This is a genomic window from Mesorhizobium sp. M1342 (assembly GCF_040317955.1).
In the GTDB taxonomy this organism is placed as follows: domain Bacteria; phylum Pseudomonadota; class Alphaproteobacteria; order Rhizobiales; family Rhizobiaceae; genus Mesorhizobium.
The window spans coordinates 1-57,671 of sequence record NZ_JAMYLI010000038.1 but is presented as its reverse complement, the minus strand read 5'-3'; the positions used below and the strand labels follow the sequence as shown (position 1 = coordinate 57,671).

The window sequence follows — 57,671 nt, the reverse complement described above, 5'->3', positions numbered from 1 at the left end:
CCAGACGCTGTCGCTCCGGGAACGCCAGTTCGTTGATCGCGCTCGGGTCGCAGGCAGCAATGATCTCAGTATCATGGTTCGGCATATCCTGCCCAACCTTGTGCCGCAGGTCGCAGCTAATGGTGGCCTGGTTGTCGCCAACGCGATCTTTACTGAGACCGCGCTCTCTTTTCTTGGGCTTGGGGATCCGCTGCAGCCTTCATGGGGCACCGAGCTGTTCCTCGCGCAGCAGGCCGGCGCCGCAAGCGTGGGAGCTTGGTGGTACTTCGGCGCGCCAGGCCTGTGCGTGCTCATCGTTTCGCTTAGCTTCGTTTTGATTGGCAATGCCCTCGACGACACATTCAATCCACGGCGGAGGGTGATCCCATGACAAACTCCTCCCAAGACAAGGCACCACTTCTGGAAATCGACCGGCTCTCCGTCGAATATGGGCTCAAGGGCGCTTCATTGCGAGCAATCGACGGCGTAAGCTTCGCGCTTCATGCCGGAGAGGCCGTTGGCCTCGTCGGTGAATCGGGCAGTGGTAAGACCACGACTGCGATGGCGATCGCTGGTCTACTTTCGCCCAACGCGCGTGTCAGCGGCGGCCAAGTGCGCTATCGTGGTAACCGACTACCGATTGATGATGATGCCGCGATGCGGCCACATCGCTGGAGCGAAACATCTGTTGTCTTCCAGGGCGCGATGAATGCGCTCAATCCCGTTCACCGTATCATCAAGCAAATCGCTGAGCCTTGCATACTGAAACTCGGGATGCCAAAGGCTGACGCAATCGCCCGAGCAAAGGAGCTGCTCGAGCTCGTCGGCATTCCGGCCGATCGCGGTTCCGCCTATCCCCACGAGCTATCGGGCGGTATGCGCCAAAGGGTGATGATTGCCATGGCGCTCGCGTGTCGCCCCTCAATCATCATCGGCGACGAGCCGACCACGGCGCTCGACGTCATAACACAGGCTCAAATTCTTAAGCTGCTGGGTGAGTTGCGATCGCAGCTTAGCCTTGCCCTTATTTTAATTACTCACGACCTTTCTGTCGTGGCTGAGTGTTGCGATCGCGCGATGATCATGTACGCCGGCCGGATCGTCGAGGATGGAACTGTCGCTGAGATCTTCGCCCAGCCCAAACATCCCTACACCCGCCTGCTGATCGAATCGATCCCTAACCCAGCGAGCGGCAAACGGATCATTCGGCCCATCCCCGGTGATCCCCCCAACTTGATGAACCGGCCGTCAGGCTGCGCCTTCCATCCGCGTTGCCCGTCGGCCATGGAGATTTGCGCGACCGAGGTCCCCACCCTCGATAAGTTCGAGCGGGGACGCGTCGCCTGTCACCTTCACCGGTCCTCGCAAGAAGACAAGGTCGCAACTCATGCCTGACACCGCCGATATCCTGCGTCTTGAGGGCCTGCAGGTCCATTTCCCGATCCAGGGCGGGGTCTTGGACCATGTCCTCGGAAGACACCGCGGCGCCGTGCGGGCGGTAGACGGGATCGACCTCACTGTCGGGCGCGGGGAGATCGTAGCACTGGTTGGCGAATCGGGGAGTGGCAAGACGACGGTAGGCCGTGTCATTGCCAAGCTCGTCCAGCCGACTGGCGGCAAGTTGCTGTTCGAGGACCGCGACATGACGTCGGTGCGAGGCTTCTCGGCGTTGCGTCCTTACCGACGTCGCGTGCAGATGATCTTCCAAGATGCTTATCAGGCACTCAATCCCCGACAGAACGTATTCGATATCGTCGCAGAGCCGTTGCGGTCACTGCGGCTGGTCAAGGACGCCGGCGAACTCGCCAGCCGAGTCAGCGAAGCGCTTGCGGCCGCCGGGCTCAATCCTCCCGATGAGTTTTTCGCGAGGTTTCCACACGAGCTCTCTGGCGGACAGCGCCAGCGGGTCGTGGTAGCTGGTGCGCTCGTAGTGAACCCGGAACTAATCGTTGCCGACGAACCGGTTTCGATGCTCGATGTCTCAATCCGCGCACAGATTCTCCAGGTCCTTATCGGGCTGCGTGAGCGGCAAAATCTGACGCTGGTGTTTATCACTCATGATCTGCCACTTGCTTGGCTAATAGCCGATCGGATTGCGGTGATGTACCTTGGGCGGCTGATTGAGATCGGTACTGCCGACGACATCACGTTCCGCCCCCGCCATCCGTATACCGTCGCGCTTCGCAACGCCACGCCACAGGTCAGCCGAGACCCAGATCGCGGTGAACTGGCAGCCCTGCAGGGCGAGGTCCCAAGTGCTGCGCACGTGCCGAAGGGATGCCGTTTCCATCCGCGTTGTCCGCTAGCTTTCGATCGGTGCCGGCAAGAGGAGCCGTCCGCCATCGAAGTGGGATCGCAACACATGGCCGTCTGCTGGCTTGCGAGTGATCTGCCCGTCACCGGGGACCTAACCCCGCCGGAGAATCACCATCCGAGTAACTAGATGCAACGATGTTGCGCTCGCGCCACCAAGTGCGGCAATTCGCCACGGTTTCGACGAAGTTGCGACCGCACGGTACCGATACGATGGTTTCGCACGCGCGCGAACGGCGCGGGCTCTATAATGGCATGAGGTCAGACGGCCTGCCTGATCGGCGGGCTTGTCGGCTTCGCGCAGGCGCTTAACGGCGTGCGCGGATCTCATCATAGCCAGGCCAAAGACAAGTGCACGACGGGGCGCGTATGCTGCATGGTAGGACCCGCCGCTAAGCGGGAAGCCGTCGCGCGTCTGCAAGATGATCCCGCCCTTCGGGGAGGCAGCGCCGGCAGCAATACACTGTGCTTGGAGTGATCGGCGCCGGCGAGGATGCGCAGAAACGTTCTGGCTAGGTATGGCGGCATTCTGTAGAGCGACTGCTACAATGGCTTTCGAGCCGCTCATTGTTGCCGAAAAGAAGCGGTGCCGATCACTTTTGCCATACGCATCCGCGCCGCAAGTTCTTTGAACTGGCCGATCTCCAGAAAAAACGGAAAGGCAAGCAGATCTCCCCGATCGCCCTATAGGCTGTCAAACGCTTCGACGCGTGGTTCGACGTCGATGGCAGATCAACGGATTAAGCGCCGAAGAACGACTGGCTGCAAGGCAGGAAAAGAGTAAAGCCGCTGTTGGACGACGTGCAAAGAGGCTGAAACGGGAGCGTGCTATGCTCAGCAGATCCTCAGAGGTGATCGAGGCGATCGACTATATGCTGAATCGCCGGGATGGTTTTGCCCGGGTTCCTGGACGATGAGCGGATCTGTCTCACGAATAAGGCAGCAGAACGCGCGCTGAGAGGAATTGCTCTGGGAAGGCGCAACTGGACCTTCGCCGGTTCCCAGCGCGGCCCGACCGCGCCGCCGTCATGCTTACCCTCATCACCAGGCTCCCCTCAACGACGTAGACTCGAAAGCTTGGCTCGCCGCATTGCCGATCTTCCGATCTTCCCACCTCGTCTGCACGAACTACTGCCCTGGCAATAGGCCGTCATGGGCGTGTCGGAGCGTCGGGCCTGTTCCGTCGTCGGTGCCGATCGCAAGAGGTCCGCTACCGGTCCCGGCGTCCGCCGGAGACGGAGCTGCGCACAAGGTTCCGCGACCTTGCCAACGAGCGCCGCCGCTTCCGCTATCGATGCCTGTTCATTCTGCTCCAGCGAGAGGCGAGCCATCAGGGGTCAATCGCGTCTACCGACTCTACCGCGAGGACGGCCTGACGGTGCGCAAGCGCCGGGCGCGACGACGAGCCGTCGGCACGCGGGCGCCGATCCTAGTCGAGGCAAAGCCGAATGCGCGCTGGTCGCTGGATTTCGTGCATGACCAGTTCGCCTGCGGCCGGCGCTTCCGCGTGCTCAACATCGTCGACGACGTGACGCGCGAATGCCTTGCCGCGATCCCGACACCTCGATCTCCGGCTGTCGGGTTGCCCGTGAACTGACGGAACTGATCGCCCGCGCGGCAAGCCGGACATGATCGTTTCCGACCACGGCACAGAGTTCACCCGAACGCAATCCTCGCCTGTTCGAAGGATCACCGCGTCGAATGGCAGGCATCGTCTACAACCTTGCCTCGTCGATCTTGCCCGCCACTATGGTTTCCATCCCGAGGCGGCCGGTATCGCCTTCGCGGATCACAGCCGTCTTCATACGGTCGTAAAGCACTTCGCCAGGAGCGCCGCCCAGCGCCTCGAAAGCCCCAGCATGGCAGCGCAAGACAGTCGGCGGATCCTGCTGGACGACCAAGCGTGCCAGATAAGGCGAATGAAGCCAAGCACCATGGAGAATAGCCAGACGATTCTCGGCGTGGTCGGCTCATCGGCAAAGACGACATTGAACTGGGCGAACTCGACTTGCGCTTGCTCGCCGGGCGCGGTCTCGAAGCGAACCTCGTATCCACGCTCCGCCGCGGCAGGACGGACGTCGCGCAGGAAGTCGGTAAGGGCCGTGTAACCGCCGCCATAGCCGAGGTCCTTCAGTTCGCGGAAGAGCCGGCTGCCGGTGAGCCTGGGATATCGCGTGACCCGTTCGCAAAGATAGGCTGTGAAGGGATCGAGCACCGCCTGACGCGGCTTGCGCGGTCCGTAGGCCGGAGCCTGGAGCCCGCGGGCAATGTATTTTGCGCACCGTAGTGCGGTCGATCCCGCGCTCTCCCTGGCGATCGCCGACACTGACAGGCCCTGCCGAATGATGACCGAAATCCCTCTCCCGACCATCAGGAGAAGCATCAACGATCGCGCGCCGCCGGTCTCCCAGCGCGCTCCGGAAGACCGGCGCCTGCGCTAAGCTGGGGAAGATTCAAACGGCACTTCTGGGGAGTATTGAGCCGGCATCGACACAGCTCGCGCGACACCGCCTGCGGCAGAGCGGCCGAGATCGTCATCAACCGTGCCGATGCAAGACCAGCCGAGTGCCACTAGGCGACCGCGCATCGCATACTGCAGGCGGCTCTCAAGATTGTCCTGATGGGCCGAGGACTGCCGCAATTACAGGATCGCCTAGCGGTCCAGATGGTGGGGCCAGATCTTCTCATGCATCATGGCGCGCCTCCTCCCGTCGAACGGCGCGCTCGCCGTCCGCGTGCTCGAGGGTCAGGCGCACCATCAGCGTTGTCAGCGTCAGGCGTCTCTTCCGGCAGCGCCGCCATATGGCATCTGCGCGGTCGGCGCGAAGGCCGCCGGGGCTGGTGGCCGAGCGAGGAATGGGCCCCTGCGGTGTTGAACAACACGACGAGAGAACGCCCACGGACCGAGGAACCCGGGCTTCTTTATCCATGGCATCCCTGGGCCAGGCGTCCTGTTCATTCATGAGGTGATCGAGAAGGTTAACCGGTAGGTTTTCCGCTGCAGTCGCTCTGGCCACCCCTCCGATAGGTGGCTGGAGGTTCCGGCCTGGATGTTTGATCGCGCGGTCTGCACCGCGTGGCGCATTGCCGCTGCCCCACATGTCGATCCCAGAACGCTTGGCGTCTTGGTGACACTGCTGCAGGACGCGACGGCCAATTCCCACGCCCCATCGCAATGGAGGTTCGGGCGTAGCATCGGGTCCTCACGACGCGAATGGGGGGAGGTCCATGCCGCGCCAGCCCACGACATATCAGTTCGATCTGTTCTCGAACCCGCACGATGCGCCGGAACCCTCGCCCCAACCGGCTCCGACGCTGCGCTCGATGGAGGCTTCGCGTCTCCGCCGGTTGCTCCAACCGCGCCATACGGCGTAACGGAAACGGCCGAGGCTCTAATCGCCGATGGATGAAACTTCAGGTAGGCCACTTTTCCTGAGGTGCCGGCACGTGACCGCGCTCTGCAGCTGGGCTGGCCCCATTAACTCCTGTTGTCGATCTGGCCGGCCGACCGCGCCGACGTGACTTCGGATTGCCAATGAAGGCTGAGATGATCACGCCACTCATAAAGACGTTGGCGACCGATGCCAACCTCATCTGCCAACCTGCTGACGGTTTCGCCCGCCTCCATGCGTCGGAGTGGCTCCAGCTTATGGTCATCATGAATAACTCTTTGCCTTCCGTGCCCGCAGTTTCCTCTCTTGGCAGGGAAACTGTCCGCGATTTTTTGTGTCTCAGTCCAGAGGTGCACTCCTTTCGTGTCCGCGACTTTCCGAAACCAGCAGTACGATGTGGTCTACGGGATGCCGATTCCGAAGTACCGCGTGTGGGCGACACCAAGTATGCGATTGACCAAGCTCGAGAAGCTGTGTCCGGCAGTCATCGCGGCTCGGACATAAGAGGAGTCCATCGCGAGCCCCGGTGCGTTGATCTCCAGGACAAAGGGCTGGCCGGAGCGGTCGAGCCTAAGGTCGACGCGGGCATAGTCCCGACATTGGCAGGCACGGAAGGTCGTAACCGAAATATCCCGCAGCACCGCCGCAAGCCCGCCCTCGATTTGCGCCGGGCAAATCTTCGGCACCGCCGCGGCCGCCACAAATTTCGCCTCCCAAGTCATAAGACGCGTTTCGCGGTCGCCGAAGTCACACTCCACGGGAGGAAACACCTCCGGCTCTCCGTTTCCCAGCAACGCGAGGTTGATTTCCCGCCCATCGATGTATTCTTCCACGAGCGCGTCCTGCGCATACTGCGTGACGATCGCTTCCACGGCATGCCGTAACTGAGCGGGCTCATGAACGAGCTGCAATCCCAAGCTGCCACCTTCGTAACGCGGCTTCACTACCACTGGGAAGCGCAGGTCTCCGGCGCTCTCCGTGCCGCGACGCATCACACGAAAATTCGGCGTCGGCACCCCGCGCTCGCGGATGAGCATCTTGGTGACGACCTTGTCGGCGCCCAGCCCAAACCCGCGCGGGCCCGATCCGGTGTACGGAACGCCGGCCATCTCGAGCATGGCCGGAACGTGGGTATATCGGCTCTCCCCCTGAATTCCGCCCCATGCCCAGTTGAAGACGATTCCGGAGGGGCGGGCTTCCGGATCGGGGGGCATGAATTGCTCTAGCGTTCTGAGCAGTCCTTTATCGCCTTCGCACAGCAGCGTCTCATGGCCGCCCTCTTTTAATGCCGCCACCAGGCTCTCGACCATCTCGCGATCGTCGTACTCGGGACTAGGCTGACCGAACCGGTTAATCACGCCCGCATGATCATGGTTCCACACCACGGCTACCCGCATGAGCTTCTCCTTGGATGTCATGCCCGCTGTCACGTTCATTCGCTCGGATCAGGTTGCTTCGAGGGACAGTTCGTCTGGACCCGCCCCTTCACTGTTTCCCATGCAATCGGCATGCCACGGAAGGGTTGCGAATAAGAGGGGCAAACCATGTGTTTCGCACCGCGACTTCGGTCCCTTGCGCCTGAGGATGTCGGGTTCCGGACATAGATGTCTCAACCACATGGCTGAAGTTGCCGATCAATTGCAACAGTGGTTGTGCGCTAGCGACGCACGCATACGACGAAGGCCGGCTGATCCGAACGCGCGCGAGGTCGCGGCGGCTCTATGATGGCGTTGCGTGAAGGTCAGACGGCCTGCTGATCAGCTTCGCGCAGGCGCTTCCATTGCCCGCGCAGCAGTCGTGCAGACGCGAGGTGGGAAGATCGGCAATGCGGGCCAGGACGTCGGCGAGGCAAACTTTCGGGTCGACGTCGTCGAGGCGTACCGAGGTGATGAGGGTAAGCATGACGGCGGCGCGCCCGGCGCCGCGCTGGAACCGGCCAAGGTCCAGTTGCGCGCTTATGACGAAATCCTACTGGCCACCTTTACTTTATGGCCTTCCTTTCAAAGGGTCTCGAGTGCGAAGCTATACGTGCAATCAGTTCGATAACGGTCATTCCATGACTCTGAATGGCCATATCCAAAATACTACCCTTCGCCAACCCCGGAATATAATTGCATTCCAAAAAAAAGACATCGTCATTCGGCGCAACCACAAAGTCGAATCTGGAAATGTTACAAAGGTTCATAGAATTTGCGATTTGCCTAGTAATATTTTTAATCCGATTAGAAATCGTACCATTTCCGTCAATCAACCTTTTCACAGCGAGGTTTGCGTTGCTCTTCTCAGCTGGACCAAAAAAATGATTTTCAGTTTCAATCTTGACAACCGGCAGAGGTGTCACTTCGAATAATTCCATTATACAACCGCAAGAATATTCATCCCCGAAGATGAATTCTTGGAATAGCACTGCAGTGTCATACCTGAGCACGTTAAGAACAAGCTCTGTGATCTCCGCTTCGCGCGCTGCCGGATTCGGAAATAGCGCAGTAAACAGCGATAAGCCCAGCGAGTTGGGCTTTACTACAACCGGACCTCGAAACGACCGTGCGATTCGTATTGCATCGTCTAAATTCCTGGAGTTTATTAGCCTCGTCGCCGGCACTCTCACGATCCCAGCAGGCAACAGCGAGGAAACAAATGACGACATTGCATATTTATTCATCGTTAGCGATGCGACTTGCGGGTCACCGAACGTGCCTTTTAGGCCTGAAAGCGCTGCAATCGTCTGAGCTCCCCCGTCTTCGCCAAACTGCCCATGCAACAAATTGACAACATATTCCTTGCGCTTCTCAATATCTTCTATCGCGTTTATTAGCTTACTGCCAGGAAGATGATCGAGGTTAAGAATGCAGTCTTGCAGATCTGAAGATGTAAAACCGTCATGGAATTGAACTGTACGAACCAAGCCATCTTGCCTGCTTATGTGATACAAGTGTCTTATGCAGAATGGCCGATGGTTGAGCGGAATAGAAATAAATGAGGAAATACAGTTTTTTAGGGAGGATATTGACGAATCATACTCTGTAGAATATCCGCCGAACATGAAAGAAACATCAAGAGTCATTTGTCGCTTTTCCTTAACCGTTCGCGGACACTTAGACGGTAGCATTCGTAGGCTTTTATGATACCTCCCAACTCTGGTAGGTTCTAGGATTGAAACTGATTGGGAAGCAGGCTTCGATTGAGTGAGCACCTTGCGTACGAAAATGCCGTCATACGCGAGCGTTCGCTGCGAGCGTACCGGTGTATGACTGCGTAATCGAGTGCAGCGTATGCGGTGGTGCGGCGCGAATGCCGTCTTCTGCACAGGTTCGTCAGCCAATGACGACAACCGGCCTCACGCACAAGATTCCTGACAGTCCCTTGCGGTCATCTATTCCGTGTCCCGCGCTTGTCATCGGGCGCTAGAATCCCGGCTATCCCTTCAGGCCTCGTGGAAAGAGGGTGACGATCATCCTGTAGCTCGGTCCTTACGACCGACGGTTCGTCGATCCCACCCCTCTCGCGGCTGCGGGTGGTGAAGGCCCGCAGGCGGCAACCCACTTTGCCCTCGAACGACAGAAGGCTATCAGACAAGCAGATTTGACTACTCCGGCTGCTTCGACCAAGTGCCTACATTCCTCGGCTGTGAAGGCTGCAAGGCAATTGGCCGCGGCCGACCAGTGTTCGTCTATGGATTGGGCTGCAGCTCTTCTCAAAAGGCATGCGTCCTCGGTCGTTATAAAGTTGTGCAACTCTCAGAGAGATTCGCGAGAGCGACCGGTAGCAGAATTCCGCTCCGTCCAACGTTCATCACAGGATCGAAGCTTGCGCGCGACTGAAAGCCTGCCAGCTTCCCACCGAATACATAACAGTCAATTCCATACGCCATTTTCTTGATCAAGCGACTTGGCGGGTGAAGAGCCGTGATCTCCCCTGGCCTGACGTGTTCCTGAACGACGTACGGGTTGACAGCGGCGCGATCAATGTGTTCTTCCCACGCCTCTGAAGATGTGAGACACCCTACCAAGACATGCTCGCCACGCGTCGCGTTAGAGGGCTTGAGAACAAGATTGACCCTGTTCTTCCGGATGTAACTGATCAGATCGGTCTGACGCCGCTCGGGGTCAGTTGTTACTCCCGACCTGACAAGTCGGGTCCATGGAATGTGGCGCGCAATTAGCGCGATCTGCTCCGCGTTGAAGTGCGAACTGAATCGGTCATCGCTGAGCAGGGCAAGGATCGCCTTGTCGGACAATATCCACTGGGAAATCCACGGATTTATAGAAACGACCTCTTGCGCCGCGCAGGCATCTAAATAATCTTTAGGTTCCGTGGCTTCAATGAGGTCCCTTGGATCAAGCTTATTGTAAACAAGTTCGATCAGGTCGCCGTCCGGTCCAACTAGCCCACGAGGTGTTCGCTTCATCGCGCTGGCATCTAGCAACGCTGCTTTGACACCCGCGTCTCTCAGGCCATTCACAATCCAATCTACTTCGTTTGTATAACGGCCGCGAAAGTTCACTACGGCAGCAGTTCTAAGTTCGGCGCCAGTCGCAGAGCTATAGGCAGACACCAGCTCCCGGACAAAGCAGGTCGGATCTTTGGCGAAAGGCTGCCGCCCACTAGCGTCGAGTGACAGGCCATGTGTCAATGGGTTTGGTATACGGCTCCAGACCTGCGCGGCGAGGCCGTTCTGAATAACGCCCCCAGGCGATTCGGCGTTGGTTTCAATTATTTTATAATATCCATCGCTGCCGACAAGGCCATCCAATCTGCATATCGTTGCGATCGGGCGATGTTTCGGGAGATCAGTGATTAAATGCTGCACAGGTTTATGAGCGGGAAATAGGTCTTGTACTTCTTCATTGTGGCAATAAAGCTCAGCGGCGACGTCGAGGAGCTTAATCACGGCCTCACTGGTGGCGCTGAGGTGATTTGCCAGACCGCAATCCATCGCAAGCGGTCGAAGACATACAGGATACGTCCGCCCTTCAAAGTGCATGCCCGCCTGTGCTATTTCGCTGGATAGCTCGTCTTGAGCTTCCCAGATCGAGGCTAAATCGGAAGTTGCGATCTCGCAAAGTCGGCGCTCAATTTGTGTATCCGCCTCGCTGATTGCAGGCACCATCATAACTGTCATGGACACTTCCTGGATCGCGCGATCCGACAGATTGTTTGGGAGCGCACGGATTCTGCTCAATTGGCTCCGCCTCATTAGCAAGGTCGGAGTAACGTCGCGGACCATTTTGTGCTCGCTTGGTCGCTCGGGACTTGAAAGATAGAGTGTTGACCATTTTCAAGGAACTACCACATGTGGTGGCGCTGCGGCTTTGGCCGCTGTTCGGCGGTTCTCTGCGAGGACTGCGGCGGTAAGAGGCTGGTTTTAACCACTACTCCGCCTCACGCTCGACAGCCTCAGAGCTTTCTGGCCTTGGTTAGCAGGGCTGGCGTGTTGTGCCGGTCACGGTCGCTGCCGGACCTTATTACCGATCACGCCGTGCGGAGCTCATTCCTTAACCTCTGCGCCAATCTTCCAGCTGTTCGTCGTATCTGCAAAGTTCGAAAATCAGTGCGCGTCACGGCACTCCGGCCCGCAGCCGGACTGAAATTCCTGATGAATACATCGTCCTCCCGTTTGCTTAGCAGCGAAGGTTGAGTGACGTCGTTTTGGTGTGCCAAGTCGCTAGAGATGAACTCCGGTCCCGATCGGACGCGGACCGTGTTCGATGGCCAGTTCGTGGGAGTAGTAGCCCCAGCCAGTCCGATCTCGTCGAGGGGCGGGTGTGGGTGTTAAATGGGCACCGAAGTCTCCGCGTATTGGGCGGTCAATTTCCCTACCAGACAGGTGAAGGGGCCCGGTGAACAGCCAACCTCTTGATCGTCTGATTTCAATCCGGGCGGCTGCCGCGTTTTTTCGGCAGCGGAGGCGGGTTGATATGTGCCTTTGATCGAACGTGCTCGGGACGAGATCGGCTGCTGTCGAAGGCGGTAGCTTGATCCCGCGATGTGGATAACGACGGCGTGGTGAAGCAGGCAATGTGAAGCCGCAGCGGGCATCGAGGGCACTTTGTCAATCCGGCTGAGCCCCGCCACAGGCCCGATCGTGCCAGCTTTCAACTCAATTCGTTCCGCCATCTCCGTGTCGAAGTGAAAATCGGGCGCGGCCCAAAGCCTGAATATCCTGGCAAGCGTCAGAAATTTGCGAACTAGCTAGACTAGACTGACGAGGTCTGTCTCGGTTCTTTCCGGCCAGATCTGCCACTATTAACATCCCTGTAATACAGTTTCACAATACCTTTGCGCGCGGACCACGATAAATAGTTTACGGTTAGTGGTTCGCAGTTAGAAGCGTTCCGCGCTGTCTGCCTCCAGGAAGGCGAGTCTATGTGGAAGAGGAGGCTCTAGTGGGGAGTTCAGACCAATTATGAAGTGAAATTTTCGAAATATGCGGAGACCTCTGAAGGTGCCTCTGTGGTGATCCAGTCATTAGTATAGCGCACGAGACTAAGAAGGTGGTCGGCGACCTGTTAGACGAAGCTGGCGTGGTGGCAATCTCGGCTACGCAGAGCGGTATATTAGGCCTGGCTCTATGAACCGGCATGCTGCCATCCCGAAAATCGTCGATCCCTATGCGTGGCTCGGATGTCAGGTTATGGCTCCTGCGAAGTTTCCCACTCAGCGTTGAATCGGGCCGATTCGCCGGAATGCCCGCAGGCGGAGAGGCCAATTGGTCGCTCCCGGAGAGTCGGCTCCGCACGCAAGGCCAGGCGCAGCCCGCAGGGTTACGCTGGGGCGGCGCTGAGCTCCGTTATGAGCGCCCCCGGTGTGGATCACAAAACCAGGCCGAAGAAGTATCGCTACAGGCGCGGGCTGCCCCAACCTGTTGGGCGACACGGTAGGTTCTTAAATAACGAAAGGTGGAAAATGATAATAGATGAAGCCACGTTGAACGCCTTTAAATGCTATCGCGATATGCTGATCAGTCAGGGTGTGAGCCGAGAAGATGTTTCAGAAAACATGGCGTGGCGGTCTCTCACAAACGAATGCGGTTGTCTCACGCTTTGTCGATGTGTGAAAAAATCTTAAAGCCTGAAGCTGCTCATTACTCCTTGGATAAGCGGTCTCGTTGGTGTGGTTTGGTTCAAACCATCCTCGTCTGCGAGGGACTGGCAGCCTTAAAAAACGAGCGTAATCGAACGCGTCCTTGGCTCGCCGGCAAAAAGGTGCCTTCCTAGCTGAAGAGGGTCAGTCGATAGGGCGATCTACGGTCGCGGCGAGTATTCTTCAGAGCAGCCGCTTGAGTCCAACCCGGCCAATAAGCTTCAGCTCAAGTTGGGGACTTCGTCCCCGGGGAGGCAAATCGGGCTAATTGTGAGCAATGTGACAGAGATGTTATTGGCCAAGAGGTGATGCTGGCATGCCGACAGCAGAAAGCCTCCGTATCGGCAGCTTTGTTTTAGTGATCATCCGTGGTAAGAATAATGCTGAACTGCCATTCGATTCGTTTAAAGATTAACCTAGATAACCTTGCCTCGAATTTCGACGAGTTCCGTGCTCTTTGCCCAATGGCAGAAGTTGCGGCTGTAGTTAAGGCGGACGCCTATGGAGTAGGGCTCGCTGCCGTCACTCGCCGGTTGACGTTGCAGGGCTGCGCAAGCTTTTTCGTGGCGCATCTCCAGGAAGGGGCTCAGCTCCGCCAGCAAAACGCTGCAAGTGAGATATACGTCCTAAATGGACTCCTTCCTGGCACCGAGTCCGCCCACAAGACGCACAACCTTAAGCCGGTTCTCACTTCGGAGTCTCAGGTTCGGCTTTGGATCGAGTTCTGCGAACGCGAAAGCTGGACTGGCGGAGCCGCCCTGCATGTCGACACCGGGATCAATCGACTCGGGTTCCGCATGGAGGAGTTGGATACTCTCAAACATCAGGTCGAAGGTCGCTTACACTATTTCGATCTGATCATGAGCCATTTGGCCTGTGCCGACGATCCTTCAGACCCTCGTAACAGAGAGCAGGTTGACACCTTTTGCCAGGTCCGAAGGGAGTTCGGAGCGCTCCGGCGGGCCTCGCTAGCCGGTTCGGCGGGGTGCTTCCTCGGTCACAGGGCCCATTTTGAACTGGTTCGTCCGGGTATAGGTCTCTATGGCGGTAATCCGTTCGCAAACCGCAGCAGCCCCTTTCGACAAGTTGTCTCTGTGCATGCGCGGCTCCTCCAGGTGAAGACACTTCGTCACGGAGATTACGTTGGCTATGGAAGGGCTCACAGGCTAGAGAGGGACAGCTTGATCGGGGTAATTTCTTTGGGCTATGCAGACGGGTATCCGCGCTACACACGTTCTGCGGCTAATCGGGATGGACTTCGGGTCTATTACAAAGGCCGGGCGGCTGGCGTCTTGGGTCGCGTTTCCATGGACACGTCGATTATTGACCTTAGCTCGGCGGCAGATCTAAAGCCGTCCCTCGGAGATTTGGTCGAGGTCTGTGGCCCGTCGCAATCGGTTGATGAGCTCGCCAAATCAATAGGTTCCATACCTAACGAGGTCTTGACGGCGCTTGGCTCAAGATCCGTTCGTTCGTACCTTGGGGATACGGATATCCCTGGGTTGCACAGATAGCCGACCGACTGGCTGAGGTGAATACTCGTCCACCGCTCGCTGCCCCAGAAGATCGCGCGCCCCAAACTGCGCATAGTATAATCCGGGCCTCACATAATTAGGGTTGGACTAACTCGCTTCGCGATCGCGGAGCGGCAAGAAGTTAAGTGCCGACGGGGTGATCCTGATCGCGTCGTCGCGCTGATTAGTGTCCACGACAAGGTCCGACAGCCTCAGCATGGAGGCGCTTGCAGCCCATTTGATCCGACAAGGGCGCAGGTGACGTTGCCCCCAAGTTTTATCCAATCCTGAGTTCGCTCCGGCGATCAATGTTGCCCTGTTGGGCGGTTTGAGCGACGGGCACAGGCGCGGAGCTGATCATGGTGCGCATCGCTGTGTCCCGTCGCGGGGTGAAGGTGTGGGCGAACTCGAAGGGGGTCTTCCATCCGAGCCGCGAATGTGGGCGATTGATGTTGTAATCTGTCCGCCAACTGGCCAAGACCGCGCGCGCCTGCGCCAATGAGGTGAACAGCATCTCGTTCAGCAGTTCGTCACGGAGGCGACCGTTGAAGCTCTCGATGAAGCCGTTCTGCATTGGCTTGCCCGGCGCGATATAATGCCAGTCCACGCGGCTTGCATCGGCCCAGGCAAGGATCGCATTGCTGGTCAGTTCGCTGCCATTGTCACTGACCACCATCTTCGGCTTGCCGCGTTCGATCATGAGCCGATCGAGTTCGCGGGCAACCCTCACGCCGGACAGAGACGTATCCGCGACCAACCCTAGGCACTCGCGCGTGCAGATCCGGGTCGACTCGCCCGTGCTGCGTGGAAAGGGCGCACGAGGCGCCCTTCATTTCCGATCAGCTATCAGCAGCCGCCTTCACCTTTCGTTGTTAGAAGCGGTAGGTGACACCTGCGCCTATCAACCAGGGATCGAGCTCCGCCTTTCCCGTCAGCTTCGCGCCGTCGACCGTGACGTCGAAGTCTGGCTTGAGGAAAAGCTTCTTCACGTCGAAGTTGACCCCCCAGTGCTGATCCACCATGTAGTCGAACCCGACCTGCAGCGCGGTGCCGAACGTGTTCTTAACCTTGAGAGCATCGACGCTGCCGGCATCCTGGTTATAGAAGATCGTGTAGTTCACGCCAGCGCCGACATAGGGCTTGAAAGCGCCGAAATTGGTAAAATGATACTGCAATGTGAGCGTGGGCGGCAGCAGCCAAACCTTGCCGATATTGCCTAGCCCGCCGATCGCTCCTTGGCCCTCGATGTTGGCATAGGTGGTGCCGAGTATGAGTTCGGCGGCGATGTTGTCCGTGAAGAAATAGGAGATATCGAGTTCCGGCGGCACCGTGTCCGAAAAGGAAAGACCGGAGCCGGGTACCCTATTAACGTAGCCCGAATCCTCAGCGATGACGCCCAACGCGCGCAGGCGGATCTGCCAAGGGCTTGGCGCTTCCGTGACCAAGGCTCCCGCCTGCGGGACGCTCGCCGCTTGCGCAAGGTCCGCCGCGACGGCCTGCTGCCCCACCACCATGAGGATGACGGCCGCTGTTACTCCCCGCGCCGCGCGCATTTGGTTTCTCGCCATGATATTCTCTCCTTGCTTTTCAGAAAAATGTGGACTGAATTACGAAAAATCTTGCTCGAATTGCTGGGGATTGCCGCGGCGCTCATGCGCAGTTTGCGTGAGACTGTGCTCACATTATTTGCCCCGTACTCGCAATCATCGCGCTGTGCTCACTTATTGAAACGTTGCCCTTTGTCTCCGTCTACCTATCAAACGCCATCGGCTTGCCAGCCGATCGCACTGCGAAGGAAATTGGTGCCCAAGGCAATGAATGCCGCCCGCTACCGAGTGTTCTTGCCGTAGCTGTGGCCGCCCGCGCCGGGCTCGTAGAAGTAAAGGGATAGTCAAGAGCCTGCAGCTTTGCGCCATCTTACGTGCGTGGCCCGGGTGGACGCGGTCGTCCCGCTTAGTGGTGGCAAGCAGGATCGGCGGGTAGGGCTGTCCCGGCGTCGCGGCGTGATAGGCGGAGATTTCCTTTAGGAAAATCCATTCCTCCGGCTTGTCGGGATCTCCATATTCGTCAATCCAGCTCGCGCCCGCCAAAAGCTTGGTGTAGCGGCGCATGTCGACAAGCGGAATTGTGCAGAACAGCGCGCCGAAACGCTCATGATAGCGGGTAAGCATATTGGCGATCAGAAGGCCGCCATTTGAGCCGCTCTGGGCGGCAATCCGCCTCGGCAGCGTAATGCCTCTTCGCACGAGGTCGGCGGCAACGGCGGCGAAATCGTCATGGGCGAGACGCTTGCCCTCACTGCGCCCGGCCTCGTGCCAACGGGTGCCGAACTCTCCGCCACCCCGGATGTTCGCCACCACACAGGTGCCGCGGCGTTCGAGCCACAGCTTGCCGAGCGAGGAGTTGTAGTGGGGCAGGCGCGATAGGCCGAACCCGCCGTAGGCGGTGAGGTGAACCGGGGCATCCCCGTTCCCGTTCGCCGGACTGACCTCCGTATAGGGGATCATCTCACCATCAGTCGAGACTGCCTCGTGGCGCGTGATCACCAGCCCGGATGCGTCGAAATTCTCCGGGTTGCGCTTCAGGATTACTGGAGCGCCGAAAGGCGCCGCGGCGTTGAGGTCTAATAGGAGAAGCTTCGGCGGCGTGATCGGGTCCTGAGCCGAAATGAGGACCTCTCCATTGGTCTCGTGAAGTTCCGCATCGAGCGACCGAAGGTAAACAGTCCCTTCGGTGGGCACGGTGTCCAGCGCTCGGCGCGTCCATTCCTGGCGGGCGGGAGTGAACATCTCCAAACGCGGATCGAGGTTGACGAGGTAGGAGATAATGAGCTTCCCGTTATTCCAGAAGAATGACTGCAGGGAGCGCCTGTGGCCTGTTTCAAAGAGGATGGCAAAACTGCGCTCGCCGGCGATGAAGGAGGAAAGCGAGATGCCGATCAGCGCGTCCGCGGGATGTGTCATCCCTCCCACTGTCCATGGCTTGCGCGGCTTTACCGCCAGCCAGTCGCTGAACCCGCTCCACGAGGCGTCTCGAGGAAGGTCGATCCGCGTCTTCGGCCCGCTCCTGTCACCGATTCGGCCGATCTTCTCAAAGAAGGTCGACTGCTCGATGAACCAGAGGCGCTCGCTCTCGGCGGTGCGGTCCAGATGGCCGGACACCCCGAGAGATTCGGAACCGGTCTCGAAGAGTACCGGCGCGGTGAGCGGATCCGCGCCACGCTTCCACAACCGAACGGTGCGCGCGTAGCCGCAACGGGTCGCCATGCCATCACCAAACGCACTAGAAAGCAGAAGCGTGTCAGGGTCGAGCCATTCAATGCCGCCCTTGGCCTCCGCGAGGTTGAAACCGTCGGCGACGAAGCTAAGAGACTCCAGATCGAATTCGCGATGTACCACCGCCTCGCTGCCGCCGCGCGACAGGCGTAGAACGGCTCTTTCCCGTCTCTCCGGCTCAACGCACGCGCCGCGCCAGATCCAGTCCTCTCCGTCGCTAGCGGCGAGGGCGTCCAGATCGAGCAGTAGCTCCCACTGGGGCTCAACTTTCATGTAGGCGGCAAGGGTGGGCCGGCGCCACAGTCCGCGCGGATTTCCGGCATCTTGCCAGAAATTGTAGAGGTACGGGCCGCGGCGGGTGATCAAGGGAATCTTTTCAGGACGGCGAAGATCGCTGTCAGGGCCTCACGGTCGCGATCGAACTGCGTTCCACCGAACTGCCCCAGTGTCCTGGCCGACTGGCTGGCGCTCCAGTCAAGTGCCCGTTCGCCTTTTATATCTTCAAGCCAAAGATAGGGATCATCGTCGGGAGCATTCAGAGTTGGACGGAAATCGAACGCGGTCATGTCCGTACAACCTGAAGAATGAAAGCGCAAAGGCTTCCTTCCGCTCGGGCAAGCTCAGTGTTTGCGGCGGAGACCGCATGCTCGGCGAGCGTGATCATGGATGAGGTCTTCTCAGTTGGTGCGGCGCGGCAGTGCGTTTGCGCATAGGACTTGCATGTGTCGTGCCAACCAGGAAAATCTTTTCAGAACAATACGATCACTTTGATAGCGCTGTGTCTTATGTCCGACATCGTCGTAGTTCCGACAATGACTGCAACGGTAGGCGCCTGATCGATCTAGTGTAAGCGCGGAGCCCATCCATCTGGCGCGGCATCAGATGATGGGCGAGAGATGATGACACTGAAGGAACGTGGAGCTTGCGGTGTCAATTTCTATATCTGCGCCTATGCCTGATGATAGAAGTTTCCATGTTCTTGAGGCGGTTCCGAACCGGAGGCAAGCCCGCAGCGTCTGCGGCGCTGGTCGGCGCAAGCGAAGGCGCGCTGATCGAGGCGACGCTGAAGCCTGGCGCGAATGTGTCGGCGATCGCGCGATTGGCTGGAGTGGCGACCTCGCAGTTCGGACCGCCGACCTAGGAATGGGACGCACCGCCCCGGAGCTTCGCCACCGATGCGCATGCTGCATCATGGTCAAATCCACTGCGATCTACCGCATACAAGTCTGCCGCGCGACCTTCGCGCCTGCCTCGGCGAGCTCGCCTCGGAAATCTGTCGTCGGCATTTGGCCCCACCGGAAAGAGCTCCACCTGACCCGGCAAAGGCGGCGCCCGTGCTCGTGACCGTCAAGGACAAGTCGCTTCACGATGGCCTGCAGCTACCCTTGACCGTCACTGCGGGCGGCGGCCAGTTCGAAGCCAGGTTGGCACGAGCAGATGGTCGCCAATCAGCCGAACGAGGAGATGAGGAACGAATCAAGCTTGACAATCATCGCCCCGTACAGGTGTAGCTGACGGCTTGGTCGCCGCGCTCTCCCGCATGGGGCCGGGCTGATCAGCGTGCCACGGCTGGCAGGCTGATGAGCGGATCATCGCTCATTTGGCTGATGGTTTCCAGCGTCATGTATCTGGCGCGCTGCACGGCCCATTCGTCGTTCTGTTCGAGCAGGATCGCGCCGACCAGGCGGACGATGGCATCATCCTTGGGAAGACGCCGATGACCTCGGTGCGGCGCTTGATCTCGCCGTTGAGGCGTTCGATCGGGTTGTCGAGTGCAGCTTGGCGCGGTGCTCCCTAGGGGAAAGTCATGTAGGCAAGCACGTCTGGCTCGGCGTCGTCCATGATTGTCGCCAGCTTCGGTACCTTCGGCCGGATCTGGTCGGCGACGGCGCGCCCTTGCGTGCTTGTGGCCTCGGGCGTCCTCGCCTTCGGCGGGCTGATCGCCGCTAAGGCCTTCGACAGCAACACCATCATTGCCGATCTGAACGAACGCGGCGAGCCAAGATCGTCATCTCGCAGCATCCGAGACGCGCCTTGCCGCTCCCTCTCAATCTCGAACTCTACAAATGGCGTCATCTCATCGATAACTCTTCTGCAAACTCAAGGAGTTCGAGCGTATGGCCATGCGAGCTGACAAAACCGACCAGAGCTTCAACGCAATCATCCAACTCGCTGCCGCCGTCATAAACTCACGATGAATCTCAACAGGCCCTAGAGTGCCATTCAGCTTTTTTTATTTCATTGTAGACACTCCAGCTGAAATGACGCTCTTGACCCTGCCGCTCTGAGCGCAGCACCCGTGGCAGGCGGCGCTTCCATCGTTCACTTCGCGGCAAAGGCCGATGGCGCCTGAGGAAGTGATGAGGGCCGCGCAACCAAAACGTTTACCTCGCGGCTTCGGTCCTCGGCCCTTGACTAGTTGGCGGCGATGTACAGGGATTTCCCGAGAGCCTACGTCGACCGTGCAAAGGCCTGCAACTGCTGAGTGAGAGGAGGGACGCTTGGACGAACACGATCCGAAGGAAGAGCTGATCGAGACGATTTTTCGCAACGGCACAATCACCGTCGTCGGCATTCTGCTTGCCTTTTCGCTCGGCTTCGTCACGCATTGGGCGGCGAACCCCATGCCATGGCGGCTCTACGACCTGTTCGCCGTTGTGCCGATCCTGGTCGGCATCACGTTGCAGTTGCGGGCGCTGTCCCTGCTACTCGACATGAGCTCGTTGCGCCGACCCATCTACGAACGCGCCAACCGCATCTTCATGGCCGGCCTCATCCTGACCGCGTGCGGCGTCGGGCTGGCCATCCTGCTCGATGTCTTCGCAATGTCGATGAAGGGCACGCTGCCCGGCGCTTGACGGCCTGTCCCTGCGCTTTGGAGCTGCCGCAATCGGCCGACGCGATGCGTCAGATCCGAGGGTTCCTAGTGCTTTCCCCCAAGCAGCGTCAGCCTTCTTCCCGAAGAACGCTTTCTCGCGGATGTTTAGAGCGTGGGCTTGCCGGAAATTACGTCTCGGTGGCACAACCCGCATAGCTTCTAGGGTGTTGCCAGGAAGACCGATTCGCGGGCGTGGATGGATAAATGCATTGCGTCAGGAAGAGGCTCGGCAGGTTGCGTGCGCGCATTGCCGAACTGGAGCGCGATCTCGTGACGAATACACCTCAGGGGCGCCATCGGCGTTTCGACGCCGGACATGAACTTCGCAATGCGAAGTGCCGCCTGAAGCGTCTCGAGGAATGCATCGCTGAAATACCGGAGAAATGTGGCCGTTAGCGCAAGCTTCGCCGCTCTCAATCTTTGCCACGCGGTCGGCTGGTCGGCGGGGAACAGATGCCGTCGTGCGGGTACTCTGTCCGGCAGAGACGCAAGGTTCTGCACTGTCCGTTCATGAACACTTCGTGCTGGTCTCCACAAGAGAAGTATTCTGGTGCAGAAGGTGCCCGATTAGCTATCGGAAAAAGGCGACATCGACGTGCAAATCGGGCGCCGCAGTGAGGCGTCCCCCCAATGTCGGACTTCCGACAGGATCGAAAATCCGCCAACCCATTGTTTAATAAAACTTCCTTCTCTGGCACGGCCCATGCATGGGACTCTGCGAACGCATCAGCGAGACGTCGTCCATGATCATGCGCACCGAAAATGCCGTCGCCGCAGTGAAAACCGCGCTCTCGCCTGCCATCAAGCCGCCGAAAGGCCGGCGCGTCATGGTCGAGGCAGGCGATTGCGCCGGCTTGAAACACCTTAGTGGGCCTGGAAAGCTCCTCGCGTGACGGCGAGGGGGGCATCCAGACGGGCGGAAAGGACAAACGTCGTTGCCCACGTCGCCGGCATGACCCGTCGATTGTCACCGCGCTGGAATGCGCGGGTCTACATGCGAAGACCCGAACGCGCAGGACAAATTCTCGCAAGCCCGGTCGGGACTGAAGCTCGAAGTCCGTGAGCGGAGGCTAATGGCTATGGCCGATATTGCCGCGAACAAGCCGCCTAGTGGGAAGACGCTATAGGAGGAAGCAGGTGGAGTTATGTTGCGTTGGGATCGGTGCTGGCCCGTCCAATTTGAGCCTTGCGTGTCAGATACACGAGCAAGTTGGGAAAGGGGCAGTGTTCCTGGATCGGCAGGTCGACTTCCGCTGGCATCCAGGCATCGCATTCGTTTCCTCGGAGCTCCAGGTCAGCCACTTCAAGGACCTGGTCACTCTAGTGAATCCGCGGTCAGCCTACACTTTCGTAAACTTCCTGCACGAGAACGGGCGTCTGTATCACTTCCTGAACGCACAGTTCGAAGCCGTGCTCAGAGTGGAGTTCGAACAATACCTGAACTGGGTCTTCCACAGGAACCCACTTGTGCGTGGCGGCGAGACAGTGCGCGAAATCCGCTTTGACGGCGAGTTTCAGGTGCGGACGGATAAGGCGGTTCTCGGCGCCAGAAACGTTGTGGTCGGCATTGGCAAGCAGGCGCAAATTCCGCCTCAATTTCAGGGCTGGATTGGACGCAACCTGTTCCACTCATCGGTTTTACTGCACATCCACCCTGAGTTGCGGAGAAAGCATGTCTGCGTTGTCGGCGGAGGCCAGTCGGGAGCCGAGGTGATGTTGCACCTTGTCGGCCTGCAGAACGAACGGCGGCCTGCCTCGATCACTTGGGTCTCGCAGCGCGAAAACTATCTGCCTCTGGACAACAGCCCGTTCACAAACGAGTTGTTCATGCCCTGCTTTTCGGATCGCTTCGCGGCGATGAGCGAGTCGCAGCGTAAGCTGCTCCTGCGGCGTTTCGTGCTTGCCTCGGACGGCATTTCGGAAAGCACGTTGCGCGCGATCTATCAGGCGCTGTACCGCCATGCATTTTTCGAGCCAAACCCATGCGACATCACACTGCGGCCGGGCTGCACCGTCTCGCACTGCATCAACGCCGGACCGGGTCACAGGCTGACCCTGCAGCATGGCATGGACGAGGTCGAAGAAGTCACGGCTGACATCGTCATCCTGGCCACCGGTTACGAGAACGCGGTCCCAAGCTTGTTGGAACCGATCATGGGCCGCTTGGAGCAGATCGACAATGAATTAGCTATTCGCGAGGATTTTTCGGTGAGCTGGGACGGACCGTGTGACAGACGCATCTTCGTACAAAATGCGAGCCTCGGGCAGCGCGGCCTGGCCGATCCGAACCTAAGCTTGCTGGCCTGGCGCGCGCGTCGCATCCTAGATAGCCTACTTGGGCGCGCGCCATGCGCGAACCCCGAGCATCCTGGCTTCATCACCCATACCTCGATCGAGAGCTGGCCCAACCACGCAGCCGAAGAAATGGGCAGTGGAATATGACTCGTATGCTTTTGATCATCGGCGGTGGCATCCTAGGAATGATGCCCGCCTGCGCCGCGGCGAACCCCGGAGGCTTCTCCGATATCATCGTGACCGACCAAGCCCTTCGACCAAGCGGCGCATCGCATCACTCTGGGGGCGTGCATTTCCCCTACGGTTGCCAAGGCCGTACCAAGTCGCTCACTCGAAAGACCGCCGTGGTCTTGGCGGCCATGGCTGGGTCGGCAGGTAGCGGATGGTGCCGGCCTTTGGCGATGCGTGTCGTGGTTGAACCGGGTGAAGCGATTGATCCGGCCCAGTTTACGGAACCCCTAGAGCCGGCTGAGCCTGACATAGGCGGTCTCGCGCCGAGCTTCTGCGGACAATATCCGCCGGAGCGGAACGCACTTAGCATCGCCTCCCTCATCACGTGAGTCCGTCTCCGTGGACCCGCAACTTGATCAGCGCCCGACCGCCCTAATTGGCATGTCCAACCAAACCAGTCTTTCCAACAGGAGGCTTTTCGCATGTTGACTGATGCACAAAGAGAAAAGTGGCAGAAGGACGGATACGTCAGGCTCGAAAGGTTCTTCGATCCAGCGGCTCAGGAAGATATCTCTATCTTTGTCGAAGATATGTCACGCTGGGTCGTCAGCGATGATAAATGGCTCATGTGGTTCGAGAAGACGACGGACAATCGAAAGATCACCTCCAAGATGGAGAATTTTCTCGACTTCCATGATCCATTGCGTCGTTTGCTCTTAGAAGATCAGCGCATAAAGTCAGCGGTCGAGGAGTTGCTTGGCGAAGCTTCGCGCAGGCTCAAGGAGTTGCTGATTTTCCACTACCCCGACAGCGGCGGCTATCTCCCGCATCAGGACATTTATCACATTCCACACAAACTCCCGGATCGGATGGTCCATGCGGTGGTTGCCATAGGCATCGACGACTCCGACGAGGAAAACGGCGGGCTTTTTTTCAGCCCCGGCAACCACAAGAAGGGGGTGTTTCCCATGGATGCCGGTGGGGTGATCGACCCTCAAGTTGCCGAAAAGTTCTCCTGGGAACCCGTAGTATGGAAGGCTGGCGACATCTTCATCTTCGACGATTACGCACCGCACTACTCACGACCGAACAAAAGCAATCGTTCTCGGCGGACACTCTACTTGGTGTTCCAGCGTGCTTCAACCGGCGGGCCGACCCGCGCTGAATATAACGTGCTTAAGCGCGCCCTTAACCCGCCCGAGGGCAAAGTGGCCGATCTCGACAATCTCAAGCCCCCAAATGGCATCTTCTATCGCGATTGAGCTCACGCAGCCAGGCGGAGGCATGCACACGAAACTGATCGACCGCTCAAAAATGCGCGGACGGTATGGACGTCTGATTTGCGGGCTCGCGGAGCATCGACCGCAGCCCGTTACGACGCTTTGGCACGTGGATTGCGGAGGTGGTCGCAGGCGGTCTTCTGTGCGCCTACAGCCCGACTAGTGCCCGCCTCGCCTGGCGGCCCAGAGCTGCACTATCCCGGCCGGGGCTGCCAACGGGCCTGGCTACCGTTTCTGTCCACGAAATGCACGGGCGGCTGTTGCATTGGCAGCCGAAGGTGCCACTGTTACAGCTAGGGTTTCCTTATCATGCGCAAATACAAGTTTTCTCGAACGGAGCTGTCGCGGGCGTTCGGTATCGACATGGCCACGCTTGGAACGGGCAGCGCTCGCACGGGGTTTTCATTCGGAAAGGTTGGAGCCGGCGTCACATCCGAGCCCCATCGGCACGACGAAATCGAGGCGTTCGTGATCCTGTCAGGATCGGGCAATGTCACCACCGACCGGGGGGAAATCTCGGTCGAGGCGGGCGATGTCGTTCTGTTCCACCCTTTTGAAGCGCATGTGCTGCGCAACGACGGAAACGAAGACCTAGATTTCGTCGATGTCTACTGGCGAGACGGCGAGGCCGCCCTTGATGCCGCTGCAAAGACCACGCCTCCACGCGGGCCGATCTTCGTCTTCTCCACGCCGCCAACGCCAAATGGCGATCTGCATCTGGGGCATCTTTCTGGCCCCTATTTCGGCGCTGACGTCTATACTCGTTTCCTGCGCATGAAAGGAGTCGAGGCCTATCACCTGACCGGAAGCGACGATTACCAGAGCTACGTCGCGACACGCGCCGATGCCGATCAATCGACGCCTGCAAATGTGGCGCGCTACTACGCCGACGAGATTCGCGCCACGCTTGCACTTCTCGATTGTGAGGTCCACAGCTTCCAAGCCACAATGGGCGATGACGGTTATGGCGAGTTTCAAGCCGCCTGTTTCCGCAGTCTTCTTCTGAGCAGCACGGCGATAGATCTGCGCCAGAGCCCTGCGCTTTTCGATGCCGTGACAGGCCGTTATCTTTACGAGCCGGATGTTAGCGGCCTCTGCCCCGATTGCGGCGGGTCCGCGGGTGGCAACATCTGCGAGGAATGCGGCGCCCCAAACCTTTGCCACGACCTGCGTGCAGCCCAATCACGGCAGTCTGCCGAGGCGCCGCTGGTCGGCTCCGTCCGCCGCGCTGAACTTGCGCTGGACCGATGCTTCGACAATGTCGACCGGCATCTGAGGGCGTCTGGGGCCCCGCTACGGATCTTGGATCTCTTCGCACGCGTACGCCGACGCGGGAAATTTTCAGTGCCCATTACCCACCCCTCGGACTGGGGCCTGCCGGCGGAAGGGTTCCCGGGGCAAGTGATCTGGGTCTGGCCGGAGATGGCCTTCGGTTTTCTGTACAACATCCAGGCGCTCGGCCGCTCGATGGGTCGCGACTGGAAGGCGGAGATGCCCGGCAACGACTGGCAGATTGTCCATTTCTTCGGCTTCGACAATTCGTTCTACCACGCGCTACTCTACCCCGCTCTTTACGCCGAGGTCTTCACCCACTGGAAGCCACGCATCCGCTATCACGTCAACGAGTTCTACCTGCTCGACGGCAAGAAGTTCTCAACCAGCTGCCGCCATGCGGTCTGGGGCAAGGAGGTTCTGAGCCCAAAGACAGTCGATGTCGTGCGCCTTCATTTGGGCCTGACACGCCCGGAAGGTGAGCGGACGGATTTCACGCTGGACGCGCTGCGCCGCACCGAGAACGAGGTGTTCCAAAGCATCTGGCTGAACTGGCTTGAGGCGTTGAACCAGGAAATCAAGCAGGATTTTGCCGGCCGTGTACCCGATGCAGGCGACTGGAGCCCGGTCGACCGCGCCTTCTTTGCTCGCATAGAGATCTATCGCGCTGCGATGGAGCGCGCCTATTCGGACGAAGGCTTCTCGGTTCGGCGCGCGGCCACTCAGGTCTGCGAATTCGTGCGCGATTGCGTGATCTACCGCGGGGCGCGAGACTTTGCGGCGGCGCGACGTTTCTATCCTGCCCGCAATCAGACTTCGCTAGCCCTTCAGACGACGGCCGCTGCGATCCTGGCACCGACACTCGCTCCGCTGATGCCCCGCTTCGCCAAAACGCTGGCGCGAGGCATCGATGGCGCCTCAACCGAAACATGGCCCCGGTCCGTCCAGCGCCTTGCGCCCGGGACGCGCTTTGATCTCGGACCCGTGGTGGTGTTCTACGCCAAATCCGGCAATCCTCATCTCGATGACGAGGAAACACTATGAGCCCAAAGGTGCACCAGTGAGCTGTCCCCATCTCGACCAGATCTGCGCGGCAATCAAAGCCGACGATGCCAACCTATTTTGACTCGCTGTCACTGGCGAGGGAAGCCGCTCTGAACGGTAGAGACTAGATTAGCTGACCTGAACCAACGCGTCGTCAAACAACCCTGGCCCGCCCCTTCAAGGACCGCTCGGCCGATCGCTTCCCAGCCCTTGCTGTTCGTGCCGAAAATGCGTGTGGGCTCGACTGGGGCTGACCAACCTCTTCGGCATCGGGATTTCCGTCCTCCAGCCGGTCAAGGCTGTCATTCGGTTCGACCCGCTTGGTCAACCTGCCGCGCCCTGGACCGTGCGCCGATCACCAATGTGGATGCGAATGCCGCGTGATGGTACCTTCGATTCTGTCCGAGCGTGTACCGGCGCGGCAGTCAGCCGAAGAACAGCTGAGCGACTGATATCGGAATGTAGCAGGTCCAAATTCTGCCGCTGAAGCCGGATATTGCTCATCAGCGTTGACCATGGCTTGGTGCACAAGCTTCCAACCAGACCGCGCAACGACAGCCCGTCGACTGAGGACAGTCGGCGAGGGCCGCCAAATCGCAAGCGTATCCTCCGTCGCATGCGCGCCGTCTTCGCCGAAAATGCAGACGCTTGTCTCGTCGAGAGATACATCCAGCTATTTTAGGCGGCTCCTCAGGATTGCGTGTTTGCTCGGGTGCGGACCGCCCCTCAGTTCCCAATCGAGGAGCGATTCTACAATTCACATGTTTGGAGATCGCTCGCTAGGTAACCCGTCTGTGAACCCTGCAAGCCGATGCTTCAGATGCCGCCCATGCAGAGGTATTTCATTTCGAGGTAGTCCTCGAGGCCATGGCGGGATCCCTCCCGCCCGATGCCGGACTGTTTTATCCCACCGAACGGCGCCGCTTCCGAAGACATCCGGCCGGTATTTACCCCGACCATTCCATATTCCAAGGCCTCGGCGACACGCCAGACACGCTTCAGGTTAGAGGCATAAAAATACGCCGCGAGGCCGTAGATCGTTTCATTGGCATCACGCACGACCTGATCCGCATCGTTGAAGCGAATAATCGGTGCGAGCGGCCCGAATGTCTCTTCTTGCGCCACGGTCATCTCGCTGGTGACACCGGTCAGGACCGTTGGTTGGAAAAACGTGCCATTCGTGCCGACGCGTTTGCCCCCGCATCGAATTGCGCCGCCTTTAGCTACGGCATCGGCAATATGGGATTCAATCTTGGCCAAAGCCTGCTTGTCGATGAGAGGCCCGATGTCCACTCCGGGAGCGAAACCGTCACCAACTTGATGTTGGCGAGCCCGTTCCACGAATTTCTCGACGAACTCGTCGTGAACGCGCGACTGGACGTAAAGGCGGTTCGCTGAAACGCAGGTCTGGCCGGCATTGCGGTACTTCGCCTGGATCGCACCGTCAACCGCGGCATCGATATCGGCATCATCGAAGACGATGAAGGGTGCATTGCCGCCGAGCTCTAGGCTGACTTTTTTGATCTGGTCCGAGCACTGGCGCATGAGTAAGCGCCCGATCTCAGTAGAGCCGGTGAAGCTGATCTTGCGGACCTTGGGATTTGTGCAAAGTTCGCGGCCGACCGCGTCACCTTCGGACGCATAGATCAGGTTGACGACGCCTTCGGGGAAGCCTGCCTGATGGGCGAGGGCGAACATTGCTCCAGCCACGAGCGGCGTCTGTTCAGCGGGCTTGAGGACAATCGTGCAGCCCGCCGCCAAGGCTGGCGAGATTTTGCGCGCCACCATCGAGGCCGGGAAATTCCATGGGGTGATCGTGCCGACCACCCCGATGGGCTGCTTGATCACCAGCATTCGGCGGTCCGTCGATGGTGCGGAGATCGTCTCGCCATAGACGCGATTTGCCTCCTCGGCGTACCATTGCAGATACGCCGCAGCATGCGATATCTCCGATTTGGCCTCGGCAAGCGGCTTGCCCATCTCCGCGGTGAGAATTGCAGCGAGATCGTCGGTGTGGTCGATGATCAACTCATGCCATCGCCATAGAACATCGCTGCGCTCACGGGCGGTAAACCCTGCCCATCCAGGCTGCGCGACATAGGCCTTCTCGATTCCAGCGCATGTCTCTTCGACTCCCATGTCAGGTAGTTCTGCCAGCACTTCGCCGGTCGACGGGTTGAGGACCTCGAATGTCCGCTCTCTAATCCGCGTGCCAAGTGCCGGCAGGCGATCGATGGGTCCAAACAGGTCAGGGGATCTCAGGTGACGAATCATCGGCGGGCACAGGGGCAATCGGTTTCCTCCTCAACGCCAGGCGTATATAGCTGGTTCGGTGTGTAGTCCGGACGTCCAAGCTCCTCATAGGACCTCGGTCAGACAGCTAGCAGACCACGGTTGCCAACTGGAAAGGGAGAATACCTGAATTCGCTAGAAGATGAGTCGCGGTTCTACTAGCCGGGCTCGACCGGCGGTTGCGCGCGGGCAGGTCCGGCCCGCGCACAACCCTGCCAAAGGTCTTCGCGGCCAGCGCCTGGTTCTACGTGCCGGCCACCGCGTCGTTCGGTCGGCAATATTTGTTGTAGATCGTGAATGCGTCGGTGCCGTTCAGCTTTTCCATCTCCCGCATCCAGCCGTTTGACCGGAATGCGGTAGGGCTGATTTGGCCGCAATGTCGTGTTGACCTCCTCGTCCAGCAGACCTGCGGGTTCGTCTCTCTGCGCCAACGGCGCTCCTCCAGGATCACATTTCGCTCGGTCTTGATATCATCCTCGTTGAGGATGAGGTTGAACATGCGATCTGCCTCGAAGCCCATCATCTCGCCCAAAACGAGTCATAGGCGGTGAGGGCGTTATTGTAGCCGCCACTCACTTAGACGGCTCGGTGAACTCGCTGTCGGCGCGGTTGGTGGTCGCTTTGAAGATCAGACGCTCGAGGAAATGGGCAAGTGCGGATTTGCCGGGTGCTCGTCGGCGCTGCCGACCTTGTACCAGACCATATGAGTGACGATTGGCGCGCGGTGATCGGGGATGTCGACCCATGCCATTGCCGAGCAGGAAATCCGCGATCTTGCCGCCGTCGGTGGCGGCCAGAGCCGGAGCGGTCGTCACCAGGGCCAGGGCGGTGGCAGTGAACGCCTTGCGCAGCTAGGGGGGCGATCGATGGCTGCGTTTGGCAAGGCAAAGGGTTCGAGGCAAAAGTGATTTGTTCCTAATTTTGATGAACGCGCTGCGTCTTCGCCTCCCCGTGGGAGGATCAGCGGGCAGCGCCGAGCCAGATGAATCATGGGCCCAGGGCTCACTCGAGCCTCACCTTCGGATGGACCCAGGAGACCTGCGGCGGTGTTCTTGGGGAGGTGGCCATTGGAGGGATTTTCCTTGGTCCGCTACGTCTTGCGGACGACCAGGCATGCACCGTGCCAGATCAGAAAACCATTGGAGGCTGTTGACAAATCGGGCTCTGCCATGTTGCGCATCCGACATTGTGGGCAATTAAACAGGGCTGAAGGCGACGCGAGCACGGCTGAGAATATCTTCTTCCTTCGGAAGACGATTAGGCGCGCTGCCGGGGAGGGGTACACGGATGCGCTTCGAAGGCCGCTGCACCGACGGTCAGAATTGAAAGATGTTGTCGTTGCAGCGGACCGATGTCCTCGACAGTCAGACCGGGCGGTGCTGAAGGGCAGAGGCGTGAGCAGCGTAGCTAAGTGGGCGCGGAGCCAGCTCGCGCGCGAAGACGGACCTGAAAAAAAACGGCGGGTGGCGACATTCGCGAGGCGCTGAAAAACGAGGTCGCAGGACTGGGCGGGAAAAACGATGCCGTTGCTCTCTTCTGGCGTGATGGCCTGCCGCGAGGCCGTTGAACGTAATGAGTTGCTGCGGGAAGGGGAGTGTTTTCGCGGGACCTTGGTCAACGTAAGAAACAAACGTCGAGCTCGCCTTGGATGGGGGCATGCAGCACATTTGCCGCTGCAGGACAGCAGCACGGAAGCTGTCCGCGCTTGCCGTCGTCCCTGGGCACCAAACAGCAGAATTTAGCGGTCGCGATTGATTTCATGTGCGTAAAATACCGCCTGGTGCGCTCGGCTGCAAATGCATGCCTGGCGGAGTGGTCGCTTTAGGTCAAGGGCATCGGGTGAGTAACAGCCTGACCTTGCTCAATCTGATGCGCGCTAACCGCCTCGCCGGATTGTGGAACTGCTCGCGGGTGGCTTCTATCACAAACAGCAAGGTGATGAAATCAAGCAGGAAGTCGTCAATCGCTTGGGCGATTGTTTCTGACTTGCCCTTGAACTGGTCCAGCAAAACGCGCGCGCTATCGATCGCTTCCACGCTGGTCGCATCGATCAACCCCTCGACCCTCTTGAAACAATCCAACACGAAACTCCTTAAGGCGCTCCCAAGGTGTTATGCACGAAGGCAGCTCCGTGAACTACCCGGCCTTTGACCTGGCGGCACGAGCAGCGGTCGGCCTTACGTCCCGCGCCTCCAAACCCGAGCCATCGACGTGGCGCTGAGGAGCGTTGGAAGAAATTGTGCGCTTCCGGCCACGCTCAAGCGGTAGTGTAGGACAGTGCTTGCTGGCGGCTACGCCCACAAAGGAGTGCGCCAGCTGATCGGGGCTTAACAATTTTTCGCTTTTTGCTGCGCCCAACTCTCGGCTATGACTCGGACAGGTCTAATGGCCTGCCCACGTTGCATTGTAAAAGAAGGAACAAGTATATGCCGACTGGAACGGTAAAGTGGTTCAACAGCACCAAGGGGTTTGGATTTATCCAGCCCGACAATGGCGGTCCGGATGTTTTCGTCCACATTTCCGCTGTCGAACGCGCGGGCCTCTCGACCCTCGTTGACGGCCAGAAGATCAACTATGAGATCGAGCAGGATCGCCGCACGGGCAAGTCCTCCGCTGGCAGCCTCAGCAAAGCTGGTTGAAATTTTCTCCTGCGTCCTGGCAAGAGTAAGCACATAAGTCCTCACGGCCGCTCGATGGGACCGAGCAAAAACTGAGGGCAGCAGATTGCTGCAGGGTCGCGAATTCCTCATGAAACAAGGTTGTTTGAAAGGAAGGCGGGGTTGGCCCCGCCTTTTTATATGACGCGCAGATTAAGCCGATGGCTGCAACGCTCCAGAACGAATCTCGATTGCCGAAATCAAGCCGCGACCTTCTTGCGGGTTCGCTTCGTCGGCGCAGGCTCCGGCGCTTCCGGCGCCTTCGGTTTGCGGCCGAGCCCCATCGTCTTGGCCAATGTCGAGCGCGCCGCGGCGTAGTTCGGCGCGACCATGGGATAATCCGCCGGCAGGCCCCATTTGGCCCGATATCCATCCGGCGTCAGCCCATAGTGGGTCGACAGATGGCGCTTTAGCGATTTGAATTTCTTCCCGTCCTCAAGGGAGATGATGTAGTCCGGTGTCACCGATTTCCTGATCGGGACTGCAGGCGTAAGGGCAACCGGCTCTTGCGCAGAGACACCTCCGGCCGTCGCTGTCAGAGCCGCATGCACTTGGCCGATGAGGGCAGGGAGATCCCCCACCGGGATCGGATTGTTGGAGACATAGGCCGACACGACATCGGCGGCAAGCTCAATGAGGGTGTCGACGTTTTTTCCGGCTTCTTCTGTCATGAAACTCTCCAGGCGGTGAAACATAGTCAGCGAAGCGTCGCTTCATAGGGCCGGTTGCCGCTGAAAGCAACAATGTCTCGACAGCGTTATTGCCAATGCTCGTCCAGAAGCGACATCGATGCGCCATATTTCCCGTCGTGACCGCTGAGCCACTCGTTGTTGGCGACCCTGCCGTGGTGCGTGGCGCGTCCCGGCTGTAACTTTGCGCCGAAGTTGCTAGTAGTCGAGGCTAAGCGCGCTATTTGTGTCCCGCTTTACTTCTTTGCACTGTGAAATCGAGGGATCGTGATCGCTTGCTGGTGGGCGTCAGGACGATGGACGTTCATTGGCAATGGCCAAATGTAAGTTCATCGCCCGGTGAGCCGCTCTTCCAAGGGGCTGGGAACCGCCGCTGGTAACCAAGGACATCAATGTATTTCGAGGCGTTTCTTTGCCGGTCCTCGAGAGACGGCAATCGCTGCGGACGACACCTGTTCCACGATTAACAGCGCGGCGACACGGGCAGCTTCTCGAATCTGGAGCGGCTTCTCGCAAGCTGGCGCCGTGCCGAGAGGCCGGGCAAGGACAGTGCGTCGCCTGCTTCAATCATACGCGTCAACCTGCCAGACGACGCTGTCCCATACGGAATCCCGCGACCGGCCGTGTGATCTCGCCGGTAGTGGCCCCGGCCCTCTGCACGAAGCCTCGGGATGTGCTGACGATCAACCAGGCCACAAAGGTCGACGTCCTGAAGCAGGGGTCACATGAGTTTGCCACTATGCGCAGGCTTGCCATGCGCTTCCGCGGCATTTTGCGGGGCCTGTGAATTGGGCAAGCTCGACACTTCGATCGACGTGGCGTCAACTCCGGGTTCGTCGCCATCCCGCGTTTCGGTAGGGTCCTACGCCGTGACGTTGACGCCGTTCGCGATGCCATTGAACTATCACGGAGCAACGGCAGGCGAAAGGGCTGATCAACCGCCTGAAGACGATTAAACGTACGATGTAGGCAGAGCGGGCTGCGAACTCCTTTGGGCACGCATGCTGCCACTCAGCCGGCCCGATCACCGCACAAAGCGAGGAAGAACCTGGTCAAGTGCAAAGCGACAATTGCCTCGACAGCGGGTCCCGGAAGGTTTATGCTGCCCAATGTTACCGCAATCCTGAATGGCCATTGAGTACCTTCACGAGTGAGGGAGTGGAACTGCTTTGTCGGCCAAATTGTTGACGGAACGCCCGGCGCCCATTGTTGCTACATGTCTAGATTCTTGGGGCGTTTTGGATGATGCAATCCACCATCTCACTCCAAAGGGGAGTGGAATCTGGAACAATGTCGCTTTTGTTCGCACGACATCCTTCGTGCCCGATTGGCATATCGTCTTTAACTCTGCTTCTCTTTTTGGGCTCCCTGTTGATATCGAGGCGAGCCCAAACAGGACAATTTTTGCAATCGGCGAACCGCCGACGAAAGCTCATCGCGCGTTTCATGAAGGGCAGGGGAAAAATACTATCGTCCTGACGTGTGACGCAGAGCTGGCTGCTCGGCAGAATGCAGCGCGCCGATTCGTTTTGTCTCCACCTATCACTCGGTCTTGGTCTGTAAACAAGACATATGACCAACTTCTGGTCAGCGAAGTCGTGGATAAGCCGCTTCGGCTCTCATGGATTACCAGTGACATCGCCCTGCTTAAAGGACATCGATATCGGCTGGCGTTTCTGGAACGGCTGAGAAAGGAGCTCGATTTTGACCTGTTCGGCCGAGGTTTTCGGCTGATTGGAGATAAATGGAACGCACTCGCACCTTACCGTTACAGTATAGCGTTCGAGAATACTCGTGCTGATTACTATTTTACAGAGAAGCTTATGGACTGCTTCGTTGCTGAAACAATGCCGATCTATTACGGCAGCCCGGCAATCACGAGGTTCTTCCCTTCGGACTCTATGGTTCTGATTGACCCAGAGGACAAGAACGTAATCCCAAAAATTCAAGAAATCATCGACTCGGACCTCTGGAAGGAACGTCGCGGCGCAATAAGAGAGGCGAAGCGGTTGGTCCTCGAGAAATACAATACATTTGCTTATCTCGCGGGCTTCATCGAAAGCGTTCAGGATAAACCCTTACCGCCGGAAATTATACACATCGATTCGCCTGAAGTCGATTTTGCAATGGACGAATGAAGTACTCCAACGCTCGCTTCGCGTGCCCGGCGGTTGGTGGTCTGGCGAGATCGGTACGGAACGCTCGGCGGAGAATGCCTGCTGCGCAGACGGCCGGCACGGGCGCACGAGGTCATCCGCCCCCGGCTGCCGCTGATCAGACGAACTGGGGAAGGCCAGGAACGGAATTGAGGACCTCGTCCACGAGTTCGTCGCCGGCATGTTCCTTGGCGCAGGCGATCGTCTCGTTGGCGAGGCCGGCGATCTTTGCCATGCTGAGACCCTCACTCATCAATTGCTGGCCGAGCCCCATAAGGCCGCCACCCTCTGGGTCGTCGCCATGATACTTCGCGACTAATTCTGAAGCTCCCGGAATGGCCTCGATCATGCGCGCAACGGGACCGTCGGCCGCGTGGCTTTGCAGGAAACCCAGCATTAACCCAACGGCCTTCTCTGCGACAGCCGGGCCGATGCCCGCACCAGTGGCGATGCGCGGTAAGAATTCTTCCATGCAGGGTCTCTCTCTCTTTAATGAGGTTTACACGGGGCCCGTCCGGCGCCCAGCGCCCTTGGCCGAACCACAATTGAACTCCACAAAAATAGGCCGGCGGAAGTGCTATTGCGCGTAAAACCGCCTCTGTCAACGCAAGCTGCGTCGGACGTGCGTGTTTCGCAAACCGGAGATTCGTTCCAATTCACTTCATTACGTATTGGCAACCGCACGGATTGCGGTGGCTCGCTCTGGGCCAATGCCCCGCGCCCGTCAAATTATGACTACAACGTGGTCATCGCCTAGGATCTGTGGATCAAGGTGTGAGGCACTTACAGCCGGTGGACCTGCTCAAGCGCCGCGCCGACACAAGGGCTAGATTGGCGATACTGCGCGTGTTGGCCATGTCTTTCCTCGCGTGATGGGATGTTCGTAGAAGCGGAGCTATATGCCGGTGTGACGTCGATAAGGCGAACCGGCTATTCCGACAGGACATCCATACTGTCGCATAGACCGTTGCTGCTTAGGTATTGAGACCGCCATCGCTGGTGACACCACAATGTGCAGTCCGCGGGTGTCGATAAGGCCGATTCACGCAATCAGCAGACAGGAGGAACGAATGAACCCTGAGGTTTCAGAAGCTCACTTTTCGCAAGGCGTGCAGCGCACATGGTGCAAGAGATTGCCAAGTCTTGCAGATGCTATCGACTTTCTCAACGATGGCTGGAAGATCGCAGTGACCGAATCTACGAAGCGCACTCAGTGCGTGCTTTGCTACATCCAACCGGTTGCCGAGCAGGGATACTCCTCCTCCCTGAAGTCCAATCGACAACAGCGATCACTTCCAAGAGGGTCCCAGCTCCGCCGCGAAAACGGGTGCCAGACCCCGATCCTCTCCCTCAACTGATCTAGCTCAGGGCGTTCATGAGCCGCAGATCGCATAGTGGCTGCGTGCACGACGCAGGAAGACCATTTATGAAAATCCTATTCAGAACGATGGCTGTCACCTTGCTGGCACCCACCGCCTTTGCTGCGGATTCGATCCCCACCGACCTCAGAGATACGGCATTGGCCACCTTCAGGGCTTTGCCATCCACCACGCCGACAGTCGCCAACAACCCGATCACCCCGGAAAAGATCGCTCTCGGCAAGGCACTGTTCTTCGATCCACGCGTCTCGGCGTCAGGCGTCTTGTCGTGCAACTCGTGCCACAACCTGGCCACCGGCGGCGACGACAATCACGAAACCTCGATCGGCCATGGTTGGCAGAAGGGACAGCGCAACGCGCCGACTGTACTGAACGCTGTCTTCAACATCGCTCAGTTCTGGGATGGTCGTGCCGCAGACCTGAAGGCTCAGGCGAAGGGACCGGTCCAAGCCGGCATCGAAATGGCCAATACACCGGACCAAGTCATCGCCACGCTCAAGTCCATGCCGCAATATGTCGAGTGGTTCGATGCAGCTTTTCCGGCTGAAGCCGATCGGGTCACCTTCGACAACTTCGCCAAGGCGATCGAAGCCTTCGAGGCGACACTGGTCACACCGGCCCCGTTCGACAGCTTCCTGAATGGTGATGAGCTTGCCATGACTTCCGAACAGAAACAGGGCCTGGCGCTTTTTATGGACAAAGGCTGCTCGTCCTGCCATGCCGGCATCAACGTTGGTGGGCAAGCCTATTTCCCATTCGGCCTCGTGGAACAGCCCAGCGCCGAGGTCCTGCCGGACAAAGACAAGGGCCGATTTGCGGTCACCAATGCAGCCGATGACTACTATGTTTTCCGCGTGGCGCCGCTGCGCAACGTTGCACTCACCGCGCCATACTTTCATTCGGGCAAGGTTTGGGATCTGAAACAGGCCGTCGCCATCATGGGGACCACCCAGCTTGGCGTAGTACTGGCGGACGAAGAAGTTGACCTGCTTGTTGCCTTCCTCAACTCGCTGACCGGAGAGGCACCCGAGGTCGCCTATCCCATCTTACCCTCCGAAACGGCGACAACGCCCCGGCCTGTAACGCAGATCTCAGGAAAATAAAGGGCCAACTGGCTGCGGACGTCGCAATCGAAAATGATTGCGGCTTTTACTTGGGCCACACGAATTGCCACATCCATCTCCGAATTGGCGGGAGGCTAGCAATACCCGAAACCTGCCACCTCGCCCGTAGTCTGCGCGAATCAGCTGGGGAAGCGGACAGACGCGCAGCACCATATATTGTCGCCGCCTGAGCGAACATGCCAAGCAGTCTACTTTGAGAAACGACGTGTGTACGATTTGTTCGAGGCGCGGGGCCTGTATGTTCCCAAGGACCAATACTATAGCGTAGTGTCACATTCATATTTCTGCGGGATGAGGACACGTGCCGAAGGAAAATTGCACATTTTCGCCGAGTGGCTTATTTCCAAGAGTGTGATCGGTTTGGCATATTCCCGGCCGACATCCGCCAGTCGGCAACTCCCCACACGGTGAGGAAGAGAAGCCTCACGCCTGCACTTTCTGCCGGAGCGCGCGTGCTGCAGCGACCATGTTAATGAGGGCAGGGCGGACCTCCTCCCATTTGCGTGTTTTGAGGCCACAGTCGGGGTTTATCCACAGTTGGCCATCGGACAGTCGCTCGCGGGCAAGCATGACTAAGTCCGAAATCTCGCCGACTTCCGGGACGCGTGGTGAGTGAATATCATAGACGCCGGGACCGATTTCGTTCGGATATTTGGAGCTCGTGAAGGCGTCCAACAGTTCCATCTTCGAGCGCGACGTCTCAATCGAAATGACATCCGCATCCATTCCAGCGATCGCGTGAATGATCTCGTTGAACTCCGAATAGCACATGTGGGTATGAATTTGAGTCGCGTCCTTTACACCCGTTGAAGCGATCCGGAAACATTCGACAGCCCAGTCGAGATAGACTTTCCAGTCAGATTGGCGCAGTGGCAATCCTTCGCGAAAGGCGGCCTCATCGATCTGGACCATCCTTGCGCCGGACCTTTCGAGATCCGTCACTTCGTCGCGGATGGCGAGCGCGATCTGGCGGCAGGCTTCGGAGCGGGGTACGTCGTCGCGAACAAAAGACCAGTTGAGAATGGTGACTGGGCCTGTGAGCATTCCCTTCACGGGCTTTTCCGTAAGCGACTGGGCGAATTGCCACCAGCGCACTGTCATCGGATTGCGCCTCGATACGTCGCCGAAAATGATGGGGGGACGCACGTAGCGCGACCCATAGCTTTGTACCCAGGCATGCTGGGTGAACGCGAAGCCGGACAACTGCTCGCCGAAATGCTGTACCATGTCGTTTCGCTCGAACTCACCGTGCACCAGCACGTCCAGCCCGATCTCTTCCTGCCAGCGAATTGCAGCCTCGATCTCCTTCTTCAGGAACGTCTCATAGTCGACATAGCTCAGCTGGCCCTTCGCATGAGCGGCCCGCGCCTTGCGTACCTGCGGCGTCTGCGGGAAGGACCCGATGGTCGTCGTCGGGAACGGCGGCAGCCCGAGTGAGCCGGCTTGGACTCTGGAGCGCTCGCCAAAAGCGCTCTCTCGTCGCTTCGCGCTGTCCTCAATGCTAGCGATCCGCCCCTGAACAAGCGGGTCATGGATCCTCGTGGATGTCACGCGCGTGGCGGCAGCCTCGGCAGACGCTTTCAACGCGCCTGCCACCGCATCCCTGCCTTGGGACAGGGCCCGGGCCAGCAAGACCAGCTCGTCGGTCTTCTGGGCCGCGAAGGCGAGCCACGACCTGATGTCGGCGTCGAGTTCCGTCTCCATGCGCAGATCAATCGGCACATGCAGCATCGAGCAAGAAGGCGCGATCTCGACGCGGTCCAAGGGCCAGCCGGCGACGATCGGTTTGATGCGGTCGAGAATGGCGGGCAGGTTCGCACGCCAGACGTTGCGGCCATCGATCAAGCCAAGCGAGAGCACCAGATCCTTCGGAGCGAGCCGACCCACCGTTTCCAGCTGCTCGGGAGCGCGCACGAGATCAATATGCAGCCCGGCCAGGGGCAGAGAAACCGCGGTTTCGAGATTGTCTCCCAGCGACCCGAAATACGTAGCCAGCATGATCTTCAGCTCGGGCGCGGCTTTCGACAGCTGGCCATAGGCGAATTCGAACGCAGCTCGTTCGTTCGGGTTCAGATCGAGGACAAGCGCTGGCTCATCGATCTGCACCCAGTCGGCTCCCGACAGCTTCAGCTTCTGCAGGACTTGCTCGTAAACGGGCAGCAGCCGCGGTAGGAGCGCGATGGGACCGAACCCCTCGGCAGGCGATTTCGCCAGCTTGAGGAAGGTGATGGGTCCAAGGATGACTGGGCGTGTGTGAATGCCGAGAGCTTTAGCCTCGAGGAAATAATCGACCGGCTTCGATGACGAGAGGGCGAACGTCTGATCATCATCGAGTTCCGGCACAATGTAGTGGTAGTTGGTGTCAAACCACTTGGTCATTTCCATCGCGGTTACACCAGGTCCATGAGCCTCCTCCTGGTGACCAGCGTGTCCACAATCCTCCGTCTGACCCTGGTTGCCGCGCGCCATTGCGAAGTAGATGTCAAGTGGGACCTCGCCGCTATTCCAGCCGTAACGGGATGGAACGGCCCCGACCATGGCTGCGGTGTCGAGCACATGGTCGTAAAGCGAGAAGTCGTTCGACGGGATTTTCGACACGCCGCGATCGCGCTGCTCTTCCCAGCTAGCGGCACGGAGCGCCTTCGACGTCGTGAGAAGGTCGCCAGCGGACGATGTTCCGGACCAGTAGCTTTCAAGCGCGAATTTCAGTTCTCGCCGACGACCGAAGCGCGGCACGCCGAGCGTTGCTACAGGAATTTCCTGAGAGTCAGTCATGTCATACCCCGATGGTTGGGGCGCCGATGACAAGGAAGGCGCTAGCAGGCCGGCACGAACGCCGGCTTGCAGCGGCCACCGAGACACCCCGCCCGTGGACGTAATTCGCCGTGGCAGGTCTCCTGGCTCGCGGGGTCATAGCCTCTACCCGTCTTCCTGAGGGTATTCGCCTCAGTGACATGAGTGGGGTTGGCTCGCCGCTAACAGTTGCGGGGGCAGCGCCGGCATTGCACCGGCTTCCCTCTTAGCTCCGCTGCGGCAGCACCGCACGCGAGAACCACGACACGCAGACAATCACAGCAGTCCGCTCTTTTGTCAATGACGCATAACGAAATGTTTATGTCGTTATGTGATTTCGCTTTTACGCTTGTCTAACATTGTGAAATATTCAGTCGCCCATTGGCGGCGCTGCTCCGCTGCCACCATAGTCCAACTAATGGATCCCTGTCGGGCTGCGACATCCCTCGCAGGTCGCCGATGAAGGATTTCGGACAAGACTTCAAGCGCGTGACAACGTCATTAGAATGCAGAAGATCGCATTGGTGGCGATGTTTAACGATGCGGCCGCAAGCCGTGCGTGCGTGGTAGAAGCGGTTTTCTCGGAGTGAGCGCCAAACCGTGGTCCGAGGGGAATTGGCACGCCAGTCGTCATCACGGGTGACTAGGCAATCGTGATGACTCCGCTCGGCGGCAAGAGACCACACTGACGGAGCCTGGCTCAAGGGTCTGATGCAAAGCCCGACTGTGGTCCCGATAAGCCGCTTAAGCCGCATTCAGGCGGTCAGGATAAGTATCTCTCTCTCCAAGCGCTCGGCATTGAGGGATGCGCAAATGCAGGCAAAGCTCGCGTGCTTCATATTCTGCATCATACGATCGGCAGGACCCAGTTTTTATCCAGTGCACGCGTCAGCGCGGTGTGCAATTCTGGCTCGGTCCGATACGAAGGCATTTGGGCCTCGCTGATCCAGCCCAAGCCAACATAGTGGAAGTGATCCGCAGGGACCGTAACCCGGCTGCTGTCCAGTTGCCGAACGAAGTCCGCTGACCAATGGTGGATCGTATACGCTTCAAGTTTGTCCATCATCCTCCGCCAGCGTTGGATGCGTTCTTCGCGCGGCATGCTGGCCGCTCTTGAGATCGCGGTAGCTATCTCGTCGGAGAGCCTCGGATTTACCAGCAGGGCGTCCTCGCCGAAGTCTTCGGCCGCGCCGGCAAACTTCGATAACACCAGAACGCCAGGGTCGCTCGGATCTTGTGCAGCAATGTATTCTTTCGCCACAAGATTCATGCCATCGCGCAACGGCGTCACAACGCAAACACGCGCGGCTCTGTAAAGACCCGCTATCTCAGCTTGGGTGAACGACCTGTTCTCATAGATAATCGGCATCCACTCGTCCGTGCCATGCCGGTTGTTGACTTGATTGACGAGTCTTTCGACGTCGCGCCGATATTCGCTGTACGCTTGGATGTCGCCACGTGAGGGAGTTGCGATTTGCAAGAGCGAGACACGTTGCGGCTCGACTGCCAGCAGATCGAAAGCTTTAATCCGATTGTCGATGCCCTTGGTGTAGTCGAGCCGATCGACGCCGATAACTAGCTTTGCTCCGCCAAGTTTCAACTGCGAAATGTAGGCTTTCTGCGCCTCAAGCGAATCTGCGGCACACTGTTCGAATTGCTTCGGATCGATACCTATAGGAAAATTTTGGCATTGCGTCTGGCCATGGTCCGAGAAAACGACCCCGTTCTTGCTCTCCAGCCCCAAATGAGATTGGACACAGGCGAGGAAATTGCTCACATCACGGTCGGTCTGGAAACCGAGCAGATCATACTCGAGCATACATTTCATTAGCTCGCCAGAATTGGGCACGCGCTCCATCATGTCAGACTCGGGCCATGGCGTATGCAGGAAATGGCCGATCGGCCGGTCAATGCCGAGTCTGTGCAAATCAGCGCCGAGCGGCAGGAAATGGTAGTCATGAACCCAGTAGACTGCGTTATCTCCCAATTCGGACACCGCGCGCGCCATGAAGGCATTGACGTCGCGATAACTTTTATAATCCTCTTCCGAGCCTGAGATCCGGTCCGGCAGCGAGTGGAGCGCCGGCCACAATATTGAATTTGCAAAACCTTGATAGTACCGAGAATAGTCCGCTGCCGGCCCATCGAGCCACCCGATTTGACCTTTGCCACGCTGCACGAGGGGCACCTGTTGCTTATCCCCGTCGCCCAGATGCTCGGAAAAACCTACCCAGACCGCGCCGGAACGCTCCACGACGCACTCCAGGGCCGCCGAAAGCCCGCCTGTCTTGGGCTGATCAGAATTGACAGTCGCACCGCGGTTGGAAATTGCGATAAGACTCCTATGTGGCTGCTGGGCCGCCGTGTTGAAGCGCTGGTCTGCGGCTGAGACAACAGGACGGGACGGGCCAACTTCGGCTTGTTGTTCTCGCTCCTGTGGCAAGTCTCTCAGGGGTTGTTCAAAAGCGATTAGTTCGTGAACAGCCCCAGTTTGCCATGTGAGGTTCCGGCGCGGCGAGTTGGCGTTGTTCAATGCGTCCATTTCATGCCTCCGTTGAATATTTCCCCCAGATGGAGCAACTGGAATTCCAAATTGGCCCTGCTGACGAGAATCTGACGAGCGTCAGAGCAAATGGCGACCGATTGCCGCGTTTCGGCTTCGGCGCCCTCAAGAACCGGCTTATCGCGAAAATAGCTGGCGACCCGATCGAGCGGACCGTGCTTGCGGTAATTGTTGGATTGTTCGGATAAGAGATACACCCATGCCAGCACCTGTTGAAATGAACTGAAACTATGTCGCTGCAGCCAAGGCTGCCGGGCCCCGTGATGCGATCCTGCGTCTGCCGAAGAGTTTTGACACGGAGATCGGAGAGGGCGGGATAGTCCCTTTCCGCCCGTCAGGGCCGGTTTTTGAATCCCTTCCTCGTTGCCCTCGACGATCCCAAAATCGTGGAAGCCAGACCGCGATGTGAATACCAGCCAGGCGAGCACTTCCTGACATCCGCGAATGCCGGGCTCCACATCCGGCGCCTCGTCGAGATTGACGAAGATGAAGCCCTGCTGCCAATTCCGCTGGTCCCATACCAATGGCGAACCAGTCTGCCCGCATTCGGCATCGTGGGACGTGATCGCAAGTCAAGTGCTCCGACGGACGCCGCGAGTTCTCCGTTACCTCAGGAACCTTACTGGCCTTCCCCAAGCTGAGCTTCTGGAAAATGCCGGTGGCGATCTCGATGACGGTGAATGCCGTCAAGGCATGCCCGCCTTGCACCCCCTTCCAGCGAGCTTCACGGCAGCAGCATCGGTCAGTTCTCCGAAGCGAATGGCTGTCGTTATCAGCGAGCTTTGACACAGTTCCGCCACTGCGATGATCGCGTCGGTTGGGCAGCTGGTTAGTTGCCCGCGCATCTACAGCAACCCAGCCCGTTCCGCCTCGCGGCGCAAATTCTGCCTTGGCCTTGGGCCGATCTGCTGGATCACCAGGCCGGCCGCCAGCGAGCCAAGATCGCCGCAAGTCTGCAGGTCGCGGCCTTGCGTGTAACCATGCAGGAAGCCGGCGGCATAGAGATCGCCGGCGCCCGTCGTGTCGACCAGTTCCTTGATGGCGGTCGCCTTGATGACCACGGTCTCGTCGCCGCGCACGATCACCGAGCCTTTTTCCGAGCGGGTGACGGCGGCGATCCGGCAATCCTTGCGGATCTGCGCCAGCGCCTCGTCGAACGACGATGTCTGGTAGAGCGACTTGATCTCGTGGCTGTTGGCAAAGACGATATCGACCGTGCCCGAACGCATCAGGTCGAGGAATTCGTCTCGGTAGCGGTCGACGCAGAACGAATCCGACAGTGTCATGGAGACTTCGCGGCCTGCCGCGTGCGCCAGCTTGGCCGTCTGCCGGATCGCTTCCTTGGCGCGCGGCGGATCCCACAGATAGCCTTCGAAATAGGTGACCTTGGCACCGGACGCCTTGTCGGCCTCGACATCCTCAGGGCCAAGCTCGACGCAGGCGCCGAGATAGGTGTTCATCGAGCGCTCGCCGTCGGGGGTGACGAAGATCATCGAGCGCGCCGTCGGCGGCTCGCCCTTGAGCGGCCTGGTGTCGAAGGCGACACCCTGCGCATGGATGTCGTGCGCATAGATTTCGCCCAGCGCATCGTTGGACACCTTGCCGGAGAAGGCGGCGCGGCCGCCGAAGCTGGCGACGCCGGCCGCCGTGTTGCCGGCGCTGCCACCGGAGGCCTCGATCGCCGGCCCCATGTGGCTGTAGAGCAGCTCGGCGCGCTTGGTATCGATGAGGTTCATGGCACCCTTGATGATGCCGTTGGTCACCAGAAAAGCGTCGTCGCACTGGGCGATGATGTCGACAATGGCATTGCCGATGCAAAGCACGTCATAATCCGGCATCAATGTCTCCGCTTGGGCTTTCCGCTTGCCAATTCGCTCGCCGGCGGCTTCACGGGGCGGCTAGTCCTGCCTCGCGACGCAATTCGTCCGCCCTGTCTGTCTTCTCCCAGGTGAAATCAGGCTCTTCACGGCCGAAATGGCCATAGGTGGCTGTATTGCGGTATATAGGGCGCAAGAGATCAAGCATCTTGATAATGCCTTTCGGTCTGAGATCGAACAACTCAAGAATGAGGCGCTCGATCCTGCTTTCCTCAACCCTGGCTGTCCCGAACGTGTTGACCATGACGGAAACCGGACTGGCCACGCCGATTGCGTAAGCAAGCTGCACCTCGCACACGTCCGCAAGTCCGCTGGCGACGATGTTCTTTGCGACATAGCGGGCCGCATAGGCAGCTGAGCGGTCAACCTTGGACGGGTCCTTGCCCGAGAAGGCGCCGCCGCCATGACGACCCATCCCGCCATAGGAATCGACGATGATCTTGCGTCCCGTGAGACCGCAGTCGCCGCGCGGCCCGCCGACTACGAACCGCCCCGTCGGGTTGACCAGAATTCTGATGCCTTCCGTCTCCAGGTGGGTCGGCAGGACAGGCTTTATGATTTCCTCAATGACGCCCTCGCGGACAGTCTCTTGCGAGACCTGCTCGTCATGTTGCGTCGACACGACGATGGTATCCAGGGCGACCGGGCGCAACCCCTCATAGCGCACTGAGACTTGGGATTTCATGTCAGGACGCAACCAGCCAAGCTGTGCCTTCCGGACATACGCCTGCCGTTTCGTCAAGCGATGAGCGAGCTGGATCGGCAAAGGCATCAGGGTATCGGTTTCGCGGCATGCGTAGCCGAACATGAGGCCCTGATCTCCCGCTCCCTGCTGGAGGTCTTGCCCTCTTCCCTCGTCAACGCCTTGGCTGATGTCGGGCGACTGCTCGGTGAGGGCATGGACGACGGAGCAACGCCGGCCGTCGAAGCCGACGGCCTCGTCGTCGTACCCAATGTCGAGAATCGTATCGCGCGCAACTTGGCTGTAATCCACCTGGGCATCGCTGGTAATCTCGCCAGCCAGAACGACTATCCCTGATTTTACCAACGCTTCACAGGCGACGCGCGCCTTGGGATCTGTGCGGAGGATGGCGTCGAGGATGGCATCCGAGATGTTGTCGGCCAACTTATCCGGGTGCCCCGCGCCAACCGATTCGGAAGAGAACACGAACTGCCTAGCCATGAATACCTCGCTTCGGGTGTTGGATGTGGTATGGGCATTTTGCTTGGCCCACCTTACTTGTCGGAGATGCCCGGGACCTCGAACGCAGCGCACAAGTCGGCAACGTCTCTTCGCACGCAGGCATGGAGATCTTCGTCGTCTGGCCGCTGGAGGACGGAGTCAATGAAGCCAGCAATTTGCTGCATTTCCACATCGCGCATGCCCATTGACGTCACTGCTGGTGCCCCCAGGCGAATTCCGCTTGTGACCGCCGGATCCCGCGGGTCGCCAGGCACCATATTAAAGTTTGTGATGATTCCTGCCTTTGCTAGTCGCTCGGCATAGGCCTTGCCCGATAGTGGCCGATTGCGAAGATCAAGGATCAGCATGTGATTGTCCGTCCCCCCGGTCACCAGGTCATGACCTCGCTCAAGCAGTGCATGTGCCAGAGCCTTGGCGTTCTTGACCGTCTGTTGGCCGTAGCTTCGGAAGGACGGGTTCGCGGCTTCGTGCAAGGCAACCGCTAGCGCAGCGATGGCATTCATGTGAGGCCCGCCTTGCAGGTGAGGGAAGACCGCCCGGTCTATTCGTCTGGCGAGATTGTATTTGCTCTTTGTATGATACAGGGCCTGATAGCGATCTTCGTTCCTTGACAAAATGAAGCCACCGCGGGGACCGCGGATCGACTTGTGGGACGTGCTGCTGACCACGTCGCAATGGCCCACGGGATTCGGGTGCGCTCCCGCGGCAATCAGGCCGCTGATGTGCGCAATGTCGGCTACGAGATAGGAGTTCGCTTCCAGGGCAATTTCTGCCATTGCCGCGTAGTCAAAGACACGCGGGTAAGCAGTTCCGCCGACCCAAATGAGCCGCGGCCGTTCCCGCTTGGCTGTCTCGCGCAAGCGGTCATAGTCAATCTGCTGTGTCGTTTCATCCAACCCATAGGGCACGCGTTGATAGTCAGTACCGGAAAAGTTGATGGCCCAACCATGAGTCAGATGGCCCCCTTCCGGAAGGGGCAAGCCCATGACTTTGTCACCGGGACTCAAAAGCGCACGATAGACAGCCTGGTTGGCCGGCGAGCCGGAATAAGGCTGGACGTTGGCATGCTCGCTGCCAAATAGTGATTTCAGGCGCTCAATGGCTAGATTCTCAAGCTCATCAACGATCTCGTTTCCAGCGTAGTAGCGCGCACCGGGGTACCCCTCGGCGTACTTGTTCGTGAAAATCGAGCCGTTCGCTTCCAGCACGGCCGAGGACGCAAAGTTCTCTGAGGCGATGAGCTTGAGGGTCGTCCGCTCCTGCCGCTCCTGTCTCAGAAGCAGCTCGTGAACGCGGCAATCAACCGCGGCCAAGGAAGACCGCCCGTGGGTGTCGGGCTGTGCGATCGCACCGTCTGCGGAGTTGTCCATGGTAGCTTCGCGCTCCAATTGGATTGACCTATTTCACGATCAAGCACGCGGTCCCCTTCGGCCGCGTGTCTCGTACCGCTTCGAGCCGTTGCAGGTCCTGTTTATGATAGCCGTCGCGATGGGGCAGGAGATCGACCAATAATTGAACCAGCCCGCCGTCGTTGGATCCTGCGTTGAGATGGTACGAGCGCCACGGAGGCTGTTCGTTGCAGCAGAGAAAGTCGGCTCTGGCGAGCAGCCGGACGTGTCGCGCAACCCGCTCTCGACACACGCCCAGAATCTCCGCTAGCTCGCAGACAGTTAGGTCCGCATGCGCACAAAGGCCCAGGATTCGAAGGCGGTCAGGATGCGCTGCCATGCGTAGGCGACTAACCAGTGTCATCATGGCTCAGGACCAAGTCCTGCCGAATTTCTCATTTCGCGTTCTCCACAGAAGTTGCAGATTTCGAAGGATGTCCAACGAGCGGGCAAATCTCGGTGGCCGTGACGACCGTCGATATCCTGTGTCGAACAAACAAATGTGCGCTCTTCTTGCCTTTAGCCGAAATTGCAGGCAGGTCGGCGAGTCGAAGACAAGCGGGGCCACGGTTTGGAACCACTGACCTCAGACGTTGCAATAAGCCTACCATTCACAGCGAGCCGGAGTTGCTAAGAGTCTATGAATTTCCTTGAAGGATCTGTTGCAACGTTTGCCCAGCCGGGCCTGCTCCCGGTTTGCAGCGGTCATGGTCAGGCGATCCATCGCCTCTGCGAGCACGATCAGGAATTTGCCCTGCATCGCATCGCTGATCAGCTCCTGAAGGCCGGGACGCAACAGCGACGCGCCGCAGATCGCGCGGTGGGTATTGCTGTGGACGACTGTCCAGCCTTGCTTTTTCAGCACGCAAGCAGCAGAGCCGCAACTGATCCTCGATCGAGGCGTCTCGGTGATTGTCAGTTGAGTAGCGAGCGCCAAGCGCGACCTTCATGAGGCGGCCCCTTACTCCGGACGCGGTCTCGCGTTTGGCTATCCGTTTCGGCTTGAACGAAATCCCGTGCGGCCTGTGGCGCCAGCAGCCGGACCAGATTGACGAAGCGTCGATCGGGCTTCGGCGACGCAGGCACAGCCCTTCGCGGCCGCGCCTGCGACCACACGAAGCTATTCGGCTGTTGCACGTTTCGGTCGCGCTATGATCGCGTTCCTGTCCTGACGCGAAATACTCCGTTTCGCGACAATGATGCCAATCACAGTGCTTCGACAAGATGGAAATTGTTTTTGATCAATAACGCGCCTCGCGCAGGAGCCAGTGCTGGCCGATGACGGGGCACCTTGTGCTCCGAAGAAGCCAAGGCTATATATCCGGATAGAGAACCGGAGGCACGCGATGGGCAACACTGCACAGAAGAGAGCCATCGAGAATTATCGCTCTCGCCTGGCTGAGCGCGGCATCGCGCGGTTCGAGATCCAGGCGTTCGACGCAGACCGCGATCTACTGCGAACTCTTGCCCGAAAATTAACGGAGAGCGGGCCGGATGCCCGACAGCTTCGTCGGACCATACAGCAAGCCGTGGCGGGTGAGCCACCGAAAGCGGGCAGCATTCTCGCCTCGTTGCGTCGCTCGCCTCTGGTTGGCTCCAATCTCGACCTCAGCCGGCCGCGCGAAGAGGGGCGCAAGATCGACCTGTGACGCGCTACCTTCTTGATACCAATATCATCAGCAACGTCATAAAGCCGGAGCCTTCGGGCTCGTTGCTGGCCTGGATGGGCGCGCAGAAGGACGAAGACCTCTTCATTGCTTCGCTTACTGTCGCCGAAATTCGCAGAGGCATCCTAGAGAAGCCGAAGGGGAAAAAGCGCAGCAGCCTCGAAACTTGGTTCGAGGGCTCCGAAGGCCCGCAAGCGCTGTTCGCTGGCCGCGTGCTATCGTTCGACGAGAAAGCTGGCCTCGTGTGGGCGCGGCTGATGGCCAACGGCAAAGCCAGAGGCCGTTCGCGGAGCGCCCTAGACACAATCATTGCCGCTGTAGCCGAAGCCAACGAGTGTGTCGTAGTGACCGACAATGAAAAGGACTTCGAGGACGTTCAGATCATCAACCCGCTCCGTAGCTCTGGAAGCCAAGCGGGTGATGATAGCTCCAACAGTCCGGCCGATTCAATTTGAGGATTTCAACGGCACAAAGTCCGAACGTCTCGAGTTCCGCTTTAATGCCATCCCGGTTCATCTAGTCAGCTCGATCTACCAACAGCTCGCACGCACGAGCGGCGCGGACAAGGCGCGATCGCAGGGACTGCGCGATACGCGCGTCGAGCTCGTCCATCTTACACTCGCTCTCGTCTTCGAACGCCTCTCGCCAAACGCCACTGTAGTCGATCCCGCGTGCGGCTCGGGGGCCTTCTCATCGAGGCTTTCTCGGGACTGGTCTGGCGCGTTACCAATGGCAAGTTCGCCCGCCGGGAACTCGTCGGTCTGTACTCCCAGCTCTGGGCGTCCACATCAACTGCGGAGCTCTTGGCATCGCCGTGTTCTGCCTTTAGCTGGCAGCTCTCGAGCTCGACGAGCAGCCGATCAGCGACATCCGCGACCTCAAGTTCGACCCGGTTGACTCGATAACACCCTATTGGCAGATTCAGTCGGGGAGGATCTGCCCACTCCGATCACAAGCCGATCTTTCGACGCCGTGGTCGGGAATTCTCCATGGACCTTCATGAAGAAGGAATGCAGCGCCGAAAGCCGAAGCGCTTCCGATACATCGACGCCCCTTCCGAGACGGAGCCCCGATTAGGCATTCCTGCCACTCTATCTAGCCGACCCCCGTGGCCGCGTTGCCGATCGGTGCGCACTGGTCGCCTACATCGCCCCGGCACGTGAAGATCGTCTCCGCTGACGCTCGTTGAGCAATTCAGGCCGCCTCCGGCTGGGGTTTTATCAGCGTCAGCGTCAACCAGCGCGCGGTCAGCGCCGGCTTTTTCGAGCCCTCGATCTCAATCGTCACGCCCAGCGCCGTCTGCACCCAGCCCGACGGCCTGACCTTGACGTCGGCCAGTACGAAACGGGTGCGGATGCGCGATCCGGTTTTCACCGGCGCCAGGAAGCGCAGCGATTCGAAGCCATAGTTGACACCCATCTTGCAGTTTTCGAGCGGCCGCATGGTCTCGAAAGTCATCGCCGACAAAAGCGAAAGCGACAGGAAGCCATGTGCGATGGTGCCGCCGAACGGCGTCTCGCGCTTGGCGCGCTCCGGATCGCAGTGGATGAACTGGTGGTCATCGGTGGACTCGGCGAACTGGTCGATCATCCGCTGCGAGACCACCCGCCACGGCGACACGCCGACTTCCTTGCCGACGCTGGCCAGAAGTTCGTCGAGACTGATCGGTTCCACGCTAATGTCCTCCATTTCAACCGTCCGAAGCGCGAGCGGCTTCATTCCGTGAACAGTGTCACCCCATGCTGCACCGACTGCCGGCCATCCATCGGCAGGATGGCTTCGGTGAGATGACTGCCGTCACGGCTGCACGAATAGAACGTTCCGCCGGCAATCTCATTCGGCGCACCGATGCGGCCGATCCGAACATGGCCGCAGACGGGCTGGCTTCTACCTCGGTCACGGTGCGCGTCCTGCAGGCCACTGAAAACAGCTCGTCTTGCTACCGGTGATCATTCCGCCGGCGCCGCTATGCGGTATTGTCGCAGATTGATAAAATCAATTGTCTGGATAGGAACCATCCGTGTCTCGAATTTGGAGGAGTCCAGCAGACGGCGTGGCTTGTGGTCCTTGTTGAAGCGCGCCGACCTCATTGGCCGCTAGCTCTGAGCCGGCAAGAAGCGCCAGTTCAATGACATTGGGTGTCGACACGGCAAAGCGGCATCAGATGCTAATTTATTATGCGGAATAGCGCTTGCTTCAAGAAGCGCTCGGCCTGACGTGGAAGCAGCACTGGATCTGGATTGTCGGTATGCGCGGATATTCGCGCAGCACAGCGGCAACCGCAGCGACGATCGATCTCAGCCGTTGCGAGCATGCCGATGTTGGTGGCGGCCACTCTGTTAGGCTGAAGCGTAGCGCGCATCTGATCCGCCACCAGACCGGGTTGCGTAACTTGGATTTCCAAGGCGTCTTCATGGGTTTGCACCGTCAGCGCGCTGACAGCAAGGCAGGTGCGCACGCCAAGGCAGCGATCGTCTCGATCTCGCGGGCAATTCCAGCCCCACCGCGGGAATCTGACCCGGCAACGACGAGCAGATGCGGTTCTCGCCCCAGCGCCATTGCTCTGTCTTTCGATCCATTCTCGCGTGCGCGCTTCTGGGGCGTCGTTCAGCGCAAAGTCGGTGACCACGGCTGCGCTTTCCGCGCCAGCCTCGAAAAACGCCTTCGAGCCGGTCAGGTTGAGGCCGCCGATGGAGACCAATGGGATCGGCGCGACCTGGTGCTTCCACTCGCTGATCCGCTCGAGCCCTTGCGACGCCCATTCATCTTCTTGAGGCTAGTTGGATAGACTGGGCCGAGCGCCACATACTCCGGCTCGGCCACTGGCGCAGTTCGGTGTGATCGTGGATCGAAAGGCCGAGCTTCAATCCGGCGTATTTCATCGTCAGCATCGGCGGCAGCCAAATCCTTTTGACCAAGATGGACGAGTCGCAGCCTTCCTCGATTGCCGTGCGCCAATAGTCGTTGACGCTCACTTGGCAACCATGGACCGCGCAGGCGTCGTTCGCGCAGCGGATTTCCGTCAGTCCTTTCTCGTCCATATCCTTTATCCGGAGCTGCACCAGACTCACGCCGAGCGGCACCAGCCGGTCAATCCCGCCGGCACGTCCACGACTTCATGAGAAGACGGCCCTGCCGATCGTCGGTGGGTAGCGCGGTTCGAGCATTCCCGAGCTGAAAGCTTCACGACCGGCATCGACCGCTTTGCCGAACGCACGCGCCATGCCGACCGGATCGGCCGCCCTCGGGACCGCCGTGTTCAGGAGCACGGCGTCAAACCTGAGCTCCATGACGGTCGCCGCGTACGACGGCCGTCCGAGCCGTGGATCCACAATCAACGGAATGTAGGGGAAATGTCCGCGCATCAACTGGACCTCGGAGCTCAACGCTTCATCGCATTAGAATGAGCGTTCGAAACGCAGGATACCGCCGACACTGCTCTTCTTGTTGGCATTGGTCCAGTTCACTTCGGAAGCTTTCACCTTTCCGACGGCGGAGCCTCCGTAGCGGTCATAGTCGAGTTCAGCCGTAACTGTGAAATCTGGAAGAAGCGCGTAGGCGACGTTCCCAGCGACACCATAGTTCTTGAGCTGATCACCCGAGAGCTGAAGGTTCAACGAAGTTGTCTCGTTGAGCTCGTAAGCGGCGCCAGCCCAGAAAGCCCAGTTCCCGCCCCAAATCTTATAGAAGCCGCGACCATGAGCGTCGATCGCGTTCATGGGGTCGTCGTTGAGCTTGCCATTGGAACCGTAGCCGAACATTCCGAACAGCAACAGTTCGTTGGTGACATTGATGTCGACACGGACCTTGGCGGCCACCGATTCGTAGTTGCTATCATAACCAGCAACGCCGGTGATCGCTCCCCAGCCATGTGTGTATTTCAAGCCGCCGACTATGTGCGGAGCGTAGTTGTCGATTGTGCCGACCACGCCTGAGCCTTCTTCGAGCGAAACCACGGCCGAAAAGCCGTTCCCGGCGTCGAAGTAGTACTGGACCACATTGGTATCCAAAGCGCCGTACGGAACCGGCGTCTGGTTGAGTACGTCACCCGCGCCGCCAATAAACATGTCGAAGGCCGACCAGTCCTTACCAACTCGGAGGCCACCAAGCTGAATCCAGGCGAAAGTCAAGATGCTGTCTCCGTTGAAGGCATAGGACCGAGAACTGTCCGAAACCGAAGTGTGGCGGTTACCGAAATTCACGCGGGTTTCGGTGTAGGTCTTCAACGTGCCGAGTTCGGTCTCCTGGCCGGTCCAAGCTTTCAGTGTGAAGCGCGTGTTGTTTTGCCATGTACCCTGATCCTCACCAGTCCTCACATCTGAGGTTCTTGCGTGGTAAAACAATCCGACATCGCCCAAGCCCACGTAGTAGCTAAGATAGCCGCCGATGCGCAGGCAGGTCTCGGTGCCTGAAATATAGACGTAGCTGGAGCCGTAGACGTCGCAGATCTTGAGGTACTCAGTGGGATCAGGCTCGGGGACGATGATCACGGCGCGAGCGTCGGAAGCGGCGATCAGTGCCGCAGTTGAGCCGAGGAGGAGGCTCCCAATGGTCATTGTTGATCTCCGTCTAAACAGTAAAAGGAATCGAGACCGATAAATGATTTTTGCTAAGCAAACGATTGATAGCGCATCAAGCTGAATTCTAGGAGTGTTGCTGCACCTGTCGTGCTAATACTCAGGAGAATTTAGAATGTGACTGAGACTTGTTGTCACATATATTAAGCAGTTATCACTCCCGGACGGTCATACAACATTTTTATACAATCACCCCTTTTCACCTCCGCGGTGGGCCTTACAAAGGGTACTACTGCAAATAACGTACCATCCTGACGACCCAGCTGCGGCTTGAAGCTCAAATGTGCGGGCGGACCTTGGTTCCCGCTTCCGTTCTTTTTGCCTTGCGGATCCACCCAAGCAGGAACGGCAAATCTTTCGGCTACGGCTCGTCTGTTCGCTTCGCGACAGTTTGGCTTAATGGCGACGGCATTGTTTGCTGTGAGCCCCGCCGTTGAGGCATCATGCGGCGGCCACCGCCCGGTACGACGCCGTCACTTTGGCGAGCTGATGGTCGATAACCACGCGCCGCAGCCTTGCACCACTGAATCAGTAGGCGCTAGCCTTGGCAGTGCGGCGGACCTGACGGTCGCGTCGAGCAGGTTCTCGTCCTGAAAGCGGCGCGCCACAGCTAATGCTTCTTGCCAGCAATTCACACAACGAGCTCATCGAGATGGCAGAGATCACTATGGGGCGGCGCTAGCTGGCGAGCAAAGTCTGGTCCCAACACCGTATTGTCTCGTCGGATGCGGCATCTGCGCTCAGAAGAATCTCCCACGCGCAGATGAAGGGAAGGTACGGTGGAACAAAACGGTGCGCGTGAGGGTTGCGGCGGGAACACCACGCTGACCGAGTGCGCTCAGACCATCGCTGTCCAGCCAAGACTGAACGGCGCCCATTGCTAAAAAATTTCGAGCCCAAAGCGGAACGGACTGACATAGCGCAAAGACGCAGGCGAGCGCAGCGGTAAGGTTGGATGTTATCAGCATGGGACGGTGACCGTTGCAGACCACGAAATTTCGAGAGGCCCGGCTGCCTTGGTACACTATCTATCCGGCTGTGTCGGAGTTCTCTGGGGCGGTCGGCGCCGAGGCTTATGAGGAATGGCTCAGGAACCTGCCGGCTGATGATCCGGTGTCACTCTATCTGCACGTTCCGTTCTGCCGATCAGCCTGCTGGTATTGCGGCTTCCCAACCACCATCACCCGCCGTGATGCGCCCATCCTCAACTATCTGGCGGCGCTGCGTGACGAGATCCGTCTGGTTTCGGTGCGAGTGCCGAAGACGTTGCCCGTGAGCGACATACATTTCGGCGGCGGAACGCCGTCTCTCATCGGACCAGCCGAGTTCCTCGCTCTGATGGAGTTCCTGCGATGCCGCTTCGCCATCTCGAAAACAGCTACGGTCGCCATCGAGATCGATCCACGCACGCTCACGCCCGAGATGGCGGAAGGCTTGGGAGCGGCCGGCGTGAACCGCGCGAGCCTGGGCGTACAGAGCTTCGATCCCATTGTTCAAAAAGCGATCAACCGGATCCAGAGCGAGGCCCAGACGTCGGCTGCCGTGGAAATGCTGCGCCGGCATGGAGTAAGCCGCATCAACTTCGACCTCATCTACGGCCTGCCGCGTCAAACGGTGGAGTCGTGCGTCGAAACAGTGAGGGCGGCGGTCGCCATGCGCCCCGACCGGCTTGCCTTGTTCGGCTACTCGCACATCCCATCCCAAATAAAGAATCAGCGCCTCATCGAGGCGGAATTTCTTCCCGACAGCGCTGCCCGCGCTGAACAGTATGCGGCTGTCACCGTGACGCTGATTGCCGCCGGCTACCGACAGATCGGGCTCGACCATTTCGCCTTGCCGGACGACGAGCTCGCGCTGGCACAGGAAACAGGTCGCCTGCGACGTAACTCGTTGGGCTACTCGGCCGATACCTGCAGAACCCTGATCGGTTTCGGCGCGTCGGCTATCGGCCGCATCGGCCAAGGATACGTTCAAAACGAAGTTACACGGGATTCCTACATCCGGCACATCGCAGCTGGCCGACTGGCGACATCGAAGGGCCATCGCCTCACAGACGACGACCGCGTGCGAGCCGCAATTATCGAGCGATTAATGTGCGATTTCGAGGCTGACGTGCCGGCAATCTGTGTCGCCCACGGATCTGATCCGATCCATCTTCGCGATTCGGCTGAGCGCTTGGCCATGCTGGCCAAGGACGGGATAGTGGACTTCGAAAACGGCTTTGTCCGCGTACGGCGGGAGCATCGCTTTGGGATTCGCGCTGTCGCTGCCGCATTCGATGTGTTTAGGGATGGCGTTACGTATATCCCGCAGCAGCTTAATGCGATGCAAAGCACAACATAGTCCGGCATCAATGTCTCCGCTTGGAACCGCCGGCCTACTTGCCACGCCGGCCGGGCGCTGGTCTGGCAAGTGGGCTTTCCGTTTGCCAATGCGTTCGTTCCCGGCCCTCACGGGGCGGCGAGTCCCTGCCGTGAGCGCCTCACCCGCGAGGCTACATGGCGGCCGTGGAGACTACCTCAGCAGCGGCGCCCGATCGGAAACCTTAGCACCTCAGCGCTTTGGCGTGGCTGCTTGAACTCTTCGACGGCAACCGCCTCAATTAGCAGGTCCAAGGCTTCGCGGCCCCTTTGACTCATCGGGTCATCCCCACAAAGGTAGTCATACGCTCGATCTAAATGCACTCGGGCGGCGGAAAAATCGCTTGTCATATCATAGAACCCTCTCTACCCGCCCGCATTGCCGTCTACGAGGTGAAGGTAGTGCAATCGTCAATATATACAGATAAATTTGAATTAAATCGGAGATGATCATGGAGGCCGAGTTCCCTGACCTGATGCCGCCATCGAGCCCGCCGACGACCACTCGCTGGCGCTCGGTCGCTTCATAAATGCCGAGCACCCCGTCCCGCGACCACCTCTGACCTCCCTCCTTCGATGCTAGACGCGTGGAAGACATGGCTGCGCCGCCGCTGCGAGAAAGGCGTGTCCCGTTGCGCGGCGGCTGCATAGTGGGCAGCCAGCGCCGGGAGCTAATCGGCAAAGCCGCGTGTGGCGATTTTGCATAGCGGGCGCAGGCGAATCGCCACGCCCGTCCAGCATGTCCGATGCCGCGTAGGCCGCCAGGATCCCTGAGCGGAGTGCATGCACGATCCCGCGTGATGACAGTGGATCGGCACAGAACAGGCAGTCGCCCGCCGCGACCCAGCGGTCACCGGCGGCGGGATCGATCGTTGCGGTTCCCGCCGCCTTGATCATGCTGGCGGTCTCGATTGCGTTGGGCGGCACGAGCGGCGCGACGGACTGCGTTGCGGCTAAAGCGCGGTACCAATGTCCGGCTTTGCGCAGTTCGCTGCCCAGATCCGGATCGGTGAGGCACGCGCAAGTCGGCGCTGTACCACCAGCCTTCGGGACGCGCCTCGACGACCATGCTGCAATCGCCCGGTGCGCGGTCGAAAAAGCGTGTGTAGGCGGCAAGATGTCCGTGCATGGTGAGCTTGGCGCCGAAACATCGGGCCAGCCTCCAACTGGACCGGTCGCCCAAACCACGGCGCGGGCAACGATAGCTTCATCGGCCAGCTTGAGCAGCCAGCCTTGATCGTCGCGCACTGCCGAACCCACGGCCGAGCCAAACCGCGTGTCCACACCTGCCGCCTTGGCCGCCTGCACCATCAGCCGGTCGAATCGCGTCCGGTCGAGCTGCCAGCCGGCACCTTGAGCGGAAAACATGCCGTGCCGCTCGCTGGGAACTTCATTGGCCCACACCGAAACAAGCGCACGATTTTCAACGAAGCCGGCCTCGGCGAACGGCGTCCAGACACCAAGCTGACGCAGCAGCCCATTCGCTACTGCCGGCAGCACCTCTCCCGGCTTTGGCCGATCATGCCTTCCTGCTTCCAGCAACAGCACGCTCCGCGCGGGTGCATCGTTGCCAACGCCAGTCCGGATGTGGTCGCCGCCGAACGTGATCGTCTCAGCGAGCTGGCGGGACAAAATGCCAACCTCAAGATAGCGTTGGCCCGGATCAGCGAGGCGGACTGAGGAAGACTTTAAATTCAAAAGGTGACACGCGGCAATAGTCGCGTGCCGCTGTAGCCCCAGGCTCCGCTTCACCGTCGGGACCGATCGGTCGCACTCTCAGCCTGGGGTTCTTCTCTGCCACCCATCATCGAATTTTGGTGGATTGTCCGTCTCCCGCACCGGTTTGAGCGCGATAGACAAGAATCGCGTTTTCTGTGCCGGCCGGGCTTCAATGACGGGGATGGCGAAAAGCTGAGTGCTCGGGCTTGCGGGCCGAGCTTGTCGGCCGCTCGATGGAAAGGGTCATTTGAGGTGGGGTCTCGGCCGCGTGCAGCTGAAAGACACGCTCGTCCAGTTCCTTGTCCACTTCCGTCAGACGATGATTGAGGCGAAGGTAGTCCGTCCAGGTCGGCGTGCGGAACGTTTCTGTCCAATGCATAGGCTTCTGCAGGTTCCGCTGGAGCGTCCAGTTCCGAGCACCGACGCGGCTGTGTACATGGCGCCGCTGCCGCATGAGGTCGAGGAAGGCCTCGAGATTTCTCTCGGCTATCAGATATTCGATCTTGACCACGATCGGGCCGCTCCTCGGCTTCAAGTTGAGAGAGACAGCTGGGGCATCGAATTCCTCCAAGGGATCGGGCTCGGAGTCGCGGTGCTCTCGAAGAGGAAAGAGAACGCCGGCTGCAGCGACGATCAACAGGGCTCCAGCGGAACCCTCCAGCGCCAGGGCCAGCGAATGGTTTTCGGCCACCGTGCCCCACACCCAGCTGCCGAGCGCGATGCCACCATC

The 57,671-nt window shown here is 59.1% G+C and carries 42 protein-coding genes, 9 pseudogenes and 1 riboswitch (1 of these 52 running past the window's edge); of the genes and pseudogenes, 19 read left to right on the top strand and 32 right to left on the bottom strand.

All coding sequences use genetic code 11. The features are described 5' to 3' along the window. From NKH06_RS28795 to NKH06_RS28775, 5 genes and pseudogenes are all read left to right on the top strand, one after another. Positions 1–370, top strand: the final stretch of a protein-coding gene (locus tag NKH06_RS28795) for an ABC transporter permease (protein WP_352894809.1). It extends 560 nt beyond the left edge of the window; 370 of the gene's 930 nt are visible here — the last part of the coding sequence; the start codon falls outside the window, past its left edge; the stop codon is at positions 368–370. After that, positions 367–1,374: an ABC transporter ATP-binding protein gene (locus NKH06_RS28790; RefSeq protein WP_352894807.1), complete on the top strand. Its 1,008-nt coding sequence runs from the start codon at positions 367–369 to the stop codon at positions 1,372–1,374. Before NKH06_RS28795 ends, NKH06_RS28790 begins: the two co-directional genes overlap by 4 nt. Next, entirely contained in the window at positions 1,367–2,422 is a 1,056-nt protein-coding gene (locus NKH06_RS28785) for an ABC transporter ATP-binding protein (protein WP_352894806.1), read from the top strand. Before NKH06_RS28790 ends, NKH06_RS28785 begins: the two co-directional genes overlap by 8 nt. A gap of 144 nt (positions 2,423–2,566) precedes the next feature. Beyond that, positions 2,567–3,438, top strand: a pseudogene (locus NKH06_RS28780) (IS66 family transposase); the annotation flags it as partial. Then, positions 3,439–3,997 (top strand): annotated as a pseudogene (locus NKH06_RS28775) (DDE-type integrase/transposase/recombinase); the annotation flags it as partial. 64 nt (positions 3,998–4,061) lie between these two features. Here the strand turns inward: NKH06_RS28775 and NKH06_RS28770 are convergent. The 5 genes and pseudogenes from NKH06_RS28770 to NKH06_RS28745 all read right to left on the bottom strand — a co-directional run. Further along, positions 4,062–4,675, bottom strand: a pseudogene (locus NKH06_RS28770) (IS21 family transposase); the annotation flags it as partial. Between the two features lie 1,410 nt (positions 4,676–6,085). Continuing rightward, the gene (locus tag NKH06_RS28760; protein WP_352894814.1) at positions 6,086–7,081 is read right to left on the bottom strand and encodes a D-alanine--D-alanine ligase family protein; all 996 of its coding nucleotides are present in this window, start codon (positions 7,079–7,081) and stop codon (positions 6,086–6,088) included. Positions 7,082–7,425: 344 nt separating this feature from the next. Beyond that, positions 7,426–7,636 (bottom strand): annotated as a pseudogene (locus NKH06_RS28755) (IS66 family transposase); the annotation flags it as partial. Between the two features lie 29 nt (positions 7,637–7,665). Next, complete coding sequence (locus tag NKH06_RS28750; protein WP_352894803.1) at positions 7,666–8,748, bottom strand: D-alanine--D-alanine ligase family protein; 1,083 nt, start codon at positions 8,746–8,748, stop codon at positions 7,666–7,668. A 654-nt stretch (positions 8,749–9,402) separates the two neighbouring features. Continuing rightward, positions 9,403–10,806 (bottom strand): hypothetical protein, encoded by a 1,404-nt coding sequence (locus NKH06_RS28745; protein ID WP_352894802.1) that lies wholly within the window; start codon positions 10,804–10,806, stop codon positions 9,403–9,405. A 2,341-nt stretch (positions 10,807–13,147) separates the two neighbouring features. On the opposite strand from NKH06_RS28745, the gene alr reads away from it, so the two are divergent. Continuing rightward, on the top strand, positions 13,148–14,281 hold the full coding sequence (gene alr / locus NKH06_RS28740) for an alanine racemase (protein WP_352894801.1): 1,134 nt from the start codon (positions 13,148–13,150) through the stop codon (positions 14,279–14,281). Between the two features lie 277 nt (positions 14,282–14,558). Here alr and NKH06_RS28735 read toward each other — a convergent pair. The 3 genes and pseudogenes from NKH06_RS28735 to NKH06_RS28725 all read right to left on the bottom strand — a co-directional run. Then, positions 14,559–15,059: pseudogene (locus NKH06_RS28735) on the bottom strand (integrase core domain-containing protein); the annotation flags it as partial. Positions 15,060–15,153: 94 nt separating this feature from the next. Continuing rightward, positions 15,154–15,834, bottom strand: coding sequence for an OmpW/AlkL family protein (locus NKH06_RS28730; protein ID WP_352894812.1), 681 nt, complete (start codon positions 15,832–15,834; stop codon positions 15,154–15,156). A gap of 203 nt (positions 15,835–16,037) precedes the next feature. Further along, positions 16,038–18,122 (bottom strand): annotated as a pseudogene (locus NKH06_RS28725) (prolyl oligopeptidase family serine peptidase). Positions 18,123–18,529: 407 nt separating this feature from the next. Here NKH06_RS28725 and NKH06_RS28720 point away from each other — a divergent pair. After that, positions 18,530–18,697, top strand: a complete 168-nt coding sequence (locus NKH06_RS28720; RefSeq protein ID WP_352894799.1) for a hypothetical protein — start codon at positions 18,530–18,532, stop codon at positions 18,695–18,697. Between the two features lie 414 nt (positions 18,698–19,111). On the opposite strand, the pseudogene NKH06_RS28715 reads toward NKH06_RS28720, so the two are convergent. Beyond that, positions 19,112–19,470 (bottom strand): annotated as a pseudogene (locus NKH06_RS28715) (transposase); the annotation flags it as partial. Between the two features lie 587 nt (positions 19,471–20,057). Here NKH06_RS28715 and NKH06_RS28710 point away from each other — a divergent pair. Continuing rightward, positions 20,058–20,414, top strand: a complete 357-nt coding sequence (locus NKH06_RS28710) for a hypothetical protein (protein WP_023736366.1) — start codon at positions 20,058–20,060, stop codon at positions 20,412–20,414. A gap of 179 nt (positions 20,415–20,593) precedes the next feature. On the opposite strand, the gene NKH06_RS28705 is transcribed toward NKH06_RS28710, so the two are convergent. Continuing rightward, positions 20,594–20,935, bottom strand: a complete 342-nt coding sequence (locus NKH06_RS28705) for a hypothetical protein (protein WP_352894797.1) — start codon at positions 20,933–20,935, stop codon at positions 20,594–20,596. Positions 20,936–21,544: 609 nt separating this feature from the next. Between NKH06_RS28705 and NKH06_RS28700 the strand changes: the two genes are divergently transcribed. From NKH06_RS28700 to NKH06_RS28690, 3 genes are all read left to right on the top strand, one after another. Next, positions 21,545–22,876, top strand: coding sequence for a lysine N(6)-hydroxylase/L-ornithine N(5)-oxygenase family protein (locus tag NKH06_RS28700; RefSeq protein ID WP_352894796.1), 1,332 nt, complete (start codon positions 21,545–21,547; stop codon positions 22,874–22,876). A 506-nt stretch (positions 22,877–23,382) separates the two neighbouring features. Beyond that, positions 23,383–24,162 carry a phytanoyl-CoA dioxygenase family protein gene (locus NKH06_RS28695; protein WP_352894794.1) on the top strand — a complete coding sequence of 260 codons (780 nt, stop codon included), beginning with the start codon at positions 23,383–23,385 and terminating at the stop codon, positions 24,160–24,162. A gap of 327 nt (positions 24,163–24,489) precedes the next feature. Continuing rightward, positions 24,490–26,496, top strand: a complete 2,007-nt coding sequence (locus NKH06_RS28690) for a class I tRNA ligase family protein (protein WP_352894792.1) — start codon at positions 24,490–24,492, stop codon at positions 26,494–26,496. 816 nt (positions 26,497–27,312) lie between these two features. On the opposite strand, the gene NKH06_RS28685 is transcribed toward NKH06_RS28690, so the two are convergent. The 4 genes from NKH06_RS28685 to NKH06_RS28675 all read right to left on the bottom strand — a co-directional run bounded on the left by NKH06_RS28685 (position 27,313) and on the right by NKH06_RS28675 (position 30,869). Continuing rightward, a complete protein-coding gene (locus NKH06_RS28685; RefSeq protein ID WP_352894791.1) occupies positions 27,313–28,770 on the bottom strand; it encodes an NAD-dependent succinate-semialdehyde dehydrogenase in 1,458 nt (485 codons plus the stop codon). A 262-nt stretch (positions 28,771–29,032) separates the two neighbouring features. Beyond that, positions 29,033–29,287, bottom strand: coding sequence for a hypothetical protein (locus NKH06_RS32075; RefSeq protein ID WP_502914510.1), 255 nt, complete (start codon positions 29,285–29,287; stop codon positions 29,033–29,035). Between the two features lie 73 nt (positions 29,288–29,360). Then, entirely contained in the window at positions 29,361–29,603 is a 243-nt protein-coding gene (locus NKH06_RS32070; RefSeq protein ID WP_502914509.1) for a hypothetical protein, read from the bottom strand. 1,011 nt (positions 29,604–30,614) lie between these two features. Further along, positions 30,615–30,869, bottom strand: coding sequence for a hypothetical protein (locus tag NKH06_RS28675; RefSeq protein ID WP_352894790.1), 255 nt, complete (start codon positions 30,867–30,869; stop codon positions 30,615–30,617). 345 nt (positions 30,870–31,214) lie between these two features. Between NKH06_RS28675 and NKH06_RS28670 the strand changes: the two genes are divergently transcribed. Further along, on the top strand, positions 31,215–31,427 hold the full coding sequence (locus NKH06_RS28670; RefSeq protein WP_023737112.1) for a cold-shock protein: 213 nt from the start codon (positions 31,215–31,217) through the stop codon (positions 31,425–31,427). Positions 31,428–31,645: 218 nt separating this feature from the next. On the opposite strand, the gene NKH06_RS28665 is transcribed toward NKH06_RS28670, so the two are convergent. Then, positions 31,646–32,116, bottom strand: coding sequence for a Ros/MucR family transcriptional regulator (locus NKH06_RS28665; RefSeq protein WP_023737111.1), 471 nt, complete (start codon positions 32,114–32,116; stop codon positions 31,646–31,648). Positions 32,117–32,514: 398 nt separating this feature from the next. On the opposite strand from NKH06_RS28665, the pseudogene NKH06_RS28660 reads away from it, so the two are divergent. Continuing rightward, positions 32,515–33,144 (top strand): annotated as a pseudogene (locus tag NKH06_RS28660) (transposase); the annotation flags it as partial. 174 nt (positions 33,145–33,318) lie between these two features. Then, a complete protein-coding gene (locus tag NKH06_RS28655; RefSeq protein WP_352894788.1) occupies positions 33,319–34,272 on the top strand; it encodes a glycosyltransferase family 10 domain-containing protein in 954 nt (317 codons plus the stop codon). A 136-nt stretch (positions 34,273–34,408) separates the two neighbouring features. Here the strand turns inward: NKH06_RS28655 and NKH06_RS28650 are convergent, their stop codons facing one another. Continuing rightward, positions 34,409–34,762 (bottom strand): hypothetical protein, encoded by a 354-nt coding sequence (locus tag NKH06_RS28650; RefSeq protein WP_023783327.1) that lies wholly within the window; start codon positions 34,760–34,762, stop codon positions 34,409–34,411. Positions 34,763–35,716: 954 nt separating this feature from the next. On the opposite strand from NKH06_RS28650, the gene NKH06_RS28645 reads away from it, so the two are divergent. Next, positions 35,717–36,772, top strand: coding sequence for a cytochrome-c peroxidase (locus NKH06_RS28645; RefSeq protein ID WP_023737107.1), 1,056 nt, complete (start codon positions 35,717–35,719; stop codon positions 36,770–36,772). Positions 36,773–37,216: 444 nt separating this feature from the next. Here the strand turns inward: NKH06_RS28645 and metE are convergent, their stop codons facing one another. The 8 genes from metE to NKH06_RS28605 form a co-directional block, all read right to left on the bottom strand. Next, entirely contained in the window at positions 37,217–39,568 is a 2,352-nt protein-coding gene (metE, locus tag NKH06_RS28640) for a 5-methyltetrahydropteroyltriglutamate--homocysteine S-methyltransferase (protein ID WP_352538837.1), read from the bottom strand. Between the two features lie 95 nt (positions 39,569–39,663). Beyond that, a riboswitch (cobalamin riboswitch) is annotated at positions 39,664–39,865 on the bottom strand. 568 nt (positions 39,866–40,433) lie between these two features. Next, complete coding sequence (locus NKH06_RS28635) at positions 40,434–42,128, bottom strand: alpha,alpha-trehalose-phosphate synthase (UDP-forming) (protein WP_352538836.1); 1,695 nt, start codon at positions 42,126–42,128, stop codon at positions 40,434–40,436. Further along, positions 42,116–42,673: a hypothetical protein gene (locus NKH06_RS28630; protein ID WP_352538835.1), complete on the bottom strand. Its 558-nt coding sequence runs from the start codon at positions 42,671–42,673 to the stop codon at positions 42,116–42,118. Before NKH06_RS28630 ends, NKH06_RS28635 begins: the two co-directional genes overlap by 13 nt. A 321-nt stretch (positions 42,674–42,994) precedes the next feature. Continuing rightward, complete coding sequence (locus NKH06_RS28625) at positions 42,995–43,987, bottom strand: adenosine kinase (RefSeq protein ID WP_352894787.1); 993 nt, start codon at positions 43,985–43,987, stop codon at positions 42,995–42,997. Positions 43,988–44,036: 49 nt separating this feature from the next. Continuing rightward, entirely contained in the window at positions 44,037–45,209 is a 1,173-nt protein-coding gene (gene metK / locus NKH06_RS28620) for a methionine adenosyltransferase (RefSeq protein WP_023812683.1), read from the bottom strand. Positions 45,210–45,262: 53 nt separating this feature from the next. Next, the gene (gene glyA, locus NKH06_RS28615; protein WP_352538833.1) at positions 45,263–46,600 is read right to left on the bottom strand and encodes a serine hydroxymethyltransferase; all 1,338 of its coding nucleotides are present in this window, start codon (positions 46,598–46,600) and stop codon (positions 45,263–45,265) included. Between the two features lie 28 nt (positions 46,601–46,628). Next, positions 46,629–46,958, bottom strand: coding sequence for an ArsR/SmtB family transcription factor (locus NKH06_RS28610; RefSeq protein WP_245260337.1), 330 nt, complete (start codon positions 46,956–46,958; stop codon positions 46,629–46,631). A gap of 264 nt (positions 46,959–47,222) precedes the next feature. Further along, complete coding sequence (locus NKH06_RS28605; RefSeq protein ID WP_352538832.1) at positions 47,223–47,555, bottom strand: recombinase family protein; 333 nt, start codon at positions 47,553–47,555, stop codon at positions 47,223–47,225. Between the two features lie 409 nt (positions 47,556–47,964). Here NKH06_RS28605 and NKH06_RS28600 point away from each other — a divergent pair, with 409 nt between their 5' ends. Both NKH06_RS28600 and NKH06_RS28595 read left to right on the top strand, forming a co-directional pair. Next, positions 47,965–48,267, top strand: coding sequence for a hypothetical protein (locus NKH06_RS28600; protein WP_352538831.1), 303 nt, complete (start codon positions 47,965–47,967; stop codon positions 48,265–48,267). Then, positions 48,264–48,740 carry a type II toxin-antitoxin system VapC family toxin gene (locus NKH06_RS28595; RefSeq protein WP_352538830.1) on the top strand — a complete coding sequence of 159 codons (477 nt, stop codon included), beginning with the start codon at positions 48,264–48,266 and terminating at the stop codon, positions 48,738–48,740. Before NKH06_RS28600 ends, NKH06_RS28595 begins: the two co-directional genes overlap by 4 nt. A 739-nt stretch (positions 48,741–49,479) precedes the next feature. Here NKH06_RS28595 and NKH06_RS28590 read toward each other — a convergent pair. Continuing rightward, a complete protein-coding gene (locus NKH06_RS28590; protein WP_352558848.1) occupies positions 49,480–49,974 on the bottom strand; it encodes a MaoC family dehydratase in 495 nt (164 codons plus the stop codon). A gap of 50 nt (positions 49,975–50,024) precedes the next feature. Between NKH06_RS28590 and NKH06_RS28585 the strand changes: the two genes are divergently transcribed. Further along, positions 50,025–50,234 (top strand): hypothetical protein, encoded by a 210-nt coding sequence (locus tag NKH06_RS28585; RefSeq protein ID WP_352538827.1) that lies wholly within the window; start codon positions 50,025–50,027, stop codon positions 50,232–50,234. A 218-nt stretch (positions 50,235–50,452) separates the two neighbouring features. On the opposite strand, the gene NKH06_RS28580 is transcribed toward NKH06_RS28585, so the two are convergent. The 4 genes and pseudogenes from NKH06_RS28580 to NKH06_RS28565 all read right to left on the bottom strand — a co-directional run bounded on the left by NKH06_RS28580 (position 50,453) and on the right by NKH06_RS28565 (position 52,841). Continuing rightward, entirely contained in the window at positions 50,453–50,710 is a 258-nt protein-coding gene (locus tag NKH06_RS28580) for a carbohydrate kinase family protein (RefSeq protein WP_352538850.1), read from the bottom strand. A gap of 337 nt (positions 50,711–51,047) precedes the next feature. Further along, complete coding sequence (locus NKH06_RS28575) at positions 51,048–51,326, bottom strand: beta/alpha barrel domain-containing protein (protein WP_352607525.1); 279 nt, start codon at positions 51,324–51,326, stop codon at positions 51,048–51,050. Positions 51,327–51,401: 75 nt separating this feature from the next. Further along, positions 51,402–51,665 (bottom strand): annotated as a pseudogene (locus tag NKH06_RS28570) (thiazole synthase); the annotation flags it as partial. A gap of 18 nt (positions 51,666–51,683) precedes the next feature. After that, complete coding sequence (locus tag NKH06_RS28565) at positions 51,684–52,841, bottom strand: porin (RefSeq protein ID WP_352538825.1); 1,158 nt, start codon at positions 52,839–52,841, stop codon at positions 51,684–51,686. A gap of 1,002 nt (positions 52,842–53,843) precedes the next feature. Between NKH06_RS28565 and hemN the strand changes: the two genes are divergently transcribed. After that, positions 53,844–55,205, top strand: a complete 1,362-nt coding sequence (hemN, locus tag NKH06_RS28560; RefSeq protein ID WP_352538824.1) for an oxygen-independent coproporphyrinogen III oxidase — start codon at positions 53,844–53,846, stop codon at positions 55,203–55,205. A gap of 176 nt (positions 55,206–55,381) precedes the next feature. On the opposite strand, the gene NKH06_RS28555 is transcribed toward hemN, so the two are convergent. The 3 genes from NKH06_RS28555 to NKH06_RS28545 all read right to left on the bottom strand — a co-directional run. Beyond that, the gene (locus NKH06_RS28555; protein WP_023727257.1) at positions 55,382–55,573 is read right to left on the bottom strand and encodes a hypothetical protein; all 192 of its coding nucleotides are present in this window, start codon (positions 55,571–55,573) and stop codon (positions 55,382–55,384) included. A gap of 228 nt (positions 55,574–55,801) precedes the next feature. Next, positions 55,802–56,854: an NAD(P)/FAD-dependent oxidoreductase gene (locus tag NKH06_RS28550; RefSeq protein ID WP_352538823.1), complete on the bottom strand. Its 1,053-nt coding sequence runs from the start codon at positions 56,852–56,854 to the stop codon at positions 55,802–55,804. A 256-nt stretch (positions 56,855–57,110) separates the two neighbouring features. Beyond that, positions 57,111–57,671 (bottom strand): MFS transporter (locus tag NKH06_RS28545; RefSeq protein WP_352894786.1); only part of this gene is annotated, 561 nt, incomplete at its 5' end.

What these genes read in the sequence shown, in the direction of transcription:
- NKH06_RS28745 (WP_352894802.1), bottom strand. Translation starts at nt 10,806, where the DNA reads ATGACAGTTATGATGGTGCCTGCAATCAGCGAGGCGGATACACAAATT.
- NKH06_RS28750 (WP_352894803.1), bottom strand. Translation starts at nt 8,748, where the DNA reads ATGACTCTTGATGTTTCTTTCATGTTCGGCGGATATTCTACAGAGTAT.
- alr (WP_352894801.1), top strand. Translation starts at nt 13,148, where the DNA reads ATGCTGAACTGCCATTCGATTCGTTTAAAGATTAACCTAGATAACCTT.
- NKH06_RS28720 (WP_352894799.1), top strand. Translation starts at nt 18,530, where the DNA reads ATGTTCTTGAGGCGGTTCCGAACCGGAGGCAAGCCCGCAGCGTCTGCG.
- NKH06_RS28610 (WP_245260337.1), bottom strand. Translation starts at nt 46,958, where the DNA reads ATGGCAGCGCATCCTGACCGCCTTCGAATCCTGGGCCTTTGTGCGCAT.
- glyA (WP_352538833.1), bottom strand. Translation starts at nt 46,600, where the DNA reads ATGGACAACTCCGCAGACGGTGCGATCGCACAGCCCGACACCCACGGG.
- NKH06_RS32075 (WP_502914510.1), bottom strand. Translation starts at nt 29,287, where the DNA reads ATGTTCAACCTCATCCTCAACGAGGATGATATCAAGACCGAGCGAAAT.
- NKH06_RS28590 (WP_352558848.1), bottom strand. Translation starts at nt 49,974, where the DNA reads ATGGAGGACATTAGCGTGGAACCGATCAGTCTCGACGAACTTCTGGCC.
- NKH06_RS28555 (WP_023727257.1), bottom strand. Translation starts at nt 55,573, where the DNA reads ATGACAAGCGATTTTTCCGCCGCCCGAGTGCATTTAGATCGAGCGTAT.
- NKH06_RS28670 (WP_023737112.1), top strand. Translation starts at nt 31,215, where the DNA reads ATGCCGACTGGAACGGTAAAGTGGTTCAACAGCACCAAGGGGTTTGGA.
- NKH06_RS28600 (WP_352538831.1), top strand. Translation starts at nt 47,965, where the DNA reads ATGGGCAACACTGCACAGAAGAGAGCCATCGAGAATTATCGCTCTCGC.
- NKH06_RS28790 (WP_352894807.1), top strand. Translation starts at nt 367, where the DNA reads ATGACAAACTCCTCCCAAGACAAGGCACCACTTCTGGAAATCGACCGG.
- metK (WP_023812683.1), bottom strand. Translation starts at nt 45,209, where the DNA reads ATGGCTAGGCAGTTCGTGTTCTCTTCCGAATCGGTTGGCGCGGGGCAC.
- NKH06_RS28695 (WP_352894794.1), top strand. Translation starts at nt 23,383, where the DNA reads ATGTTGACTGATGCACAAAGAGAAAAGTGGCAGAAGGACGGATACGTC.
- NKH06_RS28785 (WP_352894806.1), top strand. Translation starts at nt 1,367, where the DNA reads ATGCCTGACACCGCCGATATCCTGCGTCTTGAGGGCCTGCAGGTCCAT.
- NKH06_RS28585 (WP_352538827.1), top strand. Translation starts at nt 50,025, where the DNA reads ATGCTGCACCGACTGCCGGCCATCCATCGGCAGGATGGCTTCGGTGAG.
- NKH06_RS28645 (WP_023737107.1), top strand. Translation starts at nt 35,717, where the DNA reads ATGAAAATCCTATTCAGAACGATGGCTGTCACCTTGCTGGCACCCACC.
- NKH06_RS28625 (WP_352894787.1), bottom strand. Translation starts at nt 43,987, where the DNA reads ATGCCGGATTATGACGTGCTTTGCATCGGCAATGCCATTGTCGACATC.
- NKH06_RS28635 (WP_352538836.1), bottom strand. Translation starts at nt 42,128, where the DNA reads ATGGACGCATTGAACAACGCCAACTCGCCGCGCCGGAACCTCACATGG.
- NKH06_RS28690 (WP_352894792.1), top strand. Translation starts at nt 24,490, where the DNA reads ATGCGCAAATACAAGTTTTCTCGAACGGAGCTGTCGCGGGCGTTCGGT.
- NKH06_RS28730 (WP_352894812.1), bottom strand. Translation starts at nt 15,834, where the DNA reads ATGCGCGCGGCGCGGGGAGTAACAGCGGCCGTCATCCTCATGGTGGTG.
- NKH06_RS28760 (WP_352894814.1), bottom strand. Translation starts at nt 7,081, where the DNA reads ATGCGGGTAGCCGTGGTGTGGAACCATGATCATGCGGGCGTGATTAAC.
- NKH06_RS28665 (WP_023737111.1), bottom strand. Translation starts at nt 32,116, where the DNA reads ATGACAGAAGAAGCCGGAAAAAACGTCGACACCCTCATTGAGCTTGCC.
- metE (WP_352538837.1), bottom strand. Translation starts at nt 39,568, where the DNA reads ATGACTGACTCTCAGGAAATTCCTGTAGCAACGCTCGGCGTGCCGCGC.
- NKH06_RS28575 (WP_352607525.1), bottom strand. Translation starts at nt 51,326, where the DNA reads ATGGACGAGAAAGGACTGACGGAAATCCGCTGCGCGAACGACGCCTGC.
- NKH06_RS28565 (WP_352538825.1), bottom strand. Translation starts at nt 52,841, where the DNA reads ATGACCATTGGGAGCCTCCTCCTCGGCTCAACTGCGGCACTGATCGCC.
- NKH06_RS28650 (WP_023783327.1), bottom strand. Translation starts at nt 34,762, where the DNA reads ATGGAAGAATTCTTACCGCGCATCGCCACTGGTGCGGGCATCGGCCCG.
- NKH06_RS28685 (WP_352894791.1), bottom strand. Translation starts at nt 28,770, where the DNA reads ATGATTCGTCACCTGAGATCCCCTGACCTGTTTGGACCCATCGATCGC.